This is a genomic window from Vibrio tetraodonis (genome assembly GCF_003350295.1).
Lineage (GTDB): Bacteria > Pseudomonadota > Gammaproteobacteria > Enterobacterales > Vibrionaceae > Vibrio > Vibrio tetraodonis.
In genome coordinates this window covers 1-57,671 of the sequence record NZ_QLYY01000026.1, presented here as the reverse complement: position 1 = coordinate 57,671, position 57,671 = coordinate 1, and the positions used below count along the sequence as shown (strand labels likewise).

The 57,671-nt window shown below is 43.5% G+C and carries 52 protein-coding genes, 1 tRNA gene and 1 rRNA gene; 31 read left to right on the top strand and 23 right to left on the bottom strand.

Translation table 11 applies throughout. The annotated features are described in order from the left end of the window. Positions 1–203: 203 nt before the first annotated feature. The 3 genes from recX to pncC all read right to left on the bottom strand — a co-directional run bounded on the left by recX (position 204) and on the right by pncC (position 2,453). On the bottom strand, positions 204–668 hold the full coding sequence (gene recX, locus DPF90_RS18600; RefSeq protein ID WP_114787816.1) for a recombination regulator RecX: 465 nt from the start codon (positions 666–668) through the stop codon (positions 204–206). Between the two features lie 75 nt (positions 669–743). Next, on the bottom strand, positions 744–1,790 hold the full coding sequence (gene recA / locus DPF90_RS18595; RefSeq protein ID WP_114787825.1) for a recombinase RecA: 1,047 nt from the start codon (positions 1,788–1,790) through the stop codon (positions 744–746). Between the two features lie 177 nt (positions 1,791–1,967). Then, positions 1,968–2,453: a nicotinamide-nucleotide amidase gene (pncC, locus tag DPF90_RS18590; RefSeq protein ID WP_114787815.1), complete on the bottom strand. Its 486-nt coding sequence runs from the start codon at positions 2,451–2,453 to the stop codon at positions 1,968–1,970. Between the two features lie 84 nt (positions 2,454–2,537). Here pncC and mutS point away from each other — a divergent pair, with 84 nt between their 5' ends. Beyond that, positions 2,538–5,099, top strand: a complete 2,562-nt coding sequence (gene mutS / locus DPF90_RS18585) for a DNA mismatch repair protein MutS (RefSeq protein WP_114787814.1) — start codon at positions 2,538–2,540, stop codon at positions 5,097–5,099. 40 nt (positions 5,100–5,139) lie between these two features. Here the strand turns inward: mutS and lptG are convergent, their stop codons facing one another. Both lptG and lptF read right to left on the bottom strand, forming a co-directional pair. After that, complete coding sequence (gene lptG / locus DPF90_RS18580) at positions 5,140–6,210, bottom strand: LPS export ABC transporter permease LptG (RefSeq protein ID WP_114787813.1); 1,071 nt, start codon at positions 6,208–6,210, stop codon at positions 5,140–5,142. Positions 6,211–6,213: 3 nt separating this feature from the next. After that, positions 6,214–7,317, bottom strand: a complete 1,104-nt coding sequence (gene lptF / locus DPF90_RS18575) for an LPS export ABC transporter permease LptF (RefSeq protein WP_114787812.1) — start codon at positions 7,315–7,317, stop codon at positions 6,214–6,216. 192 nt (positions 7,318–7,509) lie between these two features. On the opposite strand from lptF, the gene pepA reads away from it, so the two are divergent. The 4 genes from pepA (at position 7,510) to DPF90_RS18555 (ending at position 13,646) form a co-directional block, all read left to right on the top strand. After that, the gene (gene pepA / locus DPF90_RS18570) at positions 7,510–9,018 is read left to right on the top strand and encodes a leucyl aminopeptidase (RefSeq protein WP_114787811.1); all 1,509 of its coding nucleotides are present in this window, start codon (positions 7,510–7,512) and stop codon (positions 9,016–9,018) included. A gap of 51 nt (positions 9,019–9,069) precedes the next feature. Beyond that, complete coding sequence (locus DPF90_RS18565; protein WP_114787810.1) at positions 9,070–9,522, top strand: DNA polymerase III subunit chi; 453 nt, start codon at positions 9,070–9,072, stop codon at positions 9,520–9,522. A gap of 212 nt (positions 9,523–9,734) precedes the next feature. Further along, positions 9,735–12,608: a valine--tRNA ligase gene (locus DPF90_RS18560; protein WP_114787809.1), complete on the top strand. Its 2,874-nt coding sequence runs from the start codon at positions 9,735–9,737 to the stop codon at positions 12,606–12,608. Positions 12,609–12,929: 321 nt separating this feature from the next. Then, positions 12,930–13,646, top strand: a complete 717-nt coding sequence (locus tag DPF90_RS18555; protein ID WP_114787808.1) for a substrate-binding periplasmic protein — start codon at positions 12,930–12,932, stop codon at positions 13,644–13,646. A gap of 3 nt (positions 13,647–13,649) precedes the next feature. Here the strand turns inward: DPF90_RS18555 and DPF90_RS18550 are convergent, their stop codons facing one another. Further along, positions 13,650–14,627, bottom strand: coding sequence for a D-2-hydroxyacid dehydrogenase (locus DPF90_RS18550; protein ID WP_114787807.1), 978 nt, complete (start codon positions 14,625–14,627; stop codon positions 13,650–13,652). A gap of 37 nt (positions 14,628–14,664) precedes the next feature. Further along, the gene (locus tag DPF90_RS18545; RefSeq protein ID WP_114787806.1) at positions 14,665–15,402 is read right to left on the bottom strand and encodes a pseudouridine synthase; all 738 of its coding nucleotides are present in this window, start codon (positions 15,400–15,402) and stop codon (positions 14,665–14,667) included. 178 nt (positions 15,403–15,580) lie between these two features. Here DPF90_RS18545 and DPF90_RS18540 point away from each other — a divergent pair, with 178 nt between their 5' ends. After that, positions 15,581–16,852: an NRAMP family divalent metal transporter gene (locus tag DPF90_RS18540; protein ID WP_114787805.1), complete on the top strand. Its 1,272-nt coding sequence runs from the start codon at positions 15,581–15,583 to the stop codon at positions 16,850–16,852. 300 nt (positions 16,853–17,152) lie between these two features. Continuing rightward, positions 17,153–18,424, top strand: a complete 1,272-nt coding sequence (locus tag DPF90_RS18535; protein WP_114787804.1) for an NRAMP family divalent metal transporter — start codon at positions 17,153–17,155, stop codon at positions 18,422–18,424. 88 nt (positions 18,425–18,512) lie between these two features. Here the strand turns inward: DPF90_RS18535 and rapA are convergent, their stop codons facing one another. Beyond that, the gene (gene rapA, locus DPF90_RS18530) at positions 18,513–21,422 is read right to left on the bottom strand and encodes an RNA polymerase-associated protein RapA (RefSeq protein WP_114787803.1); all 2,910 of its coding nucleotides are present in this window, start codon (positions 21,420–21,422) and stop codon (positions 18,513–18,515) included. 472 nt (positions 21,423–21,894) lie between these two features. Between rapA and DPF90_RS18525 the strand changes: the two genes are divergently transcribed. The 5 genes from DPF90_RS18525 to DPF90_RS18505 all read left to right on the top strand — a co-directional run bounded on the left by DPF90_RS18525 (position 21,895) and on the right by DPF90_RS18505 (position 26,549). Beyond that, positions 21,895–23,271 (top strand): PhoH family protein, encoded by a 1,377-nt coding sequence (locus DPF90_RS18525; RefSeq protein WP_114787802.1) that lies wholly within the window; start codon positions 21,895–21,897, stop codon positions 23,269–23,271. A 102-nt stretch (positions 23,272–23,373) separates the two neighbouring features. Then, positions 23,374–24,378 (top strand): ornithine carbamoyltransferase, encoded by a 1,005-nt coding sequence (gene argF, locus DPF90_RS18520; RefSeq protein WP_114787801.1) that lies wholly within the window; start codon positions 23,374–23,376, stop codon positions 24,376–24,378. Between the two features lie 247 nt (positions 24,379–24,625). Further along, a complete protein-coding gene (gene pyrB, locus DPF90_RS18515; RefSeq protein WP_114787824.1) occupies positions 24,626–25,555 on the top strand; it encodes an aspartate carbamoyltransferase in 930 nt (309 codons plus the stop codon). 14 nt (positions 25,556–25,569) lie between these two features. After that, positions 25,570–26,031, top strand: a complete 462-nt coding sequence (gene pyrI, locus DPF90_RS18510; RefSeq protein ID WP_114787800.1) for an aspartate carbamoyltransferase regulatory subunit — start codon at positions 25,570–25,572, stop codon at positions 26,029–26,031. A 128-nt stretch (positions 26,032–26,159) separates the two neighbouring features. Beyond that, positions 26,160–26,549: a RidA family protein gene (locus tag DPF90_RS18505; RefSeq protein WP_114787799.1), complete on the top strand. Its 390-nt coding sequence runs from the start codon at positions 26,160–26,162 to the stop codon at positions 26,547–26,549. Between the two features lie 37 nt (positions 26,550–26,586). Here DPF90_RS18505 and DPF90_RS18500 read toward each other — a convergent pair whose 3' ends face one another. Further along, positions 26,587–26,778: a hypothetical protein gene (locus DPF90_RS18500; RefSeq protein ID WP_114787798.1), complete on the bottom strand. Its 192-nt coding sequence runs from the start codon at positions 26,776–26,778 to the stop codon at positions 26,587–26,589. Between the two features lie 100 nt (positions 26,779–26,878). Further along, the gene (gene mdh, locus DPF90_RS18495) at positions 26,879–27,811 is read right to left on the bottom strand and encodes a malate dehydrogenase (RefSeq protein WP_114787797.1); all 933 of its coding nucleotides are present in this window, start codon (positions 27,809–27,811) and stop codon (positions 26,879–26,881) included. Between the two features lie 329 nt (positions 27,812–28,140). On the opposite strand from mdh, the gene argR reads away from it, so the two are divergent. The 5 genes from argR to DPF90_RS18470 all read left to right on the top strand — a co-directional run bounded on the left by argR (position 28,141) and on the right by DPF90_RS18470 (position 33,796). After that, positions 28,141–28,611, top strand: a complete 471-nt coding sequence (gene argR, locus DPF90_RS18490; RefSeq protein ID WP_114787796.1) for a transcriptional regulator ArgR — start codon at positions 28,141–28,143, stop codon at positions 28,609–28,611. A gap of 333 nt (positions 28,612–28,944) precedes the next feature. Beyond that, on the top strand, positions 28,945–29,913 hold the full coding sequence (locus tag DPF90_RS18485; protein ID WP_114787795.1) for a TAXI family TRAP transporter solute-binding subunit: 969 nt from the start codon (positions 28,945–28,947) through the stop codon (positions 29,911–29,913). Positions 29,914–30,140: 227 nt separating this feature from the next. Beyond that, the gene (locus DPF90_RS18480; RefSeq protein WP_114787794.1) at positions 30,141–32,729 is read left to right on the top strand and encodes a TRAP transporter permease; all 2,589 of its coding nucleotides are present in this window, start codon (positions 30,141–30,143) and stop codon (positions 32,727–32,729) included. Between the two features lie 92 nt (positions 32,730–32,821). Then, on the top strand, positions 32,822–33,259 hold the full coding sequence (locus tag DPF90_RS18475; RefSeq protein ID WP_114787793.1) for a universal stress protein: 438 nt from the start codon (positions 32,822–32,824) through the stop codon (positions 33,257–33,259). A gap of 144 nt (positions 33,260–33,403) precedes the next feature. Beyond that, positions 33,404–33,796, top strand: a complete 393-nt coding sequence (locus tag DPF90_RS18470; protein WP_114787792.1) for a DUF2061 domain-containing protein — start codon at positions 33,404–33,406, stop codon at positions 33,794–33,796. 6 nt (positions 33,797–33,802) lie between these two features. On the opposite strand, the gene DPF90_RS18465 is transcribed toward DPF90_RS18470, so the two are convergent. After that, on the bottom strand, positions 33,803–34,603 hold the full coding sequence (locus DPF90_RS18465; protein ID WP_114787791.1) for a glycosyl hydrolase 2 galactose-binding domain-containing protein: 801 nt from the start codon (positions 34,601–34,603) through the stop codon (positions 33,803–33,805). Between the two features lie 134 nt (positions 34,604–34,737). Next, positions 34,738–35,148, bottom strand: coding sequence for a ribonuclease E inhibitor RraB (rraB, locus tag DPF90_RS18460; RefSeq protein ID WP_114787790.1), 411 nt, complete (start codon positions 35,146–35,148; stop codon positions 34,738–34,740). Positions 35,149–35,712: 564 nt separating this feature from the next. Here rraB and arcA point away from each other — a divergent pair. Then, complete coding sequence (gene arcA, locus DPF90_RS18455) at positions 35,713–36,933, top strand: arginine deiminase (protein ID WP_114787789.1); 1,221 nt, start codon at positions 35,713–35,715, stop codon at positions 36,931–36,933. Positions 36,934–36,999: 66 nt separating this feature from the next. Here arcA and DPF90_RS18450 read toward each other — a convergent pair whose 3' ends face one another. The 8 genes from DPF90_RS18450 to mlaF form a co-directional block, all read right to left on the bottom strand. Then, positions 37,000–37,740: a 1-acylglycerol-3-phosphate O-acyltransferase gene (locus DPF90_RS18450; RefSeq protein WP_114787788.1), complete on the bottom strand. Its 741-nt coding sequence runs from the start codon at positions 37,738–37,740 to the stop codon at positions 37,000–37,002. 112 nt (positions 37,741–37,852) lie between these two features. Continuing rightward, entirely contained in the window at positions 37,853–39,118 is a 1,266-nt protein-coding gene (gene murA / locus DPF90_RS18445) for a UDP-N-acetylglucosamine 1-carboxyvinyltransferase (protein WP_114787787.1), read from the bottom strand. 9 nt (positions 39,119–39,127) lie between these two features. Further along, positions 39,128–39,382: a BolA family iron metabolism protein IbaG gene (gene ibaG / locus DPF90_RS18440; RefSeq protein ID WP_114787786.1), complete on the bottom strand. Its 255-nt coding sequence runs from the start codon at positions 39,380–39,382 to the stop codon at positions 39,128–39,130. A gap of 13 nt (positions 39,383–39,395) precedes the next feature. Continuing rightward, positions 39,396–39,704, bottom strand: a complete 309-nt coding sequence (locus DPF90_RS18435; RefSeq protein WP_114787785.1) for an STAS domain-containing protein — start codon at positions 39,702–39,704, stop codon at positions 39,396–39,398. Then, positions 39,701–40,342 (bottom strand): phospholipid-binding protein MlaC, encoded by a 642-nt coding sequence (mlaC, locus tag DPF90_RS18430; protein WP_114787784.1) that lies wholly within the window; start codon positions 40,340–40,342, stop codon positions 39,701–39,703. Before mlaC ends, DPF90_RS18435 begins: the two co-directional genes overlap by 4 nt. Positions 40,343–40,344: 2 nt before the next feature. After that, on the bottom strand, positions 40,345–40,839 hold the full coding sequence (mlaD, locus tag DPF90_RS18425) for an outer membrane lipid asymmetry maintenance protein MlaD (RefSeq protein ID WP_114787783.1): 495 nt from the start codon (positions 40,837–40,839) through the stop codon (positions 40,345–40,347). Between the two features lie 2 nt (positions 40,840–40,841). Beyond that, the gene (gene mlaE, locus DPF90_RS18420) at positions 40,842–41,633 is read right to left on the bottom strand and encodes a lipid asymmetry maintenance ABC transporter permease subunit MlaE (protein WP_114787782.1); all 792 of its coding nucleotides are present in this window, start codon (positions 41,631–41,633) and stop codon (positions 40,842–40,844) included. Then, positions 41,623–42,426 carry a phospholipid ABC transporter ATP-binding protein MlaF gene (mlaF, locus tag DPF90_RS18415; RefSeq protein WP_114787781.1) on the bottom strand — a complete coding sequence of 268 codons (804 nt, stop codon included), beginning with the start codon at positions 42,424–42,426 and terminating at the stop codon, positions 41,623–41,625. Before mlaF ends, mlaE begins: the two co-directional genes overlap by 11 nt. A gap of 239 nt (positions 42,427–42,665) precedes the next feature. Between mlaF and DPF90_RS18410 the strand changes: the two genes are divergently transcribed. From DPF90_RS18410 to mgtE, 12 genes are all read left to right on the top strand, one after another. After that, positions 42,666–43,637 (top strand): calcium/sodium antiporter, encoded by a 972-nt coding sequence (locus DPF90_RS18410; RefSeq protein ID WP_114787780.1) that lies wholly within the window; start codon positions 42,666–42,668, stop codon positions 43,635–43,637. A gap of 23 nt (positions 43,638–43,660) precedes the next feature. Next, positions 43,661–44,626, top strand: coding sequence for a KpsF/GutQ family sugar-phosphate isomerase (locus tag DPF90_RS18405; RefSeq protein WP_114787779.1), 966 nt, complete (start codon positions 43,661–43,663; stop codon positions 44,624–44,626). Beyond that, entirely contained in the window at positions 44,626–45,183 is a 558-nt protein-coding gene (gene kdsC / locus DPF90_RS18400; protein ID WP_114787778.1) for a 3-deoxy-manno-octulosonate-8-phosphatase KdsC, read from the top strand. The genes DPF90_RS18405 and kdsC overlap by 1 nt, the downstream gene beginning before the upstream one ends. Next, a complete protein-coding gene (gene lptC, locus DPF90_RS18395) occupies positions 45,180–45,743 on the top strand; it encodes an LPS export ABC transporter periplasmic protein LptC (RefSeq protein WP_114787777.1) in 564 nt (187 codons plus the stop codon). Before kdsC ends, lptC begins: the two co-directional genes overlap by 4 nt. Beyond that, complete coding sequence (gene lptA, locus DPF90_RS18390; RefSeq protein WP_114787776.1) at positions 45,724–46,221, top strand: lipopolysaccharide transport periplasmic protein LptA; 498 nt, start codon at positions 45,724–45,726, stop codon at positions 46,219–46,221. The genes lptC and lptA overlap by 20 nt, the downstream gene beginning before the upstream one ends. 2 nt (positions 46,222–46,223) lie before the next feature. Then, a complete protein-coding gene (gene lptB, locus DPF90_RS18385) occupies positions 46,224–46,949 on the top strand; it encodes an LPS export ABC transporter ATP-binding protein (RefSeq protein WP_114787775.1) in 726 nt (241 codons plus the stop codon). Between the two features lie 54 nt (positions 46,950–47,003). Next, the gene (locus tag DPF90_RS18380) at positions 47,004–48,464 is read left to right on the top strand and encodes an RNA polymerase factor sigma-54 (protein ID WP_114787774.1); all 1,461 of its coding nucleotides are present in this window, start codon (positions 47,004–47,006) and stop codon (positions 48,462–48,464) included. Between the two features lie 25 nt (positions 48,465–48,489). Then, positions 48,490–48,777: a ribosome hibernation promoting factor gene (hpf, locus tag DPF90_RS18375; RefSeq protein WP_114787773.1), complete on the top strand. Its 288-nt coding sequence runs from the start codon at positions 48,490–48,492 to the stop codon at positions 48,775–48,777. Positions 48,778–48,782: 5 nt separating this feature from the next. Further along, positions 48,783–49,229 (top strand): PTS IIA-like nitrogen regulatory protein PtsN, encoded by a 447-nt coding sequence (gene ptsN, locus DPF90_RS18370; protein ID WP_114787772.1) that lies wholly within the window; start codon positions 48,783–48,785, stop codon positions 49,227–49,229. Next, positions 49,229–50,092, top strand: a complete 864-nt coding sequence (gene rapZ, locus DPF90_RS18365; RefSeq protein WP_114787771.1) for an RNase adapter RapZ — start codon at positions 49,229–49,231, stop codon at positions 50,090–50,092. The genes ptsN and rapZ overlap by 1 nt, the downstream gene beginning before the upstream one ends. A gap of 3 nt (positions 50,093–50,095) precedes the next feature. Continuing rightward, the gene (locus tag DPF90_RS18360; protein ID WP_114787770.1) at positions 50,096–50,374 is read left to right on the top strand and encodes an HPr family phosphocarrier protein; all 279 of its coding nucleotides are present in this window, start codon (positions 50,096–50,098) and stop codon (positions 50,372–50,374) included. Positions 50,375–50,488: 114 nt separating this feature from the next. Then, positions 50,489–51,844 (top strand): magnesium transporter, encoded by a 1,356-nt coding sequence (gene mgtE / locus DPF90_RS18355; protein ID WP_114787769.1) that lies wholly within the window; start codon positions 50,489–50,491, stop codon positions 51,842–51,844. Positions 51,845–51,906: 62 nt separating this feature from the next. On the opposite strand, the gene metH is transcribed toward mgtE, so the two are convergent. Then, positions 51,907–55,584, bottom strand: a complete 3,678-nt coding sequence (gene metH, locus DPF90_RS18350; RefSeq protein WP_114787768.1) for a methionine synthase — start codon at positions 55,582–55,584, stop codon at positions 51,907–51,909. A 168-nt stretch (positions 55,585–55,752) separates the two neighbouring features. Between metH and DPF90_RS18345 the strand changes: the two genes are divergently transcribed. Further along, on the top strand, positions 55,753–57,045 hold the full coding sequence (locus tag DPF90_RS18345) for a cation:proton antiporter (RefSeq protein WP_114787767.1): 1,293 nt from the start codon (positions 55,753–55,755) through the stop codon (positions 57,043–57,045). 250 nt (positions 57,046–57,295) lie between these two features. Here DPF90_RS18345 and DPF90_RS18340 read toward each other — a convergent pair. Next, positions 57,296–57,372 (bottom strand) — tRNA-Asp (locus DPF90_RS18340). A 32-nt stretch (positions 57,373–57,404) separates the two neighbouring features. Then, positions 57,405–57,520, bottom strand: a 5S ribosomal RNA gene (gene rrf, locus DPF90_RS18335). Positions 57,521–57,671: the final 151 nt, after the last annotated feature.

The window sequence follows — 57,671 nt, the reverse complement described above, 5'->3', positions numbered from 1 at the left end:
TTAGAATTTTGCGCTATTGTAGATCATGCCAAGCTCCACGACTAGGCCCTGTTGATCTTTCACGCACTATTTTTCCAAAGCAGTGCAAATATTAGGATCTAAGTTATCTGTTAATCGCAAATGCGCGAGTTTGTCGTTAGGCTGGTATACGAAGTGGAAAGAGAGTGCGAGCTTATAATTAATTAGCAAAACCATTGTTAGGCTTAATCATACTCATTTTTGCCTAACGCATATTCTATCTGTTCAAAGGTAAAACCTCGATATTGAAAAAAACGAACTTGCTTAGCATATTGCTTTGGATCTTCAGCCTTTTGGCCATGAAATTTTTTTTCACCAACTTGTTTAGCCAATTCAAACCAATCTTGTGACTCTTCCTCCATCGCCAGATCGATTATCGCCTCTGCTACTTTCTTCTGCTTTAGTTCTTGACGAATACGTCTCTCTCCATGTCCTTTATAAACATGTTGTCTTACTTGGCTTTTAGCATAGCGAAGATCATCGAGGTAGTTATGATTAAGGCAAAATTTTATCGCTTCATAAACTGTATTTTCATCGAAACCTTTGTAAATAAGTTTTTGACTAAGTTCATACTCACCATGATCTCTTCGACTCAAGAGTTGCATCGCAACATCTTTGGCAGATAAAGATGGTAAGGCTCTTTTAAACATAAGCTTCCTAAAGTTGGGTATAAAAAAGCCCCGCTCAGCTGGCAGGGCTCATAATCATTATAACGGTATAATAACTTACAACTCTTCTTTCTCTGGCATTTGCTCTAACTCAGAATCATCAGCTTGAATTTCAGCGGGAGAAAGCAGCATATCGCGCAGCGTAGCATCAATAGTTTGCGAAACATTCACATTTTCACGTAAGAACTTGGCTGCATTCGCTTTACCCTGGCCAATTTTATCGCCATTGTAGCTATACCAAGCGCCAGCTTTCTCAATCAGTTTGTGTTTCACACCCAAATCAATCAGCTCACCTTCACGGTTAAACCCTTGACCATACATAATCTGAGTTTCCGCTTGTTTAAATGGCGCTGCAATCTTGTTCTTAACCACTTTGATACGAGTTTCGTTACCGACAACTTCATCGCCTTCTTTGATTGAACCTGTACGACGAATATCAAGACGAACTGAAGCATAGAACTTAAGTGCATTACCACCTGTTGTAGTTTCAGGGTTGCCAAACATCACGCCTATTTTCATACGAATTTGGTTAATGAAGATACACATACAGTTTGACTGTTTAAGGTTACCCGTTAGTTTACGCATGGCTTGCGACAGCATACGAGCTTGAAGACCCATGTGGCTGTCACCCATCTCACCTTCAATTTCTGCTTTAGGCGTTAACGCAGCAACAGAGTCGACCACCATAACGTCAATTGCACCAGAGCGAGCTAATGCATCACAAATTTCAAGTGCTTGCTCACCAGTATCCGGCTGAGATACTAATAAGGCATCTATATCGACGCCCAACTTTTTCGCATAAACAGGGTCAAGTGCATGCTCTGCATCAATAAAAGCACAGGTTTTACCTTCACGTTGAGCAGCGGCAATAAGTTCAAGAGTGAGTGTGGTTTTACCTGATGACTCAGGACCATAGATTTCGACAATGCGCCCCATAGGAAGGCCACCAGCACCTAACGCAATATCAAGAGAAAGTGAACCAGTAGAGATGGTTTCTACATCCATGGCACGGTTATCGCCAAGACGCATGATAGAACCTTTACCGAATTGCTTTTCAATCTGACCAAGTGCTGCCGCGAGCGCTTTCTGTTTGTTATCGTCCATCATTTTCTCCACTTCACTCATCACGTTGATTGATGATATTTGAATGCTTATTACTGCGTCAGAGCTATTCTGAGCCATCGATACAAATTATTATACTGTTGATTCATACAGTGTCCATAGTTATAGAGATTTTTTTTGTATCTCATCTGCATCTTGTTAATTTTTGTGAGTTTAATTTTAACTCTTCAGTTTTTCATACAATACTTGCAACGCAAAGGTTACTGCTTGCTGTCGTACTTCTGCTCTATCACCAGAAAAACATTGGGTATCAACTTTTAGCCACCCTTGATCATCGGCCCATGCAAAACATACTGTCCCGACGGGCTTTTCTGCACTGCCTCCACCAGGTCCAGCCACACCACTAATGGAAACACCAATGTTGGCATTAGAATACTTAAGCGCTCCTTGCACCATTTCCACCGCCGTCATCTCACTAACTGCACCATGCGATTGAATGGTGTCTTCAGCAACCCCTAGCATCTCGACTTTAGCGGCATTGCTGTAGGTAACAAAAGCACGATCAAACCAAGCAGAGCTTCCAGGTATATCCGTGATCGCCGCTGATACACCGCCTCCAGTACAGGACTCTGCCGTTGTGAGGTGTAATTGACGGTATTTTAAACACTCCCCCAAGTTTGCCGATAAGATTTGCTGTGATTCCATACCTAAAAACCTCATTGTGACTTTTCGCCAAATCGTGATTAACGTATCCTAAGCCGCAATAGACACAAACGAAAGAAATTACCCGTGAAAGCTGAACAAAAACACACTCCCATGATGCAGCAATATCTCAAGCTTAAGGCTGAGAATCCGGACATCTTGTTATTTTATCGGATGGGGGATTTCTATGAACTTTTTTATGATGATGCCAAGCGTGCCTCCCAACTGCTTGAGATTTCATTAACAAAACGCGGAGCATCAGCTGGCGAACCGATTCCAATGGCGGGGGTGCCATTCCATGCTGTGGAAGGCTATCTCGCAAAATTAGTTCAGTTAGGAGAGTCTGTCGCTATCTGTGAACAGATTGGCGATCCTGCTACAAGTAAAGGCCCTGTAGAGCGAAAGGTGGTGCGCATTGTCACCCCCGGAACCGTGACCGATGAGGCGCTACTTTCTGAGCGTGTTGATAACCTCATCGCAGCTATCTATCACCAAGACGGTAAATTTGGTTATGCGACTCTAGATGTCACATCAGGACGCTTCCAACTAACAGAACCCCAAACTGAAGAAGCGATGGCTGCAGAGCTGCAACGTACTTCACCAAAAGAATTGCTGTTTCCTGAAGATTTCGCACCTGTGGAGCTCATGGCCTCGCGCAATGGTAATCGCCGCCGCCCAATTTGGGAGTTTGAGCTCGATACTGCTAAGCAGCAACTTAACCAACAATTTGGCACCAGAGATTTGGTTGGATTTGGGGTCGAAAATGCGGCGCTCGGACTATGCGCTGCTGGATGTTTGATCCAATATGTCAAAGACACCCAGCGCACCGCACTACCCCATATCCGTTCTCTTACCTATGATCAGCAAAATAGTTCGGTGATCCTCGATGCCGCCACTCGGCGTAATTTAGAAATCACCCAGAACCTTTCTGGTGGTTCAGAAAACACGCTGGCAGAAGTGTTGGATCGCAGCGCAACAGCGATGGGAAGCCGAATGTTAAAGCGCTGGTTGCACCAACCAATGCGAGACATCAAAACATTAAATCATCGCCTTGATGCAATTAGCGAGCTCAAAGAGCTGGCTTTGTTCTCAGAACTTGAACCAATTCTCAAACAAATTGGTGATATTGAGCGTATCTTAGCACGTCTTGCTCTTCGCAGTGCTCGCCCTAGAGATCTGGCACGCCTGCGCCACGCGATGCAGCAATTACCCGATTTGGCTGACACCATGGGTGCCTTGGCTCATCCATACCTAGCTAAGCTTGCCAATTATGCCGCGCCGCAGCAAACCGTTTGTGAATTACTTGAACGAGCCATAAAAGAGAATCCTCCTGTTGTAATTAGAGATGGTGGTGTAATTGCAGAGGGTTATAACCAAGAACTTGATGAATGGCGTAAATTGGCCGAAGGGGCAACCGAATATCTCGACAAGCTTGAACAAGATGAAAGAGAACGTCATGGTATCGACAGTTTAAAAGTCGGTTACAACAACGTTCATGGCTTCTTTATCCAAGTCAGCCGGGGACAAAGTCATTTAGTCCCTCCTCATTACGTTCGTCGCCAAACATTAAAAAACGCTGAGCGCTATATTATTCCCGAGCTCAAAGAACATGAAGATAAAGTTCTCAATTCGAAATCCAAAGCGTTGTCGCTTGAAAAACAGTTATGGGAAGAGCTGTTTGACCTATTGCTGCCTAATCTAGAAAAACTGCAAAATCTGGCTTCAGCAGTATCACAAATCGATGTACTGCAAAATCTTGCTGAGCGAGCAGATAGCCTTGATTATTGCCGTCCGATCTTAACAGATGATACTGGCATCCATATTCAAGCCGGTCGCCACCCAGTGGTTGAACAGGTATTGGATGAGCCTTTCATCGCCAATCCAATAGAACTCAATTCGAAGCGAAAAATGTTGATTATTACTGGTCCCAATATGGGCGGTAAGTCTACTTATATGCGCCAGACAGCCCTCATTGCCTTAATGGCTCATATTGGCTCATACGTTCCTGCTGAGTCCGCTCAAATTGGCTCCATTGATCGAATATTTACCCGTATTGGCGCTTCAGACGACCTAGCGTCTGGGCGCTCTACATTCATGGTTGAAATGACAGAAACTGCCAATATTTTACATAATGCGACGACCAAAAGTTTAGTACTTATGGATGAAATTGGTCGAGGCACAAGTACTTATGACGGCTTGTCGCTTGCATGGGCTAGCACGGAATGGTTAGCAAAACAACTAGGAGCAATGACTTTATTTGCAACTCACTACTTTGAGTTAACTGAGTTACCAAATCAGATACCACACTTAGCTAACGTACACTTAGATGCCGTTGAACACGGTGACAGTATTGCTTTCATGCATTCAGTACAAGAAGGGGCTGCAAGTAAGTCCTATGGTCTTGCTGTCGCTGCGCTTGCCGGTGTACCAAAAAGCGTGATTAAAAATGCACGCGTCAAGCTATCTAAATTGGAACTGCTCAGTAAGGCTGAAAGCAAGCCTAACCCCAGCTTAGGTGATAGTGCAAACCAAATCAGTCTTATACCAGAGCCAAGTGAAGTTGAGGAAAGTCTAGCCAATATTAACCCAGACGACCTTACTCCACGCCAAGCTCTAGAAGAGCTGTATAGGCTGAAAAAGCTGTTGTGACCAGAATAAAAATGGGCTGCGGTAGCAGCCCATTTTTTACCTACAGCTTTCTTCGAAGCAAAAGTAAAGCGATGGTCAAGAAAACAATACTTGGCATGACGGCGCCAAAGACTGGAGGGATACTGTATACCAAACTCAATGGACCAAAAAACTCACTGGATATATAAAAAGTAAATCCAGCCACAACACCTGAGAGAATGCGAGCTCCCATAGTCACGCTGCGCAATGGTCCAAAAATAAACGATAGGGCCATCAGCATCATCACTGCGATGGAAAAAGGTTGAGTCACTTTTCTCCATAGTGCCAATTCATACCGAGAGGAATCTTGCTCTGAGTCCTTAAGATAGTAAACATAATCAAACAATCCTCCCAGAGAAAGCTCTTCAGGCTTGACCGTAACTAGCGCAAGCTTGTCTGGAGCAAGTGATGTCGTCCAGCGGTATTCAGGAAGATTGGTCTTGGATATTTCAACTTCATCAGCCATCTCAGTCACCTGGACATTCTTCATTAACCAATTGTTATCGGATAGATAATCGACTTGCTCTGCATAGACAACCGTTTCCAATTGCTTATCCGAATTGAATCGCCACATGTTCAGCCCATACAACTTGTCATCATCAATTTTGCCTATGAAGATAAAGTCGTTAGCATCTCGAGCCCACACTCCAGTCCGTACCGACATAATTGCGCCGCCAGATGTACTAAATGCACGTAGATCTCGCGCCATTTTTTGTGCTTGTGGTGCGCCCCACTGACCAAGTAACGTCACCAATACCATTAGGGGAACAGCCGTTTTAAGTACTGACAAACCAATATCGAGTTTGGAATAACCTGCCGCCTGCATAACAACCAACTCTGAGCTGGATGCCAGCATACCAAGCCCAATCAGAGCTCCTAGCAAAGCTGCCATAGGGAAAAACATTTCAATATCACGAGGAATGCTCAGAATCACATAGAACAGAGCTTGCAGTAAATCGTAGCTCCCCTGACCAACCTTACGTAGCTGCTCTACGTATTTAATGATCGAAGAAAGGCCGACAAAGGTTGCTAGCACCAATGATGTAGTGGCAATAATCGTTTTGCCGATATAAAGATCAAGAATTTTAAACACGGCTTAGGCTGCCTTCTTTCTTTGTCTGAGTTTGTCTTTTAGTCGCCGAACAAAAATGCTATCGAGCGAGTTGATTCCGATCGCGGTCAATAACAGGGCCGCATTAATTGGCCACATGCCGATAAAAGCTGGAATAGAGCCATCTTCCAGTGCTGATTTGGTTGCACTTATAGACAAGAAATAAGCCAAATAAATCAAAATGGCAGGCCCCATTTTAGCAAAACGACCTTGACGGGGGTTCACTGCAGATAAAGGCACAACTAGCATGGTTAAAAGCGGTATACATACCACGAGTGAAATACGCCATTGTAATTCAGCTTGAGCACGAGGATCTGGGTTAGAAATAAGTTGCAGAGTTGGAATCGCTTCCCAATCACGCCCTTTAGGCTTAACATCACGTTGGCCAATTAAACCTTCATATTGTTTAAAATCAGTGACCATGTAGTTAAGACGAGTGGGCACCCCTTCATAACGAACACCGTCGTACATGCGGATTACTTGTCTTCCGTCACTAAGCTCCTTAACTTCCCCCGACTGTGAAAAAGACACACTTGGTAAGATAGAATCACGTGGACGCATTTGAGCAACAAAAACATTCTTGAGTTTTTTGTCCTCAATGTCATCGATAAAGACGACTGAAGAGCCATCCGGTGTTCCTTGGAACTGACCTTTTTGGAGCATATCAACATTGTTTTCGGCAGCGACTTCTTCTTCGAGCTGGATGAGTCGTTCTTGACTCATTGGTGAGAAAACAAACGCATTGGCACCGGCTAGTAAACCAGTAATCACTGCCAAATAAAGCGCAGCCCGAATAAGGAATTTATTGCCAATCCCCGTAGCGTTCATAACGGTAATTTCACTTTCCGCGTACAAACGACCAAAGGTCAGCAAAATTCCGAGGAACAAACTCAGTGGCAGCATTAACAGTCCCATCGAGGGCATGCTCAGACCGACATAGTGCATCACCAATGAGGCTGGGATATCGCCATCTGTAGCGTCAGCTAAAACCTTGATCAGTTTTTGACTTAAAAAGACCAAAAACAGAATGAAAAATATTGCCAATTGGCTTTTGAGTGTCTCGCGGATCAAATATCTAACAATAATCACGCTGAAATTACCTATACAAAACTTGTTTTTTTAACTGAATCACTATAATTTCCCGTTGAACCTTTTATTATTTGAAATTTTGGCTAACTGTTAACGCGCTTATTTACAAAGTCGTTCCAAACATGGAATCAACAAGTAAGACGCCATTATCTAACATTTAGTTCGATTTGTCTTCAGGATGTAGGAGTACGCATGGAGTTCAGTGTAAAAAGTGGTAGCCCAGAGAAGCAACGTAGTGCTTGTATTGTTGTGGGTGTATTCGAGCCACGCCGTCTCTCTCCAGTTGCTGAACAGCTAGATAAGATCAGCGACGGCTATATCAGTTCACTACTTCGCCGTGGTGATCTGGAAGGAAAACCTGGACAGATGCTACTGCTGCATCAAGTGCCTGGTGTGCTGTCAGAACGTGTTTTGCTTGTCGGCTGTGGTAAAGAGCGTGAACTGGGTGAACGCCAGTATAAAGAAATCATTCAAAAAACAATCAACACTCTTAATGAAACAGGGTCAATGGAAGCCGTTTGTTTCCTAACTGAGTTGCATGTTAAGGGACGCGATACCTATTGGAAAGTACGTCAAGCCGTTGAAGCAACCAAAGACAGCTTGTATACCTTTGATCAATTCAAAAGTATTAAGCCAGAGACTCGTCGGCCACTACGTAAACTCGTATTCAATGTACCCACTCGACGCGAGCTCAATTTAGGCGAAAAAGCCATCACGCATGGACTCGCCATTGCTTCAGGTGTCAAAGCGGCCAAAGATCTTGGTAATATGCCACCCAATATTGCCAACCCAGCTTACTTGGCTTCTCAAGCACGCCGTCTTGCTGATGACTATGAGACCATCACAACCAAGATAATTGGCGAGCAAGAAATGGAAAAGCTAGGTATGACTTCTTACCTAGCCGTAGGCCGAGGCTCAAAAAATGAGTCTATGATGTCCATAATGGAGTATAAAGGAAGCACTGATCCAGAAACCAAACCTATTGTTCTGGTCGGTAAAGGTCTAACATTTGACTCTGGCGGTATTTCGCTCAAACCCGGCGAAGGCATGGATGAAATGAAGTATGACATGTGTGGTGCCGCTTCCGTGTTTGGTGCCATGAAATCACTAGCCAAGCTTAACCTGCCTATCAATGTTATCGGTGTACTTGCTGGCTGTGAAAACATGCCCGGCAGTAACGCTTATCGCCCAGGCGATATCCTGACAACAATGTCAGGCCAAACCGTTGAAGTACTCAACACAGATGCTGAAGGTCGCTTGGTACTATGTGACGCCCTTACCTATGTGGAGCGATTCGACCCAGACTGTGTGGTCGATGTTGCTACTCTGACCGGGGCGTGTGTGATTGCGCTAGGTCATCATATCAGTGGTGTACTCTCCAATCACAACCCACTTTCCCATGAGTTGATCAATGCTTCTGAACAATCAAGCGACCGCGCTTGGCGTCTGCCCATGGCAGATGAATATCATGAGCAACTAAAAAGCCCATTTGCGGATATGGCCAATATTGGTGGTCGTCCTGGTGGTACCATTACCGCCGGATGCTTCCTGTCTAAATTCGCTAAAAAGTATCATTGGGCCCACATCGACATTGCTGGAACGGCTTGGAAGTCAGGCGCAGCTAAAGGAGCGACAGGTCGCCCTGTCTCAATGCTTGTCCAATTTGTACTAAACCGAAGTGGCCAAGAAACGGAAGAATAATTTCCAAACGTAAAAGGGCCGCAAGGCCCTTTTTTAATCCAGTAGTATGTTATGTCCAATGCAACCTTTTACATTATTGATCCCGACTCTCCTCAAGCAGACCCTAGTGGTTTTTTGCAATATATTGTTTTTATAGCAGGTCACTTTGCCACACAAGGAGCAAAGGTATACCTAAATTGCGAAGATAAACATCAAGCTGAGCAACTAGCAGAGCTTTTTTGGCAAGTCGATGCTAAGCAATATATCGCGCATAACTTAGTCGGAGAAGGGCCGAAATACGGTACCAATATCGAGATCGGATACCAAGAAGTAAAACCTTCTTGGAATCGCCAGCTAGTGATAAATTTGGCTAAAAATAAGACAACCTTTGCGAATAAGTTTGCAGAGGTGGTAGACTTCGTTCCTTGCGATGAAAAAGCCAAGCAACTCGCACGAGAAAGGTATAAAATCTATCGCCAAGCTGGCTTCCAGCTACAAACGATCGAAATAGATCATAACCCGTAATTCAATCCTTATAGTTAAGTCGATCTTGCTTGAGATCACTCACTTATAAAGATTGATAACGATTAAATTTAACCAGAACCAATCTTCGAATGGTTGGACTCGATGCGAGAAGTGTTTTATCCAAATCTGAATAATACCAGACTGTATTTATCGAGATGTTAACACCTTCAAACCGTGAGATAGTCCAGCGATAACGAGGAAATACGAGCGCTATGGAAAAGACATATAACCCAACTTCAATTGAACAAGCTCTATACCAAGCTTGGGAAGAAAAAGGCTACTTTAAGCCACACGGTGACACAACAAAAGACGCATACAGCATAATGATCCCGCCGCCAAACGTCACTGGTAGCTTACACATGGGCCACGCGTTTCAAGATACCATTATGGATACGCTTATCCGCGCCGAGCGTATGAAAGGCAAAAATACCCTTTGGCAGGTAGGTACAGACCATGCTGGTATCGCTACGCAGATGGTGGTTGAGCGTAAAATTGCGGCAGAAGAAGGCAAAACTAAGCACGACTATGGTCGCGATGCTTTCATCGATAAGATTTGGCAATGGAAAGCTCAATCAGGCGGCACGATTACTAAACAGCTCCGCCGTCTTGGTGCTTCGGTTGACTGGGAGCGTGAGCGCTTTACTATGGATGACGGTCTTTCTAATGCGGTTCAAGAAGTATTCGTACGCCTGTATGAAGAAGATCTGATTTACCGTGGTAAACGTCTGGTTAACTGGGATCCTAAATTACACACTGCAATTTCTGATCTTGAAGTAGAGAACAAAGATAAAAAAGGCCACATGTGGCATTTCCGTTATCCGCTTGCCGATGGTGCTAAAACAGCTCAAGGCAAAGATTACATCGTGGTAGCAACAACTCGTCCGGAGACCATGCTTGGCGATACAGGTGTTGCGGTAAACCCAGAAGATCCTCGCTATAAAGATTTGATAGGAAAAGAAATTCTTCTTCCTGTTGTCAATCGTCGCATCCCTATCTTGGCTGACGAACACGCCGACATGGAAAAAGGGACTGGCTGTGTAAAAATCACACCAGCGCACGATTTCAATGACTATGAAGTAGGTAAGCGTCATCAACTTCCGATGATCAACATCCTAACCTTCAATGGTGATATTCGCGACTCAGCTGAAGTATTCACCACCAATGGTGAATCCAGCGATGCATACTCAAGCGAACTACCTGCTAAATATCAAGGTATGGAGCGTTTCGCTGCACGTAAAGCCATAGTAGCAGAATTCGAAGAACTTGGTCTTTTAGACGAAATTAAAGATCATGATCTTACTGTACCATACGGCGATCGTGGCGGGGTTGTGATTGAACCAATGCTGACCGATCAATGGTATGTTCGCGCAGCACCACTTGCAGAAACAGCGACTAAAGCGGTTGAAGACGGGGAGATTCAGTTCGTTCCTAAACAATACGAAAACATGTACTTCTCTTGGATGCGTGACATTCAAGACTGGTGTATCTCTCGCCAGCTGTGGTGGGGACATCGCATCCCTGCATGGTACGACAATGACGGAAATGTCTACGTTGGCCGAACGGAAGAAGAAGTTCGTGAGAAAAATGGGCTTGCTCCTGTGGTTGTACTTCGTCAAGACGACGACGTACTGGATACTTGGTTCTCCTCTGCTCTTTGGACATTTGGTACACAAGGCTGGCCTGAAAACACGCCAGATCTTAAAACCTTCCATCCTTCAGATGTGCTTGTAACCGGTTTTGACATCATCTTCTTCTGGGTTGCTCGCATGATTATGATGACGATGCATTTCTGTAAAGATGAGAATGGCAAACCACAAGTACCCTTTAAGACGGTTTACGTAACGGGACTCATCCGTGACGAAAACGGTGACAAAATGTCTAAGTCGAAAGGTAACGTGCTTGATCCAATCGACATGATTGATGGTATCGACCTTGAGTCTCTAGTTGCAAAGCGTACTGGCAACATGATGCAGCCTCAGCTTGCCGCCAAGATTGAGAAAAACACGCGTAAGACGTTTGAAAATGGCATTGAACCCTATGGTACTGACGCTCTGCGTTTCACCTTAGCCGCCATGGCGTCAACTGGTCGTGATATCAACTGGGATATGAAACGTCTCGAAGGATACCGTAACTTCTGTAACAAACTTTGGAACGCCAGTCGTTACGTGTTGATGAATACCGAAGAGCAAGATTGCGGATTTGGTGCTGGTGAGCTTGAATATTCATTGGCTGATAAATGGATCGAATCACAATTTGAGTTAGCGGCAAAGGATTTCAACGCACACCTAGACAACTATCGTCTAGATATGGCAGCTAATACAATTTACGAGTTTATATGGAATCAGTTCTGTGACTGGTACCTAGAGCTTACCAAGCCAGTGCTATGGAAAGGCAGTGAAGCACAGCAAGGTGCCACTCGCAAAACACTGATCACTGTATTAGAGAAAACGCTTCGCCTAGCTCATCCGGTTATTCCTTATATTACCGAAACCATTTGGCAAAGCGTCAAACCACTGGTAGGTAATATTGAAGGTTCTAATTCATCAGAAAGCACCATCATGCTGCAAGCCCTTCCACAGTATGATGAAACAAACTTCAATCAAGAAGCACTTGATGATATCGAATGGGTGAAATCCTTTATAACCAGCATACGTAACTTGCGAGCTGAGTACGATATTAATCCAGGAAAGCCTCTTGAGGTGATGCTAAAAGCGGCCAGCGACAAAGATGCGGCGCGCTTAGAAGCCAACAAACAAGTGCTTGTTTCTCTGGCTAAACTTGAGTCAGTACGCGTGCTTGAGTCTAATGAGACAACACCGGCATGCGCGAGCGCTCTTGTGGCTAAGTCTGAGTTAATGATCCCTATGGCAGGGCTTATAGATAAAGATGCCGAGCTCATTCGTTTAGATGGTGAAATTAACAAAACGCTTGGTGAGATCAAGCGTCTTGAAGGTAAGCTAGGTAACCAAGGGTTTGTCGCTAAAGCGCCAGAAGCGGTCGTGGCTAAAGAGCGTGAAAAACTGGCAGGCTATCAAGAAACGCTGATTAAACTTGAAGAGCAAAAAACCACTATTGCGGCTTTATAAGCGCTAATTTAAGAGTAAAAAGGCAGCTTCTTAGCTGCCTTTTTTATCACTCGCTTACAGCTTGGATCCGCTGCTCAAAGTTATGTCCAAAAATGCTTAACGAAAAGAGTATCCGCACAATTTCTTACATTTTTGTTATTGAGTCTAATGATTAATACAACACATACATTAGCCTTTGATATACATCACAGGTAACTCTTGATATACACCATTCACGCAAGCGCCCTATTTCTCAGGAGCTGCAACTAGATAACAAAGCCTGTCACCGTGTTGTTCATACTCTAAACTAAAGCTGGGTACAGAAGTTAAGAGGTAGATAGGTTGTTCAAGCCGATAGCCAGGATCGCCTTAGCACAGGCCTTACTTTCACCTTTTGCCTTCGCAGCCGAGAAAACCGTTAAGATCGCGGTCGGTAACTGGCCTCCATTTATCGGAAAAGAACTTGAAGGTTATGGAATTGTCGCCCAAACCATCAAACACGCTTTTGCTATCGAAGGATACCAAGTGACATTCACTTTTTACCCTTGGTCAAGAGCTTATGAAAAAGCGAAGAACGGAGAATACCACGCCACCGCAGTGTGGATGTTTGATGAGCAAAGAACCGAGCATTTTTATTTTAGCGAGCCCGTTTCTCAAGAAGAATTTGTCTTCTTTCATCATAAAGATTTAGATTTTGATTGGCTAACGCTAACCGACATACAAAACTTTGAGTTGGGCGGAGGGCTAGGTTACAGCTATGGTTCAGAACTCGATGCCCTTATCGAGTCTAAAACTGTGCGCATAAATCGGGTAAAAACGCCAAGCCAAAACTTGTTACGCCTTTATCACAAGCGAATTGATCTATACCCTGAAGAGCGACATATCGGCCTGTACGACCTTGAGCAACAATCTTCGGATGTACAAAGTCAAATCACCTATCACCCGACCCCATTTCTGAGCAATTTTGGTTATGTCATGTTTTCTAAACAAAATAGCACAAGCAGAGAGTTGCTAACGGTATTTAATCGGGGCCTGATTAAAATACGTCAGCAACAATAGAAGCTACACAATTCGGTTTTGCTGCCTGCCCTGTGCAAAAGCTGTGATGTTGCCAATCAATATCTTGGCAATTTTAGGGAAAGAAGATTCGCTGCCCCAAGCCACATGGGGCGTGAGAAACAGGTTTGGCAAAGACATATTGGCAATCAAAGGGTTTGAAGTATCAGGCGGCTCTTTGGTAAGCACATCCACGCCTGCGCCAGCGATGTCACCTTGCTTGAGCGCATCGACTAAAGCAAACTCATCAACCAAGCCTCCTCTACCAGTATTGATCAATATGGCGCTGCGCTTCATTGCCATCAGTTCTTCACGGCCAATAATGTTGCGAGTTTGCTCATTTAACGGACAATGTAGAGTCAAAACATCGGATATCTTAATCACCTGCTCAAAGGGTAAATAACCAGCTCGCCAATCCTTTTGGCCTTTGCGCTCGGCAAACACAATATTCATGCCCAGCGCCTTGGCGATATTAGCGGTTGCTTGGCCAATTTCTCCGGCGCCAATCACCCCAAATGTGCTGCCCACAACATCACTGATTGGGTGAGTGAAAAAACAAAAATTATCCGTACGTTGCCATTCTCCCGCCGCAATATCATTGTGGTAGCCTTTTAGGTTACGTTTGAGTGCAAACATCATGGCAATCACATGTTCTGGTACTGAAGGGGTCGAATATCCTTGAACATTGGTTACCGCGATGCCTTGCTCCTTACAAAAGCTCACATCAATATTATTAAAGCCAGTGGCAGCAACCACAATCAGCTTTAAGTCAGGCAGTTGGTTTAGACTCTCTCTATCAAGCACAACCTTATTGGTGATCGCAATCGTAGCGCCATGAAGACGCTCAACCACTTGTTCTTTGGTCGTCTTTGGGTAATCCGTCCACTGGTGATTAAATGAAAGCGCTGGAAAAGTCATGTTCGTTGGAAGTGTCGCACGGTCCAAAAATACAATCCTGGGTGCAGGGCCAACTGACTCTATCATAAGATCCCTCTTCAAAAGTTTTCAGACATAAAACACGCTAAGGGCGTGGCAAGGTTTTATAATCAGGCAAGGTATCGACAGGCTCAAAAATGCTTTGAATAACAGGGGCAGCCTGCGGGTAAAAATCACAAGCGGTGAAAATACAGCGCAGTTTATTATCCTTAGGATGATAAAAACTTAACTCAGCCGCATGCAATCCCAAACGTTCAAAGTTTTCAAAGGCTTCGCCTTGAGCGTAAAATTCATCGCCAACAATAGGATACCCCAATGCTTGCATGTGAACACGTAATTGATGTGAGCGCCCAGTAATAGGCAACAAACGCACAATCGTAGTGCCCTTTTCACGCTTAACCACTTCAAACTGAGTTTGTGAGGCTTTACCCTGCTCAAAACACACTTTTTGTCGTGGTCTATTTGGCCAGTCACAGATAAGAGGTAAGTCTATTAAACCTTGTTGCTGCTCTAACTCTCCCCAAACTCGCGCGTAATACACCTTGTGAGTAAGGCGAAATTGGAATTGCTTTTTGAGTGCCGATTCCGCTGCTTTATTCTTGGCAAACAACATAATGCCAGATGTACACATATCTAAACGATGGACTGGCTGACAATCAGGATAGCTATCTATTAAGCGGCTCCACATACTATCATAATGCGCTTTGTCACGCCCAGGCACAGACAATAGCCCTGAAGGCTTATGCACTATGATGATATCTTGGTCTTCAAATACACAATCTATCCAAGGCTTTGTCGGCGGACAATAGTGCTGCATCGCCATAAATACCCTCATTTAAATAACAAATAAAACACCATAGGAAAGCATCTATGTGATGAATTGAACATATTAGAGTCTTATTTTATTTTTTCAATGTAAACAAGTTTTAACCCACCTACAAGATGTGATATTCGTACGCCCCAATATATAGGCAATACAAGTTTTTTACCCTAGGAATTTTATGGATACTATCTCCACATCTGAGAATCACAGCAAATTCTCAATGTCGCAACTGACCCGCTCACTGGGACCTGGTATTATGATGGCGACTGCAGCAGTCGGTGGCTCTCACCTAGTCGCATCAACGAAAGCTGGCGCCATCTATGGCTGGCAACTCGTTGGTTTAGTTTTGCTGGTAAACCTTTTCAAATACCCTTTTTTTCGTGCCAGTGTTCAGTATACCGCTGGAACAGGTGAAAGCTTAGTTGAAGGTTATGCAAAATTAGGCCATGCCTATCTATGGCTGTTTGCCATTTTGAATACCATCTGTGGCGTGGTCACAACAGCAGCATTACTTTTGTTTAGCACCAGTCTATTAGGCTATTTCATGCCCATCGAGCTACCTGCTTCTACATTATCCTCTGCTATAGTGGCTTTCTGTTTATGTATTTTAATCGCGGGTCACTACAAGACCTTAAACACTGTTTCTAAAGCCATAATGGCAGTACTTATTGTCTCAACTGTAACAGCAGTAATCATTGCGGCAAACAATCCAATAGAAGCCCCCCCATCATTTGAATCACCCTCTCCATGGTCAATCGCAGGAATTGGCTTTATCATAGTTATGATGGGGTGGATGCCAGCACCAATGGAAATATCAAGCATGACCTCTATGTGGTTAAAAAGCCAACAGGATCAGAGCAAAGTCACAGCTCAATCGGCTCTATTTGATTTTAATATCGGCTATATAGGCACCGCGCTATTGGCGATTGTCTTTCTCGCCCTTGGAGCTTTAGTTCTGCATGGAAGTGATATAGAGTTTTCAAAATCAGGATTAGGTTTTTCTCATCAATTAGTCAGCTTATATACTGCAACCATTGGTGAGTGGTCGCGCTACCTTATCGCAACCATTGCTTTTCTTTGCATCTTTGGCAGCACAATTACTGTGATTGATGGCTACAGTCGCGCAATTTCTGAGTCGCAGCGCCTATTGCAAGACCAAAACAAAATAAATGATAAAGTGACGCACATATGGATGATCTCTATTTCATTAGCGGCACTCTCAATTATTATTTTTTGGGCGTCAAGTCTAATGACCATGTTAGACTTTGCTATGGTTATCGCCTTTATAACCACACCGTTTTTTGCCTTACTCAACTTTATTCTTGTATCAAAATCGGATTTACCCAAATCTTTGGCTTTAAGCAAACCGATGAAGTGGCTATCGATTATCGGCCTTATCTATTTATTTAGCTTTTTAGCAGCCTTCTTCTGGTGGAACTGGTTACTGTAACTTAGCAAAAATATAAGGCAAGTCATCAGCACGCGCTAATCTAAATACAATCATGCCGCACTTAACCATCTTAAACCCAGTTTAAGATGGTTTTTTATTTGAAACACATATTATACGCACTCAGAAAAACGTCATATTAGTAACAATAACAACAGCATGTTTCAGCTGCATATGTGATGAAACTTACATATTAAACTCTTATTTGTTTTTTCCATGTAAATGAGTTTTAACACACCAGTTGAATATGATATTCGTACGGCAATTTATTGAAGCAACACAAGGTTTTACCCTAGGTTTTATATGGATACTATCTCCACACCAGACAGTTGCAGCAAATTATCTTTGCTACAACTGGCGCGCTCAACAGGTCCAGGTATTATGATGGCAACCACTGCGGTGGGTGGCTCTCATCTGGTCGCGTCTACCCAAGCTGGCGCCACTTATGGCTGGCAAATCTCGATAGTTATCTTGCTGGTAAATATTCTAAAATACCCCTTTTTTCGCGCCAGCATCCAATATACCGCAGGGACTGGAGAGAGTTTGATAGAGGGCTACTCTAGACTCGGGCAAGCATTTCTTTGGTTATTTTTATGCATGACCATTATCTGTGGTATTGCCGCCACATCTACTTTGTTACTATTTAGCGCCAGTCTACTTAGCCATTTTTTACCTTTTGCATTATCACTAAAAAGCTTATCCATGGTCATCGTGGCCGTGTGCGTACTTGCACTCTCTTCTCGCCGCTATGGTGTGCTTAATAGTATTTCAAAGGTGATTATGCTAATTCTAATAATGACGCTAATCGCCGCGCTCGCTTTGGCGGCATCTCAAACTCTAGATAACCCTATTCCTATACAAGAAAAAACACCTTGGTCTACTGCAGCGGTAGGTTTTATTATCGCCGCCATGGTATGGATGCCAGCCCCAATAGAAATATCCAGCATGACGTCAATATGGCTTAAAGACCAACAAAAGGAAAACAAAGCCAGCGCCCAATCTTCCTTGTTTGATTTTAATGCTCACTATATAGCTACTGTGCTGTTGGCGCTGGCCTTTACAGCGCTTGGCGTTTTGGTGTTTTATGGCAGCGGACTGGAGTTTTCTCAATCCGGCATTGACTTTTCTAATCAATTGATTGACGGTTATACATCCAAAGTTGGGCAGTGGGCCTACTATCTTATCGCAGCGGCGGCCTTTTGTTGCATCTTTGGTAGCACAATTACTGCCATCGACGGTTACTCGCGGACAATTGCTGAAGCTCAGCGTTTATTGCAAGAGCGCGAAGAAATCAGCCATAAGGCGTCAGTGATATGGATGGTGTTGATTGCATTTTCGGCGCTGGCTCTGATTTTATTCTGGTTTTCTTCGGTCTTATCGGCTCTTTATGTCAGCTTAACTCTGGCCTTTATTACCACCCCCTTCTTTGCCCTACTGAACTTTATTCTTGTCTCCCACACCAAATTGCCCAAGCCACTTGCGCTCACTAAACCAATGAAATGGCTTTCTATCTTAGGGCTTATCTACTTGTTTGGCTTTTTGGCGGTCTTCTTCTGGTGGAACTGGTTGATATAACAGAATCAAATAAAAAAGGCCTGACTGCGATTAAGCATCGACATCAGGCCTTTTCTTTTTCTACTTGTCTTGTTTACAGGAAGAAGGCTTAGTTATGAGAGACGACAATTAAGCGCAATGAGTCAAGCTGATATTGAGCTTTGGCAATGTAGCTATCTAATTGGCTTATCTGCTGCTCAATCGCACTTAATTCCTCATCACGGATATTTGGGTTGACCGCTTTGAGTGCTTGTAAGCGCTCCAGCTCTGTATTTAGGCTGGCTTTCATATCAAGCTGCGCCTGCTCACGCACAGCAGCAACTTTATCCATGATAAGATCTTCGCCCGCAGTGATCATTTGATGCACTTGTGGCTGAACCGATGAAACCAATTTGGTCGCCATATGGCGTCCCACAGGGCTAAGCTGGCGGTTAAAGCTTTCAAACTCAACCTGCTCAGACAAATCGCTGCCTTTACCATCTAACATAAGGCGAATTGGGGTGGCAGGCAAAAATCGGCTAATACCGCTGCGCTTTGGCGCTTGTGCATCCACTTTGTAAACCAGCTCTAGCAGCATGGTGCCAACCGGCAATGCCTTGTTTTTAAGCAAAGAGACCGCAGCTGTGCCTACTCCTTCACTCATCAGAAGATCGATGCCTCCTTGAATCATTGGGTGCTCCCAACTGATAAAATTCATATCTTCGCGAGATAAAGCCGTATTACGATCAAAAGTGATGGTCGCGCCTTCATAAGGCAGCCCTGGATAACTTGGCACCATCATATGTTCTGATGGTGTAACCACTATGGCGTTCTCGCCTTTATCATCCTGATTCAGACCGATAGTATCGAACAGGCTTAAAGCAAAGGTGACCAGATTAGTATCGCCATCAGTGGCCGCAATACTTTCAACAATTTCCTGCGCCTTCTCACCGCCATTTGAGTGCATTTCAAGCAAGCGATCTCGGCCTTGTTCAAGCTGCGCCGTCAATCTTTGATTCATAGCTGCCGATTGGGCAATCACGTCATCGAGCTCTGTGGTATCGCCTGTGGCCAACATTTCAATTAAACGCCCAGAGAACTCATCATATACCGCTCGCCCGGTTGGACAGGTATCAGCAAATGCATTCAAACCCTCATTAAACCAACGAGCTAAAATGGCCTGTGAGGTTTGCTCTAAATAGGGAACATGGATATCAATGTCTCGATTTTGACCAATTCGGTCAAGGCGGCCAATGCGCTGCTCTAAAAGATCAGGGTTGAATGGTAAATCGAACATTACCAGTTGATTTGCAAACTGGAAGTTGCGCCCTTCCGAGCCAATTTCACTACAAATCAGCACCTGAGCGCCACCTTCTTCCTGTGCAAAATAAGCCGCGGCTTTATCTCGCTCAAGAATAGACATACCCTCATGAAAAACCGTGGCACGAATACCTTCACGCTCGCGCAGAGCTTGCTCTAATTGCAATGCGGTTGTAGAGCGCGACGCGATGACCAAGATTTTTTCACTGCGCTTTTGCTTAATTTTTTCGATCAGCCAATTCACGCGCGAGTCAAACTGCCACCAGCTGGCTTCCTCACCCTCAAATTCTTGAAAAATTTCCTCAGGGTAGAGGTTTTTTAATGCGCGAGCTTCTTGACTAATATTGCCACCGATTAAACCTGAAACACGCATCGACGTTGCGTACTGAGAAGGGATAGGCATAGGTAACATATGAAGATTACGAACTGGAAAGCCTTTAATCGCCGCGCGTGTATTACGAAATAAAACACGGCCCGTTCCATGACGGTCCATCAGATTATCAATCAATTCCTGACGAGCTTTGGCTTTTTCTGCTTCCTGCGAGTCATTTTCTATGATGCGAAATAAAGGCTCAACATCTTGCTCCGTCAGCAGCTCAGTGATTTGATTTTTAGCATCGTTAGATAAAGACTCACCAGAAAACAAGGCGCTGACTGAATCTGCAACCGGCGTATATTGCTCTTCTTCTTCAACAAAGGCTTGGTAGTCATAAAAGCGATCAGAATCGAGTAGCCGTAGACGGGCAAAATGGCTTTCTCGGCCAAGTTGTTCTGGTGTTGCAGTTAGCAGCAGCACACCTGGGGTATTTTCAGCCAAGCCTTCAATGATTTGGTATTCCCGACTCGGTTTTTCCGGACTCCACTCAAGATGGTGCGCTTCATCAACCACCAATAAATCCCATTCCCCTTCCAAAGCCTGCTCAAAACGTTTGCGGCTTTTACGCAGAAAGTCCAAAGAACACAAAACATATTGCTGGGTATCAAACGGGTTGTCGGCATCGGCAAACGCTTCTATGCAGCGTTCTTCATCAAAAATAGAAAAATGCAGATTAAAGCGGCGCATCATTTCCACTAACCATTGATGCTGTAATGTTTCTGGAACCACAATCAGAATGCGCTCAGCACGACCAGCCAGCACTTGCTGGTGGATGATCATGCCAGCTTCAATGGTTTTACCTAGACCGACTTCATCAGCGAGGAGTACGCGCGGAGCGTGTCGGCGGCCAACTTCATGAGCAATGTAAAGTTGATGCGGAATCAAACCAGCTCGCGTACCACACAAACCACGCATTGGACTCTTATGTTGCTGGTATTGATTCACTAGCGCTCGATAGCGCAGTACGAAATTGTCCATTCGATCGATTTGGCCCGCGAACAACTTGTCTTGCGGTTTATTAAATCGAATTTGGTTGCTCAGCATAATCTCACGCAAAGTGACATCATGCTCATCGGTATCTTCACGCGTTCCTATGTAGGTAAAGAGCCCCTGCTCTTCCACAACCTGCTCAACTTTAAGTGACCATCCTTCCTGACTATCTACAAGATCACCCGTGTTAAAAGTGACACGAGTAACAGGCGCATCGTTACGAGAGTAAACTCGGTTTTCTTCGGACGCTGCAAACATAAGTGTCACAGTACGATTGTCCAATGCAACTACAGTTCCTAAACCTAAATCGCTTTCCGTATCGCTTATCCAGCGCTGGCCCAAAGCAAATGTCATGAATCGACTACCTCACCTGTTGAATTCAAAAATGGGTCTAATTATCTTAGTTATTCTTGCGCAACATGACAGCCTGATGGCAGGAGAATCATATAATCAGAAAGTACGCAAAAAAGGTCGCTAATATTACTGCAAGCTGTGATGTTGGTCACGTACAAACACCTCAAAAAACAACAATTTTTTCTCCATCTTTTGCATGACATCAAACTGTAAGAAAAGAGTGGCAGTTCTGGAAGGGAGAGCCGCAGATCTCACTTATACTCATAGTTGGGAGTGCAAATTTTGGCGTCAATTTTCCGACTGGCACAAGAGATGCATTACTGACATGACGATCAACACGGGTTTGTAGCATAACAGCTAACCGACAGCGATCCACAAGCGACTTAGCGTCATGCTACAAGCCAAGGCAAGTAAGCCAATACACAAGCGATTGTGATTGGCAAATCAGCCGTATCTCGGCAAGGAGACGCTTATGGGTGACACGGATCGGAAACTTTTTGTCCTAGACACCAACATCCTTCTTCACGAACCTTTAGCTATTTATTCCTTTCAAGAGCACGATGTAGTCATACCTATGACAGTCCTCGAAGAACTAGATCGAATCAAAGACAGCAAGCGCGATGTTGCTCGCGATGCTCGTGTAGCGATTCGAGCTATGGAAGCCATGTTCAAAGACGCAACCCCTGATGAAATTTCAGAGGGTATTCCAATCAATCGAGATAAAGAACATACAGGACATATCTCAATTCTTGCCGATTTCGAGTTGCAAGAAACGGTAAAAGCGTTTGCCGACAAGGCAGGCGACAACCGCATTCTCAATGCTGTTTTGTACTTACAGAACAAACGTGCTCCGCGCGAAGTGATTCTCATCACGAAAGACATCAACATGCGCTTGCGTGCCAAAGGCGCTGGGGTGCGTTTCGTTGAAGACTACCGCACCGATCAACTGATTGATGATGTTCAATATCTCACTAAGGGGTTCCAAAAAATCGAGGGAGAGTTCTGGCATAACGTTGACCAAGTCGAAAGCAAAACCTATGCAGGTAATACTTATCATACCCTTGATCGTGAACCTTTTGAGCCTACTTATATCAATCAGTATGTCATCGACGAAGGCAGTGACTTTGCAGGGCGAGTCGAAGATATTAAGCCCGATAAGATCACCTTAAAAGATCTTAGCCGAGAGCGAATGATGAATCGCCGTGCTTGGGACATCACACCTAAGAATATTTATCAAGGCATGGCGTTAGATGCCCTTTTGGATCCTGAAATTGATCTGGTTATTATGACTGGAGCTGCTGGTAGTGGTAAAACCTTGCTCGCAATGGCTTCTGCTCTCGAGCAAACCATAGAAAAAGGTATGTTCGATAAAATCATTGTCACTCGAAATACACCAGATATTGGCGAATCGATTGGTTTTCTACCTGGTACAGAAGAAGAGAAAATGTTGCCTTGGCTTGCCGCCGTAACCGACACTCTCGAAGCCTTGCACAAAAATGATCACTGTACTGAAGGCTCTTTGAAGTACATCTGTGATAAAGCTAACATTCAGTTTAAATCAATCAACTTTATGCGCGGACGATCCATCCAAAACGCGTTCGTACTGCTTGATGAGTGCCAGAACTTAACGGCCTCTCAAATTAAAACCATCATTACCCGTTGCGGTGAAGGAACAAAAATTGTCTGCTCGGGTAACCTAGCTCAAATCGATTCTCACTACTTAACCCCTGTCACTTCAGGACTAACCTACATGGTTGAGCGCTTCAAGAACTTTGAAGGCAGCGCCAATGTTCACCTAAATGGTGTGGTTCGAAGTCGCTTGGCCGAGTTTGCAGAAGAGAATTTATAACCTCTTATCGCGGGATACTTACCATATCCCGCAAATAATTATTCACAAATAAAACATATTTAGTTATAAATAACCCTAACAACACAAGACTCTGGGGTTATCATGGCTTTCAACTTACGCAACAGGAATTTTCTTAAACTACTCGACTTCTCGCCTAAAGAGATCCAATTCTTAATCGATTTGGCTGCGGACCTAAAAAAAGCCAAGTATTCAGGTACTGAACAGAAAAAGCTGTGCGGAAAAAATATCGCTTTGATCTTTGAAAAAGCATCGACTCGAACCCGCTGTGCATTTGAAGTCGCGGCTTTTGATCAAGGCGCACAAGTGTCTTACATTGGCCCATCAGGTTCTCAAATTGGTCATAAAGAGTCGATGAAAGATACCGCAAGGGTGCTAGGACGAATGTACGACGGCATTGAATATCGTGGATTTGAACAAAGCATTGTTGAAGAATTAGGACAATACGCCGGTGTCCCTGTATGGAATGGTTTGACTAATGAATTTCACCCAACCCAAATTCTCGCCGATTTGTTGACCATGATAGAACATGGTAACGGCAAACAACTAAATGAAATTACCTTTGCGTATCTTGGCGATGCGCGCAATAACATGGGCAACTCTTTACTAGTCGGCGCGGCGAAAATGGGGATGAATATTAGACTTGTTGCGCCTAAAGATTATTGGCCAGAAAAAGAACTGGTGGAAACCTGCCAGCATATCGCCAAGCAAACAGGTGCAACTATCACGCTGACAGAAAGTGTTGATGAAGGCGTCAAAGACTGTGATTTTCTCTATACCGATGTTTGGGTGTCTATGGGAGAATCTCCTGACGCTTGGGATACTCGGGTAGCGCAAATGAAACCTTACCAAGTCAACATGACAACAATCGAGAAAACAGGTAACCCAGATGTGAAATTTATGCATTGTTTACCGGCTTTTCATAACGATGAAACCAAGATAGGTAAAGAGGTGGCAGACAAGTATGGCATGAGTGGACTTGAGGTCACTGAAGATGTGTTTGAGTCTGAGTATTCAATCGTCTTTGATGAGGCTGAAAATCGCATGCACACCATCAAGGCTGTGATGCTCGCCACACTAGGCGCTTAGTTTCAACAAAATTTGCACCATCAAGGTTAGACGTAAACGCTTGCGTTGGTCAATCTTCAGCGTATAATGCTGTGCAATTTGTCTGGAGGTAGTGACCAAATGCCACGTAAAGGTGCTCAACAAAGCGATTTGCACAGGGTAAGCCCCAATGCTTACTGGCTTGGTTTTTTTACTATTTCCATCGATTTTTAAAGCCTCCTTTATAGGGGGCTTTTTTATTGCCTAACATACAGATGGGACGATGATTATGACCAATACGCTTTACAACAAGCACATTATCTCAATTCCAGAACTGTCTCGAAACGAGCTGGAACTGATTGTCAAAACCGCAGGTCAACTCAAAGCAGAGCCAAACCCAACACTGATTAAAGATAAGGTGGTCGCAAGCTGTTTCTTTGAGCCATCAACACGGACTCGCCTCTCTTTTGAAACGGCAATTCAACGTATAGGCGGCAGTGTAATAGGCTTCGACAACGGCGGGAATACCTCCTTGGCCAAAAAAGGCGAAACACTATCAGACTCAGTGCAAGTCATATCGTCTTATGTGGATGCATTTGTCATGCGCCATCCACAAGAGGGCGCGGCTCGCTTGGCTTCAGAGTTTTCCAATCGCGTGCCCGTAATTAACGCAGGCGACGGCGCAAACCAGCACCCAACTCAAACCTTACTGGATTTATTCTCGATAGCAGAAACCCAAGGTAAACTAGACAACCTTAATGTTGCCTTTGTGGGCGATCTTAAATACGGTCGCACTGTTCACTCTCTCACTCAAGCTTTAGCAAAATTCAACCATATTCGATTCTACTTCATTGCACCTGAAGCTTTGGCAATGCCAGATTATATCTGCGAAGAGCTCGACGAAGCGGGGATTCAGTACAGCATGCATACTGATATGGAAAGCGTGATCCCTGAGTTGGATATTTTATATATGACTCGAGTGCAAAAAGAGCGCTTTGATGAATCAGAATACGCGCATATCAAATCTGCGTATATTCTGACGGCAGGATTACTTGAAGGCGCACGGAGTAACCTTAAAGTCCTACATCCACTGCCACGGGTTGATGAAATTACAGTGGATGTCGATAAGACGCCTCACGCTTACTATTTCGAACAAGCGGAAAATGGCGTTTATGCTCGTGAAGCACTGCTCGCTCTTGTCCTTAACCAACAACTGTAATCGGGAGAACTATCATGGCAAAAGAAACTCAATTGCAGGTTGAAGCAATTAAAAATGGTACGGTGATTGACCATATTCCAGCTCAGATAGGAATTAAGGTCCTCAAACTTTTTTCTATGCATAAGTCAGAGCAACGCGTCACCATAGGTCTTAACTTACCTTCATCAGCGCTTGGTCACAAAGACCTACTTAAGATAGAAAACGTTTTTATCAGCGAAGAGCAAGCCAGTAAACTGGCACTTTATGCTCCGCACGCGACAGTGAACCAAATTGAAAACTATGAGGTGGTTAAGAAATTGGCGCTCGATTTACCCGAGCAAATAAACAATGTCTTCGAATGCCCAAACAGTAACTGCATTACTCATAATGAGCCTGTAGAAAGCAGCTTTAAGGTTTTTGAAAAGAAACAAGATATTCGTCTTAAATGTAAGTATTGCGAGAAAGTCTTTGCTCGAGAGATAGTCACGGAACGATAATTGGGTGACTTTGTCATCATCTCACATCCCTGCTTGTTTTAGCGGGGGTTTTTCTTTACCCCACTCCAGTTTCGCGGCAGACTGAGTTTTTCTAATAACAAAACACTCTTCACAGGTGGAATACAATAATGACTAAAGTACTACATACAGATTCAGCTCCTGCTGCAATAGGCCCATATGTTCAAGGTGTTGATTTAGGTAACATGGTTCTCACTTCCGGCCAAATCCCTGTAAACCCTGAGACTGGCGACGTCTCATCAAATATCGCTGAGCAAGCTCTGCAATCACTCAACAATGTCAAAGCTGTGGTACAAGCGTCCGGTTTGTCTGTTTCAGATATTGTGAAAATGACGGTATTTGTTAAAGACCTTAATGATTTTGGGACAGTAAACGAAGTCTACGGGAAGTTTTTCGACGACCATGACGTCGCTAACTACCCAGCCCGTTCGTGCGTTGAAGTGGCTCGCTTGCCTAAAGATGTCGGTATCGAGATAGAAGCGATCGCGGTAAGAAAATAGTCAAACTGAAGAAAAGCGAGCTGATTAGCTCGCTTTTTCAGTAATACTTATCACAGCCTATGTGAAGTTGTGGATCATTCATCAGCTCGCTGACCTCTGCTGAGAATTGATGGCGAGACACCCTTTCTTCTAACAGTACAGTGTTGTTTTGTACATCAATCGCTAGAATTTTTCCAACCCCTTGCTCAAACCCTACCAGCATACCTTTCTCAATTTCGTTTATATCCATTCTACTACTCCTCAAATACTGGAATTTATACATTCCAATCAACAAAAAGGATCAAAAAAAGCCGACAAATTGTCGGCTTTTAATCTAGAACTGGTTTTTGTTATTGGGCGAAGTCAACGCCGATTTTAATATCGCCATTTAGTGTATCAAGCATTCCATCAAGTGCATCTTTTTCGAATGCACTTAGCTCACCATAACTCAATACTTCTTCCACACCATTTTTACCCAGTTTTACAGGCTGTGCAAAGAATGGAGCGTGCTCACCATTGCCTTCAACATAAGCATAATCAACCACTTCTTCACCCTGAAGTGCTTTAACAAGAGAAAGACCAAATCGACATGCTGCTTGTCCCATTGAAAGAGTCGCTGAGCCGCCACCGGCTTTAGCTTCAACTACTTCTGTGCCCGCATTCTGAATACGTTTTGTTAACGCTGCGACTTCATCAGAGCTAAATTCAACGCCTTTCACTTGTGAAAGAAGAGGCAAAATGGTAACACCTGAATGTCCACCAATGACAGGAACTTGAATATCTGCCGGAGATTTACCTTTAAGCTCAGCAACAAATGTTTCAGAGCGAATAACATCAAGTGTTGTTACACCAAACAAACGACGCTTGTCATAAACGCCAGCTTTTTTCAAAACTTCCGCAGCAATTGGCACAGTAGTGTTAACCGGGTTAGTAATAATACCAACCATAGCTTTAGGACAAACTTTGGCTATTTTTTCAGCAAGTGATTTAACAATACCTGCATTGACATTAAACAGGTCAGCACGATCCATTCCTGGTTTACGAGCTACACCAGCAGAGATCAACACAATATCCGCACTTTCAAGCGCTGGAGTTGGATCTTCACCTGCATACCCTTTAATAGATACAGGTGTTGGGATATGGCTTAAGTCCGCTGCTACGCCAGGCGTTACAGGAGCAATATCATATAGAGCAAGATCTGAACCAGCAGGTAGGTGATGTTTCAGTAATAGGGCTAGGGCTTGACCGATGCCACCAGCGGCACCAATTACGGCTACTTTCATCGTAGTTCTCCTTGAGATGGTATCTCTTTTTATTTCTTGAGATGCTTTAAATCAACGCTGTCCAAAGCTATAGCAATCACATACTGATTACAATCAATTAACGTCAGCTTTGCGACCTTGCGCAACACACTTATAGCCAGCTAGCACAAGCGTTCGCAAGTCATTAGTCATTGAAAAACTCTGCGCCATTTTAGCAGCAACTACAGGCTGTAAACCATCAAAGTTTACAGTGATAGATCAGGCAGAATTGAGCCTCATGATTGGCAGGATGTGAATACCTATGCGAGAATATGCACTCAATCTTAATAATAACTATGGCTGGAAAAAACATGCGCCACTCAGAAAAACAAGATAATCTCGTTCGAGCCTTTAAAGCCCTACTAAAGGAAGAACGTTTTGGTTCACAAGGAGATATTGTAGAAGCACTCAAAAATGAGGGTTTTGAAAATATAAATCAGTCTAAAGTGTCTCGTATGTTAACCAAGTTTGGAGCAGTACGTACGCGCAATGCAAAAATGGAAATGGTTTACTGTTTACCAGCGGAGCTCGGAGTCCCAACGGTTTCGAGTTCATTGCGTGAATTGGTTTTAGATATAGATCACAACGCGGCATTAGTGGTTATACATACTGGGCCTGGGGCTGCTCAATTAATCGCTCGCCTGCTCGATTCTCTCGGTAAGTCCGAAGGTATCCTAGGTGTCGTCGCCGGAGATGACACAATTTTTATCACTCCAACACTTAATATTACAACTGAACAACTGTTTCAATCTGTTTGCGAGCTATTTGAATATGCCGGATGACGCTAAGTATACTTCAGTGTTATGAGTCACAAAGCCACATCACTGGCGTGACTCGAATCACATCTTTAAAAAATCCTCCAACGCCATTTGAATTAAAATAAATATATGATTTTTATGGATAAAAATTAAAAGGAAAAACCAAAAACACAAGGTGACAAAAATATAAATACATCATAAATTTTAACAATTGTATAATTGTGGACAAATTATTTGGTATTATTCAGCCACTTTTTCAACATACGGATTGAAAAAGATGCCGTTTTCGTGACTCGAAAACTTCCACGGCAAGTAACACTGTCGTAGGACAAATAATGTATAAAGGAAGGGAAATTCATGGCATTAAGCAAGTTGATTAAAGTTGGTGCAATTGCAGCAGCAGTAATCGGTACAGGCACAGTTAGCGCTCAAGAGTTTATTACTATCGGGACAGGTTCTGTTACAGGGGTTTACTATCCGACGGGCGGTGCAATTTGTAAGCTAGTTAACAAAGGGCGTAAAGAGCACAACATTCGATGTTCCGTCGAGTCTACTGGTGGTTCAATCTATAATGTAAACACCATCAGAGCTGGTGAACTTGACTTTGGTATTGTGCAGTCTGACTGGCAATATCATGGGTACAACGGAACAAGTAAGTTCTCTGAACAGGGCCCCTACAAGAAACTACGCGCAGTGTTCTCTTTACACACAGAACCTTTTAACATCATTGCACGTTCAGACTCCAAAATTGAAAACATTTCAGACCTTAAAGGCAAACGCGTCAATATAGGTAACCCGGGCTCTGGTGACCGCGCCACCATGGGTGTGGTAATGGATGCTATGGGCTGGACCAATGACAGCTTTAAGCTTACATCTGAACTAAAAGGCTCTGAGCGCTCACAAGCGCTTTGTGATAACAAGATCGATGCATTTGTCTACGTAGTCGGACATCCAAACGGATCAATCAAAGAAGCAACTACATCTTGTGATGCAAAACTCATCTCTGTCACAGGGTCAAAGATTGATAAAATCGTCGCCGATAATCCTTATTACGCATTCAGTACCGTTCCTGCAGGCATGTATCGCGGAACAGATAAGGATGTAAATAGCTTCGGTGTTGCTGCAACTATGGTGACAACTTCTGATGTATCTGATGAGGTTGCATACAATGTTGCAAAGTCGGTATTTGAAAACTTTGATACATTTAAGCGCTTACACCCTGCATTTGCAAACCTGAAAAAAGAGCAAATGGTCAAAGCGGGTCTATCAATTCCTCTTCATCCAGGTGCTGAAAAATACTACAAAGAAGTTGGCTTATTGAAGTAACCACTTCATTTAGCTAAGAGGCTAGTCAAGCTTTGACTGCGTTTTTATTTGTTCTTAGCACTGGCCTCATTAAAGGGGAGTTTCATAGTATTGAAGCTCCTCTTTGTTATTATCTAACTGCATGGCACTGAGCATGTATGGTGTTGTTTAACACGTTTTCTAAACAATACCGATTAAAACTCTAATAATCATAAAAAGACAGGCCATATATAATAAGGATTTAGTACATGTCGAAGACCACTTCTCCGACTCAAGATGTGCAAGAAATGGTGACTCAAGCCGACACGGGAGCCCGCTCTCCTGATGGAATTTCGGCGCGCATCCTGTGGTTTACCCCTTTGTGTTGGTCATTATTCCAACTTTGGTATGCATCTCCCCTACCCTTCATTTTCAATTTTGGCGTCCTCAATGATACTGAAGCGCGCTCGATACACTTGATGTTTGCCATATTTTTGGCCTTTACAGCATACCCTGCACTAAAGAGTTCACCACGTAATAAAATTCCACTTACCGATTGGATTCTAGCTTTAGCTAGCAGTTTTTCTGCTGGATATATTTACATTTTCTATACTGAGCTGGCCGGCCGTTCAGGTGCTCCAACCACAGCGGATGTTGTTGTGGCTGTGATCGGCATGATTCTGCTGCTTGAAGCAACTCGTCGAGCTCTGGGCCCACCACTAATGGTTGTAGCAGGCGTGTTTTTGTTGTACACCTTTGGTGGACCTTATATGCCCGATGTCATCGCACACAAAGGAGCAAGCCTTAATAAAGCTATGTCACACCTTTGGTTAACGACAGAAGGTGTGTTCGGTGTAGCTCTGGGAGTTTCTTCATCCTTCGTGTTTCTATTTGTGCTATTCGGCGCCATGTTAGAGCGCGCGGGGGCAGGCGCTTATTTCATCAAGGTTGCCTTTTCTTTACTTGGTCACATGCGGGGTGGTCCCGCTAAAGCCGCCGTCGTTGCATCCGGTTTATCAGGTATCGTCTCTGGCTCTTCTATTGCCAACGTGGTTACAACGGGCACATTCACCATCCCTCTAATGAAAAGAGTTGGGTTTCCTGGCACAAAAGCAGGTGCAGTTGAAGTCGCGGCTTCAACCAACGGACAATTAACTCCTCCAATAATGGGTGCAGCCGCCTTTCTTATGGTGGAGTATGTCGGTATTTCCTACGTTGAGGTGATCAAAGCGGCTATCCTGCCAGCGTTAATTTCCTACATCGCTTTGATTTATATTGTTCACCTAGAAGCATGCAAAGCAGGTATGCAGGGATTACCGCGTCGACACACACCAACTATTGTGCAAAGCTTACTCTCTTTCACTGGTACCATCTTAGGTCTATGTATAATCAGTGCAGCCGTATACTACGGTGTGGGCTGGACTAAGGATGTATTTGGCGCTGCTGCAACCCCTATTGTGGTATCGGCTTTAGTGATCTCTTATATAACGCTGATTAGTGTTTCAGCAAGAAACGCTAATGAGGGAACACTCGATGTCAATGCCGAACTTACCGAAGTTCCTGATCCTTCGCCAACCATCAAGTCTGGACTGCATTATCTGCTGCCGATTGTCGTTTTGGTGTGGTGTCTTACCGTAGAGCGCTTCTCTCCTGGTCTATCAGCATTTTGGGCAACCGTATTTATGATATTCATCATCATTACTCAGCGCCCTCTTATTTCCTTCATATCCAAACAAGGTAATATTGTTGAAGAGGCAACAGCTGGGTTTGTTGATCTGCTTGAAAGTTTGGTGTCTGGCGCTCGAAATATGATTGGCATCAGTGTTGCGACTGCTGCTGCGGGGACCGTCGTTGGAGCTGTCACTCTAACCGGAATTGGCTTGGTGATGACAGACTTTGTCGAGTTTATTTCGGGCGGTAATATTATTTTGATGCTGCTGTTTACTGCAGTAATTAGCTTAATCCTTGGAATGGGACTCCCCACAACAGCCAACTACATCGTAGTATCAACGCTTATGGCTCCTGTTATCGTCACATTAGGCGCACAAAGCGGGTTAATCATCCCACTGATTGCAGTACACCTATTTGTGTTTTATTTCGGTATATTGGCTGACGATACCCCACCCGTTGGACTGGCTGCATTCGCCGCTGCTGCCATCGCCAAGTCAGACCCAATTAGGACAGGTATTCAGGGGTTCACTTATGATATTCGGACCGCGATATTGCCATTTATGTTCATTTTCAACACCCAATTGCTTTTAATTGGTATTGATACATGGTGGCATCTATTACTAACCGTTTTGTCGTCTATCGTTGCTATGCTGATCTTCTCTGCTGCGACACAAGGGTGGTGGTTTACCAAGAATAAATGGTGGGAAACCCTGCTATTACTGCTACTTACCTTTACTTTCTTCCGTCCGGGTTATTGGTGGGATCAAATATACCCATCCAAAGAACTCCATCCAGGTTCAGACATCCAACAAATTGCTGAAAGTCTACCGATAGGACAAGATATCGAACTCATGGTGGCAGGCGAAAATATTGAGGGCGATTTCATAAGTAAGACAGTGCGCTTACCTTTTGATGAAAAAGCAAAGTCTGCCATCGATCGCATTAGCTCTATGGGGCTGGTTTTAAAACAAGTCGATGATAAAGTATTCATCGATATGGTCGAGTTTGGCAGCCCAGCAGAAGCAGCGGGCATTGACTTTGATTGGGAAGTACGTTCGGTCATCACTGCTGCCGATCGACCAATGAAAGAGTGGGTATTTATCCCTGCTCTGTTACTCCTTATTGGCTTGGGACTCAACCAAAAACGGCGAGTGCGCAATGATCAATTTAATCAACAAATAGGTTAGTCGTACTTACCATAACAGCAATACATAAAACTAAACTGAATACCGAGCCAAGCAAATTGTTTGTTGGCTCGGTATACATAAGAGAGCACCCAATGTATAAACATGTTCTTATTCCAGTCGACTTAAACGACGGTGGCTTTTCTGATAAAGCGCTCGAAGCAGCAATTTGGCATGCCGAACACTCTCAGGCAAAGCTCCATCTACTCAATGTCCTACCTGGAATACATATGTCAATGGTAGCCACTTATTTTCCCAAAGATGCGGCTGCGAAAATGAAACAAGATGTTGAAAAACAGCTTGAGTCATTTGCTCAAAAACATATACCTCAAAGCATCTCATACCAAACATACGTCGTTGAAGGTAAGCCGTACACGTCTATTTTAGATTGTGCAAAAAGGGTAAATGCCGATCTTATCATCATGCCTAGTCACAAACGTTCAAAATTAGACAAAGTAATGCTGGGATCAGTCGCCAGTAAAGTGGTAGAAAACTCTCCCATCAATGTTTTAGTCATTAAACCTCAAGGTTAAATTCACCGCAAAGCGGAAGCTAAGGCGCACCTCGTGCGCCCAATTAATAGTTAATATCTATTGAACATATAGCTTCAATCAAATTTAAATATTGAGAATAGTTATCAATAATGATCCTATCGAAGCCTATGACTGGATCATCTCATGAAAAAGACATTAACTTTTGCCTCAATTCATTTCACCATTGCGTTCAGCGTCGCTTACATTCTTACTGGTGATATTCTAATCGGCAGTCTGATTGCGATGATAGAACCTATGGTCAATACGGTTGCTTTTTACTTCCACGAGCGTCTATGGCAAAGCGTTACTTATTTGAAAAAACATAATGATGCCACTGGAATAAAAACCACCAGCTTTGCGATGGTTCACTTTAGTGTTGCATTCAGTGTTGCCTATTTGCTGTCAGGCAGTTGGTTGGTTGGCGGACTGATGGCCGCTGTAGAGCCGAGTATTAACACGCTTGCTTACTATTTCCACGAACGTGTTTGGCAGCGTAGGCTAAGTATGTCGAGTGCCAAGCAAGCCGTACAAGCATAAGTAAAATTAGACAGGAAAATGTTTTACACAAAGCTCTTCGCTTAATCCGATGGAAAACTTTTGCGTCTGATCATCCAATTCTACCTCAAGAGAGTAAAGATCTTTTGGATCTGGATGGCAGGCGTCAAAGTATATCGGGGCTTCAACTTGAAAAAGAGCACTAACATGGTTGTTTCGCACATCAATTGGCAGTTGATAAGTCATCCCATTGAATTTAACCAAAGCAGAAATTAACCCTGGCGAGTAGGTTTTGTAGTGTAAGTCCACCATAAATTCACATCCCCCACCATGGTGCCAAATTTGCTCTGTGACCAAGTGTTCAAGGCGCACATAGCGAATAAAATGCAGGTACGGCTCTTTCCAAATCCCAACCCTAGCATCACACTTTGTGATTGTATGTTCACCAAGAGGGCAAAGGTCTAATTTATCTTCTTCGAGCAACAGATCGCCATCTTCTTCAATCAATAGAATTTCAAATCGATTGCGACCAAGTTGTAGATGAGGTCGAACATCTTTTTTATATTCAGGCTGTGAACCATCACAATCGAATAAAGCAATACCATTTAGCCGAACCTCGGCATGGCGCTCGATACCGCCTAGTACCAGATCAACAGCTGGGTAGGCAAGCATAACCTCATCTACCTCGATATCATGCATCAAATGCCATTCATATTGTGCAATTTGATCTTCAGAAAGAGAACTGGGAAGCTTGTCACTCAGTGGTGCTGGAAAGGAGATATCATCTTGAGGAATAGAAAGATCTGTCAGTGGTGAGAGCTGCCAAAGACCGGCAAGTGATAATTGCATAAAGCACTAAAACTGATCATCAAAAAGTTGCCAGAAATTATATAGGATTTAGGGCTTGATAGATACTTAACACCTCTCAATCCGACTAAAGAAAAACCAGCCTCTAGGCTGGTTTCGACATGAAATATAAGAAATCAGTCTTCCTCATCTTGTTCAGGATACAGGGCATCTTCACCCTCGTAGTAAGTTCCCCAGCCATCATAAATAATGTCGTACTTCTCAGCGAGGTGAATTAGCTTTTCTACTTGAACATCTATTGCCTCAGCGTTCAACGCCGATTCCATTGTCGCGTCACAACAAAGTAGTTTATTTCCATCTTCGTCTTCAGTCTCTTCAGCTTCTAGAACCTCAAAGCCCATTTTGAACGCTTCAACAACTGCTTTTTCTAGAGTCTCAAAGTTTTCTGCAAAAAGATGATGCTCAATGTCATACAATGCATCTGGCTCACTCCCATCTTCCAGCAAAGCTTGGATGATATCGCGAGTCTCCTCCTTTTGAATCTCAATTAATTCTTCAACTGATAGATATTCGTCTTCATGAGACATAAGTCGGCTCCAGATAGTGGCAATATTGATCAAAAATTAACGCCAAGAAATATCGCATGGATATCATTAAATTGCTACCCACAATAACGCTAGAGTAGTAACTTGATCGCTCACATCACCGAAGATAAGAACAGATTAAGCTCACAAATGGCAAAAATTAACATTTTTTTATCATCAGTGATATTCAGAACTATCTACCGATAGTCGCCATCTATTATAAAAACGACCAATGCGTTTTTATTTTCTACTTATGCATAGATTCGTTCTCATCAAAATTGCATACAAATATAGCTTTCACACTATTATCTGTTAATGTGTGAATAGGTATGCTTAAAACCTTCCTAACCTATCACTAATCATCACAAAGCATAGCGAATAGCGACGCATTGTAACACCTGTTACCCAAGCCATCACCACAGGTGAAAGTAATCAAATCTCAGCCAAAAAGTAGCATTTATAACTAAAAAAAATATAAAAATCAGTTATTGGCTCTGACAAATACACTTGCATCTTGATAACAAGCTTGTCATAAATAGGTAATGGAAATTATCGTAAGGATGCAGAATGAGTGAGTTATACGTAGGTTCAGAAGTAGGCCAGTTGAGGCGTGTACTCTTGGCTCGACCAGAGCGAGCACTGACACACTTAACACCATCAAACTGCCATGAACTACTGTTTGACGATGTTCTTGCCGTAGAAGCTGCGGGAGAAGAACATGATCAATTTGCACAAACACTATCAAATCAGGGGGTAGAGGTTTTACTCCTCCATGATCTATTAGTCGAAACACTGTCTGTGAAAGAGGCAAAAGAGTGGCTACTAGACACCCAAATATCAGATTTTCGTTATGGTCCTACCTTTGCGAGAGATTTACGCCATTACCTATCCGATATGGATAACGAACACCTAGCCACTGTGCTGCTTGGCGGCTTGGCTTATTCAGAGTTACCAATCCAATCCTCTTCAATGCTACCCAAAATGCATCGTCCGCTGGATTTTGTGATTGAACCTCTGCCCAATCATTTATTTACTCGTGATACATCATGCTGGGTTTATGGCGGCGTCTCTCTCAATCCAATGATGAAACCTGCAAGACAACGAGAGACCAATCACCTGAGGGCAATTTATCGTTGGCACCCTGTATTTGCAGGCCAAGATTTCATTAAATATTTTGGGGATGAAGATTTACATTATGATAATGCCAATATTGAAGGTGGCGATGTTCTGGTCATCGGAAAAGGTGCAGTTCTCGTTGGGATGTCTGAACGTAGTACTCCGCAAGGGGTTGAGAATCTAGCAGCCAATCTATTCCGTCATGGCCAAGCAAAGCAAGTCATCGCTGTTGATTTACCCAAACATAGATCTTGCATGCACCTAGATACCGTTATGACTCACATGGATATTGATACTTTCTCTGTCTATCCAGAAATCATGCGAAAAGACCTCGACACATGGAAGCTTACACCAAAAGGCAGTAATGAGATGACGGTGGAGCAAGTTCCAAGTTATACCCATGCAATTGAACAAGCTCTCGGCGTTGACTACCTCAAAATTATTACTACAGGTGGCAATAATTATGAAGCAGAGCGTGAACAATGGAATGATGCCAATAATGTGTTGACCGTCAAACCAGGTGTTGTGATTGGCTATGAGCGCAACGTTTACACCAATGAAAAATATGACAAAGCGGGTATTACCGTTTTACCCATCCCTGGCAATGAATTAGGCCGTGGGCGAGGTGGAGCTCGTTGTATGAGCTGTCCAATAGAGAGAGATAATATCTAGAGCAAAGAACAATGAACGAAAAGGGGAAAGCATGGCTTTCCCTTTTTCCACTATAGCTGGCTCCGTTTAAGCTCTAACACCAGATTCCAAATTAAGCGCTCTTACTTCTTCATCTAATGCTTGGAGCTTGTCTTTCATCTGCTGATGGCAAATGTTAGCAAAATCTCGAATATTACCTTTATCGAAATCTTCTGAACTGACAGGTGGAAGCATCTCAACAATCACATGGCCATTATTCCAGCGGTTGAGTTTAAGGCCACATGTCGTGCTACACACAATTGGTACAACGGCAACCTCAGCTCCTACCGCCGCATGAAATGCGCCTGTTTTAAATGGCAATAAACCACGTCCACGAGAACGTGTGCCTTCAGGAAACATCCATACCGATACTTCGCTAGCTTTCATATTATCGACAACTTGATCGATAGTACTTTTGGCTTTTGAACGATTAGCTCTATCGATCAATATATTACCCGTCAACCAATACAATTGACCAAACAAAGGCATCCAAGCCAAACTTTTTTTCCCTACCGTAACGACTTTCGGCGTCACAGCTGAAGATACGGTAAACAAATCCCAATTATTTTGATGGTTGGCAATGTAGACGTGCTGTCCACGTTGGTATGCATCACTCGGTATGCGTAATTCTAGAGTGACACCAAAGACACGAGACATCTTGCTAAACAAGCGACCAAAGGTAAAAACATGTTTGGGGTTTCGAGGACTCAATAAGCAATAACCACAGCCAAATATAAACATCACAATAGCAAAAATCGCGACAGCGAATACACGTAATAGTGCAATCATTAGTTGTGCTCCAACAACAAAACAGTCAGTAGTCTATGTCCATGACTCTAACTGATCTTACCCTCATAAAAAAGCCGAAACTCCCGTTTCGGCTTAGCTTTGCGAGTTAGAATCAGTGAGAATCGCTAAAGCGCTCGATATTCGCTCCAAGAGAAGATAACTTATCTTCGATCTTATCGTAACCGCGATCTATATGATAAATTCTATCGACGATCGTTTCACCTTGAGCAATACAGCCCGCAATAACTAAACTGGCTGACGCACGTAAATCAGTCGCCATTACTTGAGCGCCACTCAATTCTTCTACATCACCACAAATAACAGTGTTGCCTTCAATTTCAGCTTTTGCGCCCATGCGCATCAGTTCAGGCACGTGCATAAAGCGATTTTCGAAAATAGTTTCCGTGATCACTCCACCACCTTGAGCCATGATGTTCAGCAGAGTAAATTGTGCTTGCATATCGGTCGGAAAGCCTGGGTGCGGTGCGGTTCGGACAGTCACAGCTTTTAACTCACGCTCGCGCATATCAACTGAAATCCAGTCTTCGCCAGTTTCAACTTTAGCTCCGGCCTCTTCTAGCTTTGCTAACACAGCTTCAAGTAAATGGGCTTTCGTATTACGGCATACCACTTTGCCTCGTGATACCGCAGCGGCCACTAGGAAAGTCCCTGTTTCAATGCGATCTGCCACAACAGCATGTTTACCACCACCAAGATATTCAACACCTTCAATGGTAATAGTATCTGTCCCGGCACCTGATATCTTGGCACCAAGTTGATTAAGAAATTCTGCAGTATCAACAATTTCAGGCTCGCGCGCGGCATTATCTAGCACTGTCGTTCCTTGAGCTAAGGTCGCGGCACTCATAATGGTTATCGTGGCACCAACGCTGACTTTGTCCATAACAATATGAGCACCTTGTAATCGCCCATCAACACTTGCTTTTACATAACCATCTTCTAGCACAATAGTTGCGCCCAACTGCTCTAAGCCATGGATATGGAGATCAACGGGTCTGGCCCCAATAGCGCAGCCACCAGGAAGTGACACTTGTCCCTGACCAAAACGAGCGACTAAAGGTCCGAGAGCCCAAATAGATGCACGCATTGTTTTGACTAAATCATAGGGTGCGCAGAACTCATGGATACCACTTGGATCAACATGCACAGAACCATTACGCTCAACTTTCGCACCCAAACGCTTTAGCAGCTGCATTGTGGTGTCAATATCACGCAAGTGAGGAACATTAGCTACCTCTACTGGTTCTTGCGCCAAAATAGAGGCAAATAATATTGGCAACGCCGCATTTTTTGCTCCTGAAATCGTGACTTCACCGTTCAGTGGTTGCTTGGAACCTATTACTCGAAACTTATCCATTATTAACCCTTACAGAGACATCAGTTTCTTATCTCGAGCCCACTCGTCTGGGGAGTAAGCCTTAATAGAAACGGCATGGATGTCATTTCGTTGAATATATTCCATCAATGGAGCATATACCAACTGTTGTTTTTTGACTCGACTCATTCCTTCAAAACAAGCATCTACCGCCACGACCTCGTAATGGCTACCCTCACCTTTGACGTGAAGTTCTTCTAAATTAAGTGCTTGCTCTAAAATTTGCTGTACTTTGGCACTATCCACCACTTACCCCTGTTTACTTCTTTATATGCCCATCGATACATTCTTCAACGTTGCTCAACTGAAACAAAGTTAGCAGTTGTTTCGGCACGAAACTGAGCATTATATGACAGTTTTTAATTTTTGCATGCTCTAAAAGATGAATTAGCATCACCATACCGGCAGAGTCAACTCTCTCTACCTTTTCTAAACTTAGCTCTATATTGGGGTAACCGGGATTCCATTGAGACAAAAACGCCCACAATTCTGGTACAGACTCTCTATCAAGCACTCCTAGTATCTGATATTTGTCGTCAGACAATTGCCGCCATTGTTCCGAGCTCATTTGTCTTTACTCTCGAAACGAATTGGTCGAGCTGCCAGTTCTTCAAGTTCTTTAGCAACAGACAAGATACCCTCTTGACGCAATTGTGTACTCCACTCTGATTGTTTGCTGGAAAGTAAACTGACTCCCTCAGCGATAATGTCAAAAGCCTTCCACTCACCCGTTTTTTTGTCTTTTCTCAATTTAAATTCGAGCTTGATATTGGGCCTTGGGCTATCGATAATGTCGACTTTCACGCCCGTAATCTTCTTGTTTGCATCTATTTTGGGTTCAGGGCCAAACTCAATCTCTTGGTTAGTGTATTGAGTTAAAACCTGGGCGTAAGAGCTCACCATATAGGCTCGAAAAGCGTTAATAAACGTACCAACATCTTCTCGTTTAGCGCCTTTTAAATTAGGTCCTAATAGCTTTAATGCGGCATATTTTTCGTTGATATACGGCATTAATTCTTCTTCGACAATCACTTTCAGGTGATCGGGATTTTTATGAATAGCCTCCTGTTCTGACTTAAGTCGACTAAAAGCTATTTCTGACACCTGCTTCATCATTTGGTAAGGCTGCGTTTTGTCAATATCAGTCGCATTTACTGTCAAGGTGACAGTATACAGAGCTAAGCTCACTAATAACCGCTTTAACATGATTAGTCCTCTTCCTTCTTGTCTGAATCACCGCCACCAACACTGTATAAGACTTGCCCTATCAGATCTTCTAATACCAGAGCTGATTTAGTATCTTCGATATAGTTACCATCGACCAACATCTCTTCATCATCAAAAACAAAGCCTGGTGTTAACCCTATATATTGCTCGCCTATCAAACCTGAAGTTAATATCTTCACGCTCGATGTGTCTGGAAATTGATCGTATTCCGCGTTAATTGACATAGTGACGACAGGAAGAAGATTTTCTTTATTGAGTCCAATATCTGCCACACGTCCGATGACTACTCCCCCAACTTTAACAGGTGAGCGTACTTTTAAACTTCCTATATTATCGAACTCAGCTTTGAGTGTGTAAGTATCGTTTGTACCCAACCCTTTTACGTCAGCTACTTGAAAAATCATCACCAAAACTGCGCAAATTCCAGCAATAACAAAAGTGCCAACCCATAATTCAATTTTTCTTGTTTGTTGCATAATTAATTCCCAAACATCAAGGCTGTCAGTACAAAGTCTAAACCAAGTACTGCCAATGAAGAATGTACAACGGTACGAGTTGTAGCTCGACTTATCCCTTCTGAGGTCGGAATAGCGTCATACCCATTGAACAATGCTATCCAAGTTACTGTGATAGCAAATACTAAACTCTTAATTAAGCTATTGCCGATATCCTGCCCGAGTTCAACCGAAGCTTGCATAGCAGCCCAGAAGCTCCCGTGGTCAATGCCTTTCCAATCGACACCCACTAATTGGCCACCCCAAATACCCACTGCCATAAAAATCATCGCTAGCATAGGCATTGATATCACTCCTGCCCAAAAGCGCGGTGCGATAACCCTTTTTAGAGGATCGACAGCCATCATTTCCAGACTTGATAACTGCTCAGTTGCCTTCATCAAGCCAATTTCAGCGGTCAAAGCCGATCCTGCTCTACCTGCAAATAAAAGAGCAGTAACAACAGGCCCCAATTCTCGGAGCAATGACAACGCGACCATTTGCCCCAGAGCACCCTCGGCACCAAAATCCACCAGAATGATGTAACCTTGCAGGCTCAATACCATACCGATAAACAGTCCCGATAATACAATGATGATCAAAGATTGAACGCCAACGCTATACAATTGCTTAATCAATAAAGGCAGATTTTTAATTGGTTGAGGTCGAGATGCCAGAGCACCAAACAACATCAAACTTGCGCGGCCAAAAGACTCAAATACATTGAGTGTTCTTCGTCCTGTAGCGGCAATAAAGTCTGCCAGATCAAATGCCATCGAAGATCTCCTTCGCTAAAGACTGTGCGGGGAAACGAAATGGCACTGGTCCATCGGCATCCCCTTGAAGAAATTGTTGTACTTGTGGATCCGGGTTAGCTCTTAATTCTGCTGGCGTTCCCTTGGCGATAATTTTACCATTAGCCAAAATGTAGACCCAATCAGCGATACTCATTACCTCAGGAACATCATGAGACACCACCACAGAAGTAATACCCAAAGCTTGATTTAGATTACCAATCAACTCGACCAAAACCCCCATTGTAATAGGGTCTTGACCGACAAATGGCTCATCATACATGATGAGATTTGGATCAAGAGCTATTGCACGCGCCAACGCAGCTCTCCGAGCCATCCCACCAGATAGCTCGCTTGGCATCAATTGTGCCGCACCACGTAAGCCCACAGCTTCAAGCTTAAGTAATACTAAAGTACGAATCAGTTCTTCGTTTAAATGAGTATGCTCTCGAAGCGGAAAGGCAACATTGTCAAAAACATTGAGATCAGTGAACAATGCGCCAGATTGGAACAGCATGCTCATTTTTTTTCGTTCTTGATACAATCGCTTACGACTTAATGTTGGAATATTTTTACCATCAAACCACACTTCTCCTTGTTCTGGATGAAGTTGCCCTCCAATCAGACGTAATAAGGTCGTTTTTCCTATGCCAGAAGGTCCCATAATCGCGGTAATTTTTCCGCTCGGAACATTCAGGCTAACATCATCAAATATCCGCCTTTTACCGCGGGAAAAAGTTAAGTTGTTAATGGTTACAAGATCAGAAGAAGACATGGCACACCCTGACTTAGCGCTTCGAATCGGCAATCATAAGCGCATTAAGTAACAATTTAAAGCACTGCTCAATGAATTATGGCTAACATTTTACTAAATAAACTTATCTCTCTTTACATAGCTGATATCGCCCATCAATTTTATTGGTGAGTGAGCAATTAATTACTTCCCTTTTTTCAGTTAAACCGTCAAAATCAGCTGTTAATTTTATCCGTTTAGCCACTAAATTAAGGATCACCATGTTTGAAGCGATTGCGTTTCTGGTTGTTGGATTAGGCTTTCTAGTTTGGAGTGCTGATAAGCTCGTTTTTGGTGCTGCAGCATTAGCACGAAACATGGGTATTTCTCCCCTTGTTATCGGCATGACCATCTTGGCGATGGGCTCTTCTGCACCAGAAATGATGGTATCAGCAACCGCTGCGTTAGGTGGCAAAACAGATACAGCGGTTGGCAACGTATTAGGCTCAAACATTGCTAATATAGCATTAATTCTTGGTATTACTGCAATGGTCAAACCCTTGTCGATTAGCTCGGCGATCCTCCGTAGAGAGTTCCCCCTAATGATTGGTGTAACCATTCTGGCTGGAGTATTACTATGGGATAGCCGACTTGGTTTTTATGAAGGTGTCTTACTGTTTGTTCTCTTTACCGCTTTTATAGTCGCTATGCTACGGATTAGCCGAAAAGAGCAACAAAGCGGTCAACAGGACCCTTTACTCGAAGAACAAGAATCAGAGATACCAGAGGGTGTTAGTAATCTCAAAGCAGTAATCTGGGTAGTTGTCGGATTGGTTATCTTACCTATTGCCGCAGATACGTTGGTCGATAGGGCTGTCTACATTGCCCAATATTTTGGTATGAGTGATCTTGTGATTGGACTGACTATAATAGCGGTCGGCACGAGCTTACCAGAACTTGCTGCTTCTCTCGCTGGAGTGATGAAAGGCGAGGACGACCTCGCTGTAGGTAATATTATCGGCTCTAACGTTTTTAATATCCTTGCCGTCATGGGCATTCCCGGAATTTTGAATCCATCCATTCTTAGTCAATATGCCATGGGAAGAGACTTTTGGATCATGCTGGGTGTCTCTTTGCTTTTAGTTGCTATGGCTTTGGGTAAATCACGAAGTATTAATCGTATTGAGGGTGCCATACTTTTCTGCTGTTTTATTACATATCAAGGATACTTAATCCTCAATATGACCGCTTAAACTTTAATTGCTGGGAGTTTGACATGTTTGACTTTCGCTCCGCTGCCCTTGCAGTGTTGAATACAGAGATCGAGGCTCTTGAACAGCTCGAACAATATGTAAATGATAATTTTGCAGATACTTGTGAGCTTATTCTCTCCAACCATGATGGGAAAGTTGTGGTCATGGGTATGGGAAAATCTGGTCATATTGGAAAAAAAATTGCAGCCACACTTGCTAGCACAGGTACCTCAGCATTTTTTGTTCATCCAGGCGAAGCCGCTCATGGCGATCTCGGCATGATAAAAGCTGGAGATATTCTCCTTGCGATCTCTAACTCTGGTGAATCCTCAGAGATTCTAGCTTTGTTTCCAGTACTCAAAAGATTAAACATTAAAGTCATAAGTATGACAGGCAAACCTTCTTCGACGATGGCGAAATTGTCTGACTATCACCTGCAAGTCACCGTTCCTAGAGAGGCATGTCCTTTAGGTCTGGCTCCAACTGCCAGTACAACAGCCACTCTGGCTATGGGAGATGCCTTGGCGATCGCTTTACTTCAAGCTCGCGGTTTTACAGCTGAAGATTTTGCTTTATCACACCCAGGAGGTGCTTTAGGAAGAAAGCTATTACTGAGGCTTTCTGATATTATGCACACAGGTGACAAGCTTCCTCTAGTGAAACCCGAAACCCTTGTTAGAGACGTATTGTTAGTCATTAGTCAAAAAGGTCTTGGGATGGCAGCAGTCGTTGACGAGAATCAAAAACTGGTCGGTATTTTTACTGATGGTGATCTGCGCCGAATACTCGACAAACGTGTTGACATACATAACGCAAAAATCAGCGACGTCATGACCACTCACCCAACGACAGCTAATCCCAACATTCTTGCCGCAGAAGGGCTCAACTTAATGCAAGATAAGTCGATAAATGGTCTTATTTTGTGTGATAAAGATAAAGTAGTGGGTGCACTAAACATGCATGACCTATTGAAAGCAGGAGTCATGTAATGTCGACTATGATTCAAACTTTATACAAACCAGTGGAACCAAAAACATTTAATATTGCCAAAAGTGTTAAGTTGTTGATTTGCGACGTGGATGGTGTGTTTTCTGATGGGCTCATTTACATGGGTAATAATGGTGAAGAATTAAAAACTTTCCACACCAGAGATGGGTATGGTGTTAAGTCACTGATGAACGCAGGTATCGAAGTCGCAATCATCACCGGACGACAGTCAAACATTGTGGAAAATCGCATGCACGCTCTTGGCATATCGCTGGTCTACCAAGGTCAGGATGACAAACTACAGGCCTATCAAGACATATGTGATAAGTTGAAAATATCACCAAAACATACTGGCTACATCGGCGATGATCTCATCGATTGGCCCGTAATGGAAAAAGTGGCATTAAAAGTGTGCGTAGCAGACGGTCATCCCTTATTGGTACAGCGAGCAAACTATGTCACTAAAACACTTGGCGGGCATGGTGCTGTCAGAGAAGTCTGTGACCTTATCTTACAGTCTCGTAATGAACTTGAAGTCCATCAAGGTCTGAGTATATGAGCTTATCTCGTATCGGTTACCTTTTGCTGGCATTCGTTATTTCTTGGTCAACATACTATTTGATCGAGAGAAGCGATGGGTACGACATACAGGTTGAACCAAACACTGAACTACCCATGTTTAGCGGTGAAAACCTAACCAACACCTCATTCAACGAGCAAGGTATTCGCAGCTATGTCATTACCTCTGTTAGACTTGACCACTACGCCACAAGCGGTAATACCATTTTTGATCACCCAGTCTTAAAAGTTTACAGAGAGGGAACGACACATGAGTGGGAGGTCACAGCTGAACAGGGCACCTTGGATAAAGACCATGTCCTGACTCTGAGAACAAATGTACTTGCAAAAAACCTACTGCCTGAATCAGGTTTTGATACTATGTCAACCGAAATACTGAGCATTCAACTGGATAATCGTGACTTTTGGGCTGATAACCAAGTTACTTTGGTCGGACCACAATTTGAAACCGTAGGTCAAGCGATGAAAGGTAACTTTGCCGAGAATAATGCAACCCTATACAATAACGTACAAAGTAGATATGAAACTGTCACACCTTAGCCTAATTTCTTTTTTACTAATTTCAGGACCAGTCTTTGCCTTGTCGACTGACCTAGATCAACCAGCCTATATCAATTCTGCAACTCAGCAGCTTGATATGCAAAGCAATAAAGCGACCTTTATAGGAGAGGTCACACTCAAGCAAGGAAGTATCAATATTAATGCGGATAAGGTTATCGTCACCCGCAACCCAAAGGATGGTACAATTCAGGAAATAGAAGGGTATGGCGATCTTGCCACTTTTTCACAGCTCACTGACGATGGAAAAACACTTTATGGTGAAGCAAAAGAGCTCTACTACAAAGTCGTCAAAGACGAATTGATCATGATAGAAAAAGCGATGCTATCTCAGGATGATAGTGAAATACGCAGCAAAAAAATTCGATACAAAATTTCTGATCAGAAGCTTATCGCAGATGGAAATCAAACGGGTGAGCGTGTAAAAACAATCCTTCAGCCACAAACGATTCAAGAATAACTATGGCAAAATTAAAAGCAGAGCACTTAGCAAAGACTTACGGTAACCGACGAGTTGTCAGCGATGTAAGCCTAGAAGTGACTTCAGGGCAAATTGTTGGTCTACTCGGCCCCAATGGTGCTGGTAAAACCACGTCGTTTTACATGATAGTTGGTCTTGTCGCTCGCGATGAGGGATCCATTACCATTGACGGTAAAGATATTAGTATCCTTCCTATGCACAGCCGTTCTCGAATGGGAATTGGCTACTTACCGCAAGAAGCTTCTATCTTTCGCAAACTGTCAGTTGAAGATAACATCATGGCAGTTCTGGAAACTCGTGACGAGCTTACACGCGAGCAAAGACAAGACAAACTGGAAGATTTACTTGAGGAGTTTCATATTCAGCACATTCGACACAGTGCAGGTATGGCACTCTCTGGCGGGGAACGTCGACGCGTAGAAATCGCCAGAGCTCTTGCCGCCAATCCTCAGTTTATTTTGTTAGATGAGCCCTTTGCTGGTGTCGATCCTATTTCAGTCATCGATATCAAAAAGATCATTGAACACTTACGTGATCGTGGGTTGGGTGTACTTATAACAGACCATAATGTGCGTGAGACATTGGATGTATGTGAAAAAGCATACATAGTCAGCCAAGGGCACTTGATTGCTGAAGGTACGCCAGATCAAGTGCTTAACAATGAACAAGTAAAACAAGTTTATCTCGGTGAACAATTCCGTCTATGATTAAACTGAAGAACGATAAGATTCTATAGCATCTTCTAAGGCAAATAATACTGAATGAAACCCTCATTACAACTCAAGCTAGGACAACAGTTAGCAATGACCCCACAGTTGCAACAAGCCATTCGCTTGCTGCAACTATCTACTCTGGATCTCCAGCAAGAGATTCAAGAAGCCTTGGACTCCAACCCTCTGTTAGAAGTAGAAGAGAACTCAGAAGACAATACAAACCCCGAAGAAAAGTCAGTGAGGGAAGAAAAAGAAAGTAGTTCTGAAGTCACAGAGCCAGAGGTGAAAGACAGTTCAGAACTTATCGAAACTTCAGAAATAAGTAAAGAACTCGAAATTGATACAACATGGGAAGATGTGTACAGCGCGAATACAGGCAGTACTGGCTTAGCTTTAGATGACGACACTCCCGTATACCAAGGTGAAACCACTCAATCACTACATGATTACCTTACTTGGCAGTTGGATTTAACCCCATTTAGTGACACGGACAGAACCATAGCTATGGCGATAATTGACGCTATAGACGACTATGGCTACCTCACAATATCGACCCAAGATATTCTCGAAAGCTTTAACCATGAAGAAATTGAGCTTGATGAAATTGAAGCCGTCCGCAAGCGTATTCAGCAGTTTGATCCCTTAGGCGTTGCATCAAATAATTTGCAAGATTGCCTGCTACTGCAGCTTGCCGCTTTCCCCGAGGATACTCCTTGGCTAAAAGAAGCTCAATTAGTGCTGACTGAACATATTGATCAGCTAGGCAATCGCGATTATAAGCTGATTATAAGAGATGCTAAGCTAAAAGAGTCCGATCTTAAAGAAGCCTTAAATTTAATCCAACAATTGGACCCAAGACCTGGCAGTCGTATTGCAGCAGAGCACGCTGAATATGTCATTCCAGATGTATCTGTATTTAAAGAGCATGGTAAATGGCGGGTAACCATAAACCCTGACTCTATACCCAGACTGAAAGTAAACCAACATTATGCAGCTTTAGGAAAGGGGAACAGCTCCGATAGCCAATATATTCGCTCCAATCTACAAGAAGCGAAATGGCTGATAAAAAGTCTAGAAAGCAGAAATGAAACTTTGTTAAAGGTTGCAAAATGTATCGTTGAACATCAGCGTGATTTCTTTGAGTATGGGGAAGAAGCAATGAAACCCATGGTACTCAATGATGTCGCTCTGGATGTCGATATGCACGAATCGACAATTTCAAGGGTAACGACCCAGAAATTCATGCACACTCCGAGAGGTATTTTTGAATTAAAATATTTCTTTTCTAGCCATGTAAGCACTGATAATGGTGGAGAGTGTTCATCCACTGCAATCCGAGCTTTGATCAAAAAGTTGGTTGCTGCCGAAAATAGTGCCAAACCACTCAGTGACAGTAAGATTGCAGCTCTACTTGCTGACCAGGGGATTCAGGTCGCTAGACGAACCATAGCGAAATACCGAGAATCTCTAGGCATCGCCCCTTCGAGTCAGCGCAAACGCCTACTTTAAGGCCTTTAACCAAGAAGGAAAGTCTATGCAAATCAATATAAATGGCCACCACATTGAGCTTACCGATTCAATGCAAGACTATGTCAATGAAAAGTTTCAAAAGCTTGAGCGATTTTTTGACCATATAAACAACGTACATGTTGTTCTAAAAGTTGAAAAACTTCGCCAGATCGCCGAAGCTACCCTTCACGTCAACCAAGGAGAGATTCATGCATCTGCGGATGAAGAAAGCATATACGCTGCAATCGACTCTTTGGTAGACAAATTGGTTAGACAATTAAACAAACACAAAGAAAAACTGAATACACACTAAATATCATGCGATTAAGTGAAATACTCTCATTGGACTGCACCAAAAGTGCAGTCCAATGCACTAGTAAAAAACGAGCTCTCGAGATGATCAGTGAAATCGTCGCGATGCGCACTGGACAAAACCCCACAGAGCTTTTTGAATGTATGCTTAGCCGAGAAAAAGTCGGCAGCACTGGCATAGGTAATGGTATTGCCATACCTCATGCTCGTATGCACTCAACAGACCAAGCCATTGCGGTTCTACTACAATGTGAATCTCCTATTGAATTTGATTCAGTGGACAATCGACCGGTAGACCTACTATTTGCTCTGCTAGTACCAGATGCCCAATGTAAAGAGCACCTTAAAACCCTTTCAAGCATGGCTGAAAGGCTAAATAACAAGCAAGTCCTAAAACAGTTACGTAAAGCTAAATCCGACCAAGAGCTCTACGATATTATGGTTAATCACTAATGAGACTTATCATTGTCAGCGGACAATCTGGAGCAGGAAAAACGGTAGCACTCCGTGTTCTAGAAGATTTAGGCTATTACTGTGTTGACAACTTACCGATAGATCTACTGGACAAGTTTGTTAAATCAGTCAAATCAAGTAAACAAAATGTGGCGGTCAGTATTGATATTCGTAACTTACCCACAGAACCTAACTTACTCACTGACGTGCTGACCAAGCTAAAAAAATCTTCTGATGTGAGTTTGCTGTTTCTGGATGCTAAAAAAGGTTCGCTACTAAAACGCTATAGCGAAACGCGGCGTATCCACCCATTAACACTCAGCCAAGAAAACACCTCTTTAGAACAAGCAATAGAGAAAGAGCGTAGTATCCTATCCCCACTGAAAGAGCATGCAGACTTAGTGATTGACAGTAGCAATCAATCCCTGCATGAACTGAGTGAGATGGTCAGAATGCGCATCGAAGGCCGTGAACGCAAAGATCTTGTTATGGTATTTCAGTCTTTTGGCTATAAGTATGGTTTGCCTAGTGATGCAGATTATGTGTTTGACGTGCGCTTTTTACCCAATCCCCACTGGGAGCCAGCATTGAGGCCAATGACAGGACTCGACGCACCTATCAAAGCTTTTCTGGAGAGTCATCAAGATGTACTTGATTTAAAAAAACAAATTGAGACCTTTATAGAAAATTGGTTACCTTTACTTGAGAAAAATAATCGCAGCTATTTGACTGTTGCCATCGGCTGCACAGGCGGGCAACATCGCTCAGTTTATCTTGCCCAACAGATTGGTGAACATTTCGCTCAAATTGGACATCAAGTTCAGATCCGCCACAAAAGTCTAGAAAAAAATCACAAGGAATAACCCATGCCACACGAGAGCAGAACCGTCCTTATCCAAAACCGATTGGGGCTACACGCTCGTGCGGCGGTAAAACTTGTCGAACTTGCTCAATCGTTTGATGTTACCTTAACAATACAAAATCATGAGGGTAAAGAAGTTTGTGCAGATAGTGTAATGGGCTTGCTCATGCTTGAATCCTCTCAAGGTGAACATGTTACGATTATCGCTGAAGGTAACGATGCTCAACCCGCACTTGATGCAATTTGCCACCTGATCGAAGATAAATTCGAAGAGACTGAATAACTTTCTCACCCAAGATAAAAGAAAAATCATTCCCTTTGTATTAACTTATTAAATAAACACTAAAATTAAGTTACTATTCGACGTATTGTAAGCTGATAGAGTCAGGGGGAAGAGATGGCAGAGCAAATTGAATTCGATCAAGCTCACCAAGCCCTCCAAGAAGTTTCAGAAGCTCTAGAAAATGGCCGATTTGTCCATGTCCGGCGACAACTTCAGGACATGGAGCCGGAGGATATTGCCCATCTGTTAGAAGCCTCTCCACGAAAAAGCCGAGATGTACTTTGGCAACTCACCGATCCTGAAGATTACGGTGAAATTCTGGATGAACTTAATGAAGACGTCAAAGACGCTTTAGTCTCAAAGATGGAGCCTGAAGTGCTCGCGGAAGCCACCGAAGGCATGGACACCGATGATGTCGCCTACGTTCTGCGAAGCTTACCTGACGATGTCTCGCGTGAAGTCCTTTCACAAATGGACATCTCCGACCGCTTAAGGGTCGAAACAGCATTATCCTACCCTGAGGATAGCGCGGGCGGCTTGATGAACACAGATGTGATTACCATTCGTGGTGATGTCGATGTCGATGTTGTTCTTCGCTATCTGCGCATAAAAGGGGAATTACCTGAAGCAACAGATGCGCTTTACGTGATAAATGAAGACAGTCAACTTATTGGTCAGCTGCCGATCACAACCCTGATCACAACACAGCCTGATGTCAAAGTCAGTGACGTTATGGCTGATGCTGACGAAGCAATAGAAGTCACCATGAGTGACTCTGATATTGCTAGCCTTTTTGAACGGCGAAATTGGGTCTCGGCCCCTGTCATTAATGAACATCAGCATCTTGTTGGCCGAATTACTATTGATGATGTCGTAGATGTTATTCGTGAAGATGCTGAACACTCTATGATGAGTATGGCGGGTATGGATGATGATGAAGACACCTTTGCTCCCGTATTTAAATCCGCTCGCAAACGCAGTATTTGGCTAGGTGCGAATGTGCTTGCGGCGCTGGCCGCGGCGTCTGTATCAAATATGTTCGAAGCAACGTTAGAGCAAATGGCAGCGATTGCGGTTCTGATGACTATAGTGCCTTCGATGGGAGGTGTAGCAGGAAATCAAACCGTAGCACTTGTAATAAGAGGACTCGCGCTTGGTCATATCGGTGATGCAAACAAGCGTGAGCTACTGGCCAAAGAAGCGGCCATAGGCCTAGTAAACGGGATCATGTGGGCGCTAATCATAGGTGGTATTGTGGTCGCTTGGAAAGGTAATTGGATGTTGGGGGGAATTATCTCAGCAGCCATGCTAACCAACCTGCTCGTGGCAGGCATCGCTGGTGTTACCATTCCTATCCTACTGAAAAAAATGAAGATTGACCCTGCACTTGCAGGTGGAATGGCACTAACAACCGTCACGGATGTGATTGGTTTATCGGTATTTTTAGGCTTAGCGACATTTATGATTTAGCCAAACCAGAGCGTTCAAAAAAAGCACAGTCCATACTGTGCTTTTTTGACCTCTAAAAGACACTAGTTGATATTAGGGCCTAACCATTTCTCAGCTTCCAAATTATCCCACCCTTTCCGTTTCGCGTAACTCTCAACTTGGTCTTGCTGAATCTGAGCAATCGCAAAATAACGCGAGTCAGGGTGTGAAAAATACCAGCCTGAGACTGAAGCTCCAGGCCACATGGCATAACTTGTGGTTAAAGACATCTCTATTGTCTTTTCAACGTTGAGCAATTCCCACAACGTTGCTTTCTCTGTATGCTCAGGGCACGCAGGATAGCCAGGCGCTGGTCGAATACCCTGATATTTCTCCCTTATCAGCTCTTCATTAGATAAATTTTCATCTTTAGCATAACCCCAAATTTCTCTGCGTACTCGCTCATGAAGATACTCGGCGAACGCTTCTGCAAGCCTATCCGCCACAGCCTGAATCATAATCGCGTTATAGTCATCTCCGTTAGCTTTATATTCATCAGCCAACTCACGTTCTCCAATTCCCCCGGTCACCGCAAAGGCGCCAATCCAATCGGACTTTCCGCAAGTTTTAGGTGCAATATAATCTGATAGACAGTAATTGTAGCCCTTAGGTTTTTCAGTTTGCTGGCGCAAGTTATGTAATGTTTTATAAACTTGAGTACAAGACTCATCGGTATAAACTTCAATATCATCACCAACACTTGCCGCTGGGAAAAGCGCGCACATGCCGCGAGCTTTTAATAGTCCCTCTCTTTCAACTCTATCAAGCAATTCATTAGCATCGGCAAACAATCTTTTAGCTTCTTCTCCAACCTCTTCATGTTCAAAAATTGCCGGATATTTCCCGACCAAAGACCAAGTCATAAAAAATGGAGTCCAGTCAATGTAACGACGAAGAATTGCGACATCAAAATCATCAAACACATGTATCCCAGGTTTTGCCGGAGCCGGTGGAGTATAGCTATCCCAATCGATGGCTACTTTATTCTCTCGTGCTTGTTCAAGTGTTACTGGCTTAGTGCGCGGCTTCTTACGATTATGTTGATCGCGAACTCGCACATAATCTGCATCTAGCTTTTCAATAAAGGCTGGGCGTAACTCGTCAGAAAGTAGGGATGTACAAACACCCACAGCACGCGACGCATTGTTCACATACACAACTGGATGGCGATAATTTTGTTCTATCTTGACTGCGGTGTGAGCTTTAGAAGTTGTCGCTCCGCCTATCAATAACGGCAAGTGGTAATCAAGACGCTCCATTTCTTTAGCTACATGGACCATTTCATCAAGAGAAGGGGTAATCAAACCGGACAAGCCTATAATATCGACATTTTCTTCTATGGCGACCTTGAGTATTTTCTCACATGGCACCATTACGCCCAGATCAATAATTTCGTAATTGTTGCATTGTAAAACGACCCCAACGATGTTTTTACCTATATCATGAACATCGCCTTTAACCGTTGCCAACAGTATCTTACCGTTAGAAGATCCGGCTTGTTTTTCGGCATTGATGAAGGGTTCTAAGTGTGCGACAGCTTGCTTCATCACTCGAGCAGACTTCACCACTTGGGGAAGAAACATCTTACCCTCACCAAATAAATCACCGACCACATTCATACCGTCCATTAAAGGACCTTCAATCACCTCAAGAGGCTTAGCTGCGTTGATGCGTGCTTCCTCGGTATCCTCAACAATAAATTCCGTAATACCTTTCACCAAGGCATGTTCTAACCGTTTGGCTACGGGCCAGGTTCGCCACTCAAGTGCGCTAGCATCTTCCTCTTTACCGACCCCTTTTTGTGCGTATCCGGCAGCGATGTCTAGTAATCGTTCGGTTGCGTCATCACGGCGATTAAGAACCACATCTTCTACAGCTTCTCTAAGCTTTTCAGGAACATTGTCATAGATTTCTAACTGGCCAGCATTCACTATGCCCATATCCATACCATTACGAAAGCAATGGTAAAGAAACACAGCATGAATGGCTTCACGGACGTAATTGTTGCCCCGAAATGAAAAAGAAACGTTGGACACACCACCTGAAATCATCGCATAAGGAAGATCGCGCTTAATATCCGCAACCGCATCAATGAAATCGACCGCATAGTTGTTATGTTCTTCGATACCCGTCGCAACGGCAAATATATTAGGATCGAAGATAATATCTTCTGCAGGGAAACCCACTTCATCAACCAAAATTCGGTATGCTTGAGTACAGATTTCCAACTTTCTCTGACGAGTTTCTGCCTGACCAACTTCATCAAACGCCATGACAATAACCGCAGCGCCATAGCGGCGAATAAGTTTTGCTTGCTCAATAAACTTATCTTTCCCTTCCTTCAAGGAAATAGAATTCACAACCCCCTTGCCTTGGATACACTTAAGCCCTGCTTCTATGACCTCCCATTTAGATGAGTCAACCATAATTGGAACTCTGGATATTTCAGGCTCTGAAGCACACAGGTTGAGGAAGCGCACCATGCATGCCTCTGCATCAAGCATACCCTCATCCATGTTTATATCGATAATTTGAGCGCCATTTTCCACTTGCTGACGAGCAACATCGAGCGCCTCATCGTATAACTCTTCTTTTATCAAACGTTTAAAACGTGCTGAACCTGTCACATTAGTTCGTTCACCCACATTCACAAATAAAGTGTCTTTCTCTATGGTCAGCGGTTCTAATCCAGAAAGACGGCACGCTACGGTTAGCTCTGGCAACTGACGAGGTGTGATAGCTTCCACTGCCTCCGCCATGTGGCGTATATGCTCAGGGGTTGTACCACAACATCCACCGATTAAATTGAGAAAACCACTCTGAGCCCATTCCTTAACATGCATTGCCATGTCTTGAGGAGATAGATCATATTCGCCAAAAGCATTAGGTAACCCTGCATTCGGGTGGGCAGAAACAAATGATTCTGCAATACGGGACAATTCCTCGACATAAGGACGAAGTTCATCAGGACCAAGAGCACAATTAAGACCAAATGAAATAGGCTTTACATGGCGAAGAGAATTATAGAAAGCTTCTGTTGTCTGTCCTGATAGTGTCCTGCCTGATGCATCTGTGATGGTGCCAGAAATCATGACAGGCAATGCCAGACCAAATTCTTCAAAAACACTATCAACTGCGAATGCACAAGCTTTGGCATTTAACGTATCAAATATGGTTTCAATAAGTATTAGATCAGAGCCACCTCTTATAAGAGCTTTGGTGGATTCTGAGTAAGCACTAACTAACTGATCAAAACTTACATTGCGGTAACCTGGGTCATTAACATCTGGAGAAATAGAACAAGTGCGATTGGTGGGACCAAGTACGCCGGCAACATAACGAGGCTTTTGTGGATTCTTTGCTGTCCATTCATCAGCCGCTGCGCGGGCTAGTTTTGCCGCTTGGTAGTTAATCTCTTCGCTAAAGCTTTCCATATCGTAGTCGGCCATGGCGATTGTTGTAGCATTAAACGTATTGGTTTCAAGGATATCAGCACCTGCTTGTAGATACTCACAGTGGATAGCCTTAATCAAATCTGGTTGAGTTAATACTAAAAGATCATTGTTACCTTTAAGATCACAGTGCCAATTAGCAAAACGCTTTCCACGGTAGTCTACTTCTTCTAGTTTATGCCCCTGAATCATGGTGCCCATACCACCATCAATAAGCAATATGCGATGTTTTAACTGAGTTTCTATCTCTTGCCTTATATTACTTCCCACTATACAGCCCCATTACTTTCCTTATTCAGCCATCCTATCACAGTTTTAAAAGGAGTCTAGACGTCTAAACGACTAAATTTCTCACCTAAGAATGACAAAAAACGTTTGCTATTTAATCACGTCGAGAAGAGAATTCTCAGTCATAATTTGTCACACTTTGAGATCCCAATGTCGGTTTACTACACTCTCTGTTTTTTATCTGCCGCCGCAATGTTTATTGCCTTTATAAACAGCAAGATAGGAAAGATGCAAACAACCATTGCTATTACGGCAGGCTCTATGGTCCTATCTCTTCTTATTCTAATCGCTGGACAAAACAACTGGTTTCATCTGACCGAAATTGCTTCTGATACCGTATCGAGTATTAATTTTGAAGACTTTCTACTCAAAGGCATATTGGGTTTTCTACTGTTTGCTGGTGGTTTAGGCATTAAGTTACCTCACTTAAAGAATCAAAAGTGGGAGATTACCGTTCTCGCATTGGGCGCTACATTATTCTCAACCTTTTTCATCGGTTTTGTCCTATATGGTTTCTGCCAGCTGCTCGGTGTTCAATTTGACCTTGTATATTGCTTGCTCTTTGGCGCACTAATTTCACCGACCGACCCTATTGCCGTTCTTGCTATTGTCAAAAAACTAGACGCACCTGAGCGTATCTCCACTCAAATCGAGGGAGAATCTTTATTTAACGATGGTTTCGGCTTAGTTATATTCGTCACGCTGTTCACCATAGCATTTGGTAGTGAAGCTCCAACAGTAGGTAGCGTCACTATGCTGTTTATCCAAGAAGCTATTGGTGGCATCGTATATGGATTTGCTCTTGGATTGCTATTCCATTACCTCATCAGCTCAACCGACGATCACTCAATGGAGTTACTGCTAACGATAGGTGTGCCTACGGCTGGTTATGCATTTGCAGAAGTTCTGCACGTTTCAGGGCCGCTTGCTATGGTTGTATCTGGAATTATGATCGGCAACTGGACTCGATTTATTGGTTTCTCTAAAGAGAGTGAAGACCACCTTGATCACTTCTGGGAACTCGTCGATGAGTTTTTAAACGGCGTGCTGTTTCTTTTGATCGGTATGTCCATGCTACTGTTTGAATTCCATGAAGAAGATTGGATCTTAATGGCATTTTCCGTACCCCTAGTACTGGGCGCGCGTTACCTAAGTGTTTTCCTTGCGTATATCGGCTTTAAACGGCATAGAAAATACAACCCATGGTCAGTTAAGATCCTGACTTGGGGCGGTTTACGGGGCGGTTTAGCTCTAGCTATGGCCCTTTCTATTCCCTCAGGCATTTGGGTTATTCAAGACAAGCTCATCGACGTGAAAGAAATTATCCTCGTTATGACTTACTCAGTCGTAGTGTTTTCCATCTTAGTTCAGGGTTCAACGATTACCCCTATGATAGAAAAAGCCAAGCTTGCTGAAAAAGAGATGGAGTCGGATAATAACTAATCATCATATCCAACTATTAACAGAAAGGCTCTATCAGAGCCTTTCTGCTTTTCTCAGAGATCTTAACACTAGTACGAAATATCTAAACTTCTAATCATAGAGAAGCAACATCTTCGTATCCTACAGATTCCTATAGCTTAAATATCAAAGCCATCGATTAAGCTTGAGGAACAGTGTCTACTGGAAAGCAATAAAATAGAGGTGTTGGATAAAAGAAAACCCCAGCATTGCTGCTGGGGTTTAGAAAAAGTGGCGGAGCGGACGGGACTCGAACCCGCGACCCCCGGCGTGACAGGCCGGTATTCTAACCAACTGAACTACCGCTCCGCACTGGTTAGACTCTTGAGTCTAAATATAAAGCCTGGCGATGTCCTACTCTCACATGGGGAAGCCCCACACTACCATCGGCGCTATTGCGTTTCACTACTGAGTTCGGCATGGAGTCAGGTGGGTCCACAACGCTATGGTCGCCAAGCAAAATTTGTTAATTCGGAAAGCTGTTTCTTCGTTCTTACACATTCAATGTTCTAGTTGAGTCCACAACAAAACCCTTTGGGTGTTGTATGGTTAAGCCTCACGGGCAATTAGTACAGGTTAGCTCAACGCCTCACAACGCTTACACACCC

Coding starts and splice junctions, on each gene's coding strand:
- mgtE (WP_114787769.1), top strand. CDS start 50,489: ATGGCAGAGCAAATTGAATTCGATCAAGCTCACCAAGCCCTCCAAGAA.
- ptsN (WP_114787772.1), top strand. CDS start 48,783: ATGCGATTAAGTGAAATACTCTCATTGGACTGCACCAAAAGTGCAGTC.
- rapZ (WP_114787771.1), top strand. CDS start 49,229: ATGAGACTTATCATTGTCAGCGGACAATCTGGAGCAGGAAAAACGGTA.
- DPF90_RS18475 (WP_114787793.1), top strand. CDS start 32,822: ATGTATAAACATGTTCTTATTCCAGTCGACTTAAACGACGGTGGCTTT.
- rapA (WP_114787803.1), bottom strand. CDS start 21,422: ATGACATTTGCTTTGGGCCAGCGCTGGATAAGCGATACGGAAAGCGAT.
- DPF90_RS18435 (WP_114787785.1), bottom strand. CDS start 39,704: ATGAGCTCGGAACAATGGCGGCAATTGTCTGACGACAAATATCAGATA.
- DPF90_RS18450 (WP_114787788.1), bottom strand. CDS start 37,740: ATGATTGCACTATTACGTGTATTCGCTGTCGCGATTTTTGCTATTGTG.
- DPF90_RS18500 (WP_114787798.1), bottom strand. CDS start 26,778: ATGGATATAAACGAAATTGAGAAAGGTATGCTGGTAGGGTTTGAGCAA.
- argF (WP_114787801.1), top strand. CDS start 23,374: ATGGCTTTCAACTTACGCAACAGGAATTTTCTTAAACTACTCGACTTC.
- DPF90_RS18345 (WP_114787767.1), top strand. CDS start 55,753: ATGTCGGTTTACTACACTCTCTGTTTTTTATCTGCCGCCGCAATGTTT.
- lptA (WP_114787776.1), top strand. CDS start 45,724: ATGAAACTGTCACACCTTAGCCTAATTTCTTTTTTACTAATTTCAGGA.
- pncC (WP_114787815.1), bottom strand. CDS start 2,453: ATGGAATCACAGCAAATCTTATCGGCAAACTTGGGGGAGTGTTTAAAA.
- pyrI (WP_114787800.1), top strand. CDS start 25,570: ATGGCAAAAGAAACTCAATTGCAGGTTGAAGCAATTAAAAATGGTACG.
- argR (WP_114787796.1), top strand. CDS start 28,141: ATGCGCCACTCAGAAAAACAAGATAATCTCGTTCGAGCCTTTAAAGCC.
- mdh (WP_114787797.1), bottom strand. CDS start 27,811: ATGAAAGTAGCCGTAATTGGTGCCGCTGGTGGCATCGGTCAAGCCCTA.
- pyrB (WP_114787824.1), top strand. CDS start 24,626: ATGACCAATACGCTTTACAACAAGCACATTATCTCAATTCCAGAACTG.
- recX (WP_114787816.1), bottom strand. CDS start 668: ATGTTTAAAAGAGCCTTACCATCTTTATCTGCCAAAGATGTTGCGATG.
- DPF90_RS18405 (WP_114787779.1), top strand. CDS start 43,661: ATGTTTGACTTTCGCTCCGCTGCCCTTGCAGTGTTGAATACAGAGATC.
- DPF90_RS18545 (WP_114787806.1), bottom strand. CDS start 15,402: ATGGCGATGCAGCACTATTGTCCGCCGACAAAGCCTTGGATAGATTGT.
- lptC (WP_114787777.1), top strand. CDS start 45,180: ATGAGCTTATCTCGTATCGGTTACCTTTTGCTGGCATTCGTTATTTCT.
- pepA (WP_114787811.1), top strand. CDS start 7,510: ATGGAGTTCAGTGTAAAAAGTGGTAGCCCAGAGAAGCAACGTAGTGCT.
- DPF90_RS18380 (WP_114787774.1), top strand. CDS start 47,004: ATGAAACCCTCATTACAACTCAAGCTAGGACAACAGTTAGCAATGACC.
- DPF90_RS18485 (WP_114787795.1), top strand. CDS start 28,945: ATGGCATTAAGCAAGTTGATTAAAGTTGGTGCAATTGCAGCAGCAGTA.
- DPF90_RS18360 (WP_114787770.1), top strand. CDS start 50,096: ATGCCACACGAGAGCAGAACCGTCCTTATCCAAAACCGATTGGGGCTA.
- hpf (WP_114787773.1), top strand. CDS start 48,490: ATGCAAATCAATATAAATGGCCACCACATTGAGCTTACCGATTCAATG.
- DPF90_RS18410 (WP_114787780.1), top strand. CDS start 42,666: ATGTTTGAAGCGATTGCGTTTCTGGTTGTTGGATTAGGCTTTCTAGTT.
- DPF90_RS18540 (WP_114787805.1), top strand. CDS start 15,581: ATGGATACTATCTCCACATCTGAGAATCACAGCAAATTCTCAATGTCG.
- rraB (WP_114787790.1), bottom strand. CDS start 35,148: ATGTCTCATGAAGACGAATATCTATCAGTTGAAGAATTAATTGAGATT.
- mlaC (WP_114787784.1), bottom strand. CDS start 40,342: ATGTTAAAGCGGTTATTAGTGAGCTTAGCTCTGTATACTGTCACCTTG.
- DPF90_RS18525 (WP_114787802.1), top strand. CDS start 21,895: ATGGGTGACACGGATCGGAAACTTTTTGTCCTAGACACCAACATCCTT.
- DPF90_RS18550 (WP_114787807.1), bottom strand. CDS start 14,627: ATGATAGAGTCAGTTGGCCCTGCACCCAGGATTGTATTTTTGGACCGT.
- DPF90_RS18480 (WP_114787794.1), top strand. CDS start 30,141: ATGTCGAAGACCACTTCTCCGACTCAAGATGTGCAAGAAATGGTGACT.
- DPF90_RS18465 (WP_114787791.1), bottom strand. CDS start 34,603: ATGCAATTATCACTTGCCGGTCTTTGGCAGCTCTCACCACTGACAGAT.
- mlaD (WP_114787783.1), bottom strand. CDS start 40,839: ATGCAACAAACAAGAAAAATTGAATTATGGGTTGGCACTTTTGTTATT.
- arcA (WP_114787789.1), top strand. CDS start 35,713: ATGAGTGAGTTATACGTAGGTTCAGAAGTAGGCCAGTTGAGGCGTGTA.
- DPF90_RS18560 (WP_114787809.1), top strand. CDS start 9,735: ATGGAAAAGACATATAACCCAACTTCAATTGAACAAGCTCTATACCAA.
- murA (WP_114787787.1), bottom strand. CDS start 39,118: ATGGATAAGTTTCGAGTAATAGGTTCCAAGCAACCACTGAACGGTGAA.
- mlaF (WP_114787781.1), bottom strand. CDS start 42,426: ATGTCTTCTTCTGATCTTGTAACCATTAACAACTTAACTTTTTCCCGC.
- kdsC (WP_114787778.1), top strand. CDS start 44,626: ATGTCGACTATGATTCAAACTTTATACAAACCAGTGGAACCAAAAACA.
- lptB (WP_114787775.1), top strand. CDS start 46,224: ATGGCAAAATTAAAAGCAGAGCACTTAGCAAAGACTTACGGTAACCGA.
- DPF90_RS18505 (WP_114787799.1), top strand. CDS start 26,160: ATGACTAAAGTACTACATACAGATTCAGCTCCTGCTGCAATAGGCCCA.
- DPF90_RS18470 (WP_114787792.1), top strand. CDS start 33,404: ATGAAAAAGACATTAACTTTTGCCTCAATTCATTTCACCATTGCGTTC.
- DPF90_RS18565 (WP_114787810.1), top strand. CDS start 9,070: ATGTCCAATGCAACCTTTTACATTATTGATCCCGACTCTCCTCAAGCA.
- mlaE (WP_114787782.1), bottom strand. CDS start 41,633: ATGGCATTTGATCTGGCAGACTTTATTGCCGCTACAGGACGAAGAACA.
- DPF90_RS18535 (WP_114787804.1), top strand. CDS start 17,153: ATGGATACTATCTCCACACCAGACAGTTGCAGCAAATTATCTTTGCTA.
- recA (WP_114787825.1), bottom strand. CDS start 1,790: ATGGACGATAACAAACAGAAAGCGCTCGCGGCAGCACTTGGTCAGATT.